This is a genomic window from Pseudomonas sp. B21-019 (genome assembly GCF_024749225.1).
In the GTDB taxonomy this organism is placed as follows: Bacteria; Pseudomonadota; Gammaproteobacteria; order Pseudomonadales; family Pseudomonadaceae; genus Aquipseudomonas.
The window spans coordinates 5,100,874-5,158,393 of the sequence record NZ_CP087193.1 but is presented as its reverse complement, the minus strand read 5'-3'; the positions used below and the strand labels follow the sequence as shown (position 1 = coordinate 5,158,393).

Annotated in this window: 53 protein-coding genes (2 of these 53 running past the window's edge); 34 read left to right on the top strand and 19 right to left on the bottom strand. The window is 59.5% G+C overall.

The window, feature by feature from the left end; genetic code table 11:
• Positions 1-453, bottom strand: partial view of an inositol-phosphate phosphatase gene (gene suhB / locus LOY36_RS23085; protein WP_007941397.1) — the 5' portion only. 366 nt of this gene lie to the left of the window's left edge; 453 of the gene's 819 nt are visible here — the first part of the coding sequence; the start codon lies at positions 451-453; its stop codon lies off the left edge, out of view.
• A 145-nt stretch (positions 454-598) separates the two neighbouring features.
• Here suhB and trmJ point away from each other — a divergent pair, with 145 nt between their 5' ends.
• The 21 genes from trmJ (at position 599) to LOY36_RS22980 (ending at position 19,502) form a co-directional block, all read left to right on the top strand.
• Positions 599-1,369, top strand: a complete 771-nt coding sequence (gene trmJ / locus LOY36_RS23080) for a tRNA (cytosine(32)/uridine(32)-2'-O)-methyltransferase TrmJ (RefSeq protein ID WP_019647767.1) — start codon at positions 599-601, stop codon at positions 1,367-1,369.
• Between the two features lie 2 nt (positions 1,370-1,371).
• On the top strand, positions 1,372-2,148 hold the full coding sequence (gene cysE / locus LOY36_RS23075; RefSeq protein ID WP_019647768.1) for a serine O-acetyltransferase: 777 nt from the start codon (positions 1,372-1,374) through the stop codon (positions 2,146-2,148).
• 184 nt (positions 2,149-2,332) lie between these two features.
• Positions 2,333-2,824, top strand: coding sequence for a Fe-S cluster assembly transcriptional regulator IscR (iscR, locus tag LOY36_RS23070; RefSeq protein WP_003227911.1), 492 nt, complete (start codon positions 2,333-2,335; stop codon positions 2,822-2,824).
• 50 nt (positions 2,825-2,874) lie between these two features.
• A complete protein-coding gene (locus LOY36_RS23065; RefSeq protein ID WP_007941393.1) occupies positions 2,875-4,089 on the top strand; it encodes an IscS subfamily cysteine desulfurase in 1,215 nt (404 codons plus the stop codon).
• An 85-nt stretch (positions 4,090-4,174) separates the two neighbouring features.
• Positions 4,175-4,561, top strand: a complete 387-nt coding sequence (iscU, locus tag LOY36_RS23060) for a Fe-S cluster assembly scaffold IscU (protein ID WP_003443374.1) — start codon at positions 4,175-4,177, stop codon at positions 4,559-4,561.
• 34 nt (positions 4,562-4,595) lie between these two features.
• Entirely contained in the window at positions 4,596-4,919 is a 324-nt protein-coding gene (iscA, locus tag LOY36_RS23055) for an iron-sulfur cluster assembly protein IscA (RefSeq protein WP_007941391.1), read from the top strand.
• 8 nt (positions 4,920-4,927) lie between these two features.
• Positions 4,928-5,449, top strand: coding sequence for a co-chaperone HscB (gene hscB / locus LOY36_RS23050; protein WP_018927068.1), 522 nt, complete (start codon positions 4,928-4,930; stop codon positions 5,447-5,449).
• A gap of 51 nt (positions 5,450-5,500) precedes the next feature.
• Entirely contained in the window at positions 5,501-7,363 is a 1,863-nt protein-coding gene (gene hscA / locus LOY36_RS23045; protein ID WP_019647769.1) for a Fe-S protein assembly chaperone HscA, read from the top strand.
• A 3-nt stretch (positions 7,364-7,366) separates the two neighbouring features.
• The gene (gene fdx / locus LOY36_RS23040) at positions 7,367-7,708 is read left to right on the top strand and encodes an ISC system 2Fe-2S type ferredoxin (RefSeq protein WP_007941387.1); all 342 of its coding nucleotides are present in this window, start codon (positions 7,367-7,369) and stop codon (positions 7,706-7,708) included.
• Between the two features lie 14 nt (positions 7,709-7,722).
• Positions 7,723-7,923, top strand: coding sequence for a Fe-S cluster assembly protein IscX (gene iscX, locus LOY36_RS23035; protein ID WP_007941386.1), 201 nt, complete (start codon positions 7,723-7,725; stop codon positions 7,921-7,923).
• 92 nt (positions 7,924-8,015) lie between these two features.
• The gene (gene ndk, locus LOY36_RS23030) at positions 8,016-8,441 is read left to right on the top strand and encodes a nucleoside-diphosphate kinase (RefSeq protein ID WP_007903599.1); all 426 of its coding nucleotides are present in this window, start codon (positions 8,016-8,018) and stop codon (positions 8,439-8,441) included.
• Between the two features lie 28 nt (positions 8,442-8,469).
• Positions 8,470-9,618 (top strand): 23S rRNA (adenine(2503)-C(2))-methyltransferase RlmN, encoded by a 1,149-nt coding sequence (gene rlmN / locus LOY36_RS23025; RefSeq protein WP_007941385.1) that lies wholly within the window; start codon positions 8,470-8,472, stop codon positions 9,616-9,618.
• A gap of 12 nt (positions 9,619-9,630) precedes the next feature.
• Positions 9,631-10,389, top strand: a complete 759-nt coding sequence (gene pilW, locus LOY36_RS23020) for a type IV pilus biogenesis/stability protein PilW (protein WP_018927064.1) — start codon at positions 9,631-9,633, stop codon at positions 10,387-10,389.
• Entirely contained in the window at positions 10,389-11,408 is a 1,020-nt protein-coding gene (locus tag LOY36_RS23015; protein WP_258671080.1) for a RodZ family helix-turn-helix domain-containing protein, read from the top strand. Before pilW ends, LOY36_RS23015 begins: the two co-directional genes overlap by 1 nt.
• Positions 11,409-11,411: 3 nt before the next feature.
• Complete coding sequence (gene ispG, locus LOY36_RS23010) at positions 11,412-12,521, top strand: flavodoxin-dependent (E)-4-hydroxy-3-methylbut-2-enyl-diphosphate synthase (protein WP_003185136.1); 1,110 nt, start codon at positions 11,412-11,414, stop codon at positions 12,519-12,521.
• Positions 12,522-12,558: 37 nt separating this feature from the next.
• Positions 12,559-13,848, top strand: coding sequence for a histidine--tRNA ligase (gene hisS, locus LOY36_RS23005; protein WP_018927062.1), 1,290 nt, complete (start codon positions 12,559-12,561; stop codon positions 13,846-13,848).
• A 40-nt stretch (positions 13,849-13,888) separates the two neighbouring features.
• On the top strand, positions 13,889-14,530 hold the full coding sequence (locus tag LOY36_RS23000) for a tetratricopeptide repeat protein (RefSeq protein ID WP_019647771.1): 642 nt from the start codon (positions 13,889-13,891) through the stop codon (positions 14,528-14,530).
• Positions 14,523-15,674, top strand: coding sequence for an outer membrane protein assembly factor BamB (bamB, locus tag LOY36_RS22995; RefSeq protein WP_019581056.1), 1,152 nt, complete (start codon positions 14,523-14,525; stop codon positions 15,672-15,674). The genes LOY36_RS23000 and bamB overlap by 8 nt, the downstream gene beginning before the upstream one ends.
• A 135-nt stretch (positions 15,675-15,809) precedes the next feature.
• The gene (gene der, locus LOY36_RS22990; RefSeq protein WP_018927059.1) at positions 15,810-17,282 is read left to right on the top strand and encodes a ribosome biogenesis GTPase Der; all 1,473 of its coding nucleotides are present in this window, start codon (positions 15,810-15,812) and stop codon (positions 17,280-17,282) included.
• A 292-nt stretch (positions 17,283-17,574) separates the two neighbouring features.
• Complete coding sequence (locus LOY36_RS22985) at positions 17,575-18,723, top strand: pyridoxal phosphate-dependent aminotransferase (RefSeq protein WP_019581055.1); 1,149 nt, start codon at positions 17,575-17,577, stop codon at positions 18,721-18,723.
• Positions 18,711-19,502 carry an amidohydrolase gene (locus LOY36_RS22980; RefSeq protein ID WP_258671079.1) on the top strand — a complete coding sequence of 264 codons (792 nt, stop codon included), beginning with the start codon at positions 18,711-18,713 and terminating at the stop codon, positions 19,500-19,502. Before LOY36_RS22985 ends, LOY36_RS22980 begins: the two co-directional genes overlap by 13 nt.
• Before the next feature lie 185 nt (positions 19,503-19,687).
• Here the strand turns inward: LOY36_RS22980 and leuA are convergent, their stop codons facing one another.
• The 4 genes from leuA to LOY36_RS22960 form a co-directional block, all read right to left on the bottom strand.
• Positions 19,688-21,367, bottom strand: coding sequence for a 2-isopropylmalate synthase (gene leuA / locus LOY36_RS22975; RefSeq protein WP_258671078.1), 1,680 nt, complete (start codon positions 21,365-21,367; stop codon positions 19,688-19,690).
• Between the two features lie 429 nt (positions 21,368-21,796).
• Positions 21,797-22,618: a peptidoglycan DD-metalloendopeptidase family protein gene (locus tag LOY36_RS22970; RefSeq protein ID WP_258671077.1), complete on the bottom strand. Its 822-nt coding sequence runs from the start codon at positions 22,616-22,618 to the stop codon at positions 21,797-21,799.
• A gap of 3 nt (positions 22,619-22,621) precedes the next feature.
• On the bottom strand, positions 22,622-24,001 hold the full coding sequence (gene xseA, locus LOY36_RS22965) for an exodeoxyribonuclease VII large subunit (protein ID WP_026345670.1): 1,380 nt from the start codon (positions 23,999-24,001) through the stop codon (positions 22,622-22,624).
• 182 nt (positions 24,002-24,183) lie between these two features.
• A complete protein-coding gene (locus LOY36_RS22960; protein ID WP_258671076.1) occupies positions 24,184-25,080 on the bottom strand; it encodes a LysR family transcriptional regulator in 897 nt (298 codons plus the stop codon).
• A gap of 100 nt (positions 25,081-25,180) precedes the next feature.
• On the opposite strand from LOY36_RS22960, the gene LOY36_RS22955 reads away from it, so the two are divergent.
• The 4 genes from LOY36_RS22955 to guaA all read left to right on the top strand — a co-directional run bounded on the left by LOY36_RS22955 (position 25,181) and on the right by guaA (position 29,871).
• A complete protein-coding gene (locus tag LOY36_RS22955; RefSeq protein WP_258671075.1) occupies positions 25,181-25,948 on the top strand; it encodes a sulfite exporter TauE/SafE family protein in 768 nt (255 codons plus the stop codon).
• Positions 25,949-26,034: 86 nt separating this feature from the next.
• Positions 26,035-26,583 carry a sugar ABC transporter ATPase gene (locus LOY36_RS22950; protein ID WP_258671074.1) on the top strand — a complete coding sequence of 183 codons (549 nt, stop codon included), beginning with the start codon at positions 26,035-26,037 and terminating at the stop codon, positions 26,581-26,583.
• A 141-nt stretch (positions 26,584-26,724) separates the two neighbouring features.
• Positions 26,725-28,194, top strand: coding sequence for an IMP dehydrogenase (gene guaB / locus LOY36_RS22945; RefSeq protein WP_007940455.1), 1,470 nt, complete (start codon positions 26,725-26,727; stop codon positions 28,192-28,194).
• 99 nt (positions 28,195-28,293) lie between these two features.
• A complete protein-coding gene (guaA, locus tag LOY36_RS22940) occupies positions 28,294-29,871 on the top strand; it encodes a glutamine-hydrolyzing GMP synthase (protein ID WP_019647779.1) in 1,578 nt (525 codons plus the stop codon).
• A 92-nt stretch (positions 29,872-29,963) separates the two neighbouring features.
• Here guaA and LOY36_RS22935 read toward each other — a convergent pair whose 3' ends face one another.
• Together LOY36_RS22935 and treR are read right to left on the bottom strand one after the other, a co-directional pair.
• Positions 29,964-33,005, bottom strand: coding sequence for a membrane-targeted effector domain-containing toxin (locus LOY36_RS22935; RefSeq protein ID WP_258671073.1), 3,042 nt, complete (start codon positions 33,003-33,005; stop codon positions 29,964-29,966).
• 99 nt (positions 33,006-33,104) lie between these two features.
• Positions 33,105-33,809, bottom strand: a complete 705-nt coding sequence (gene treR / locus LOY36_RS22930; protein WP_019647781.1) for a trehalose operon repressor — start codon at positions 33,807-33,809, stop codon at positions 33,105-33,107.
• Between the two features lie 237 nt (positions 33,810-34,046).
• On the opposite strand from treR, the gene treP reads away from it, so the two are divergent.
• The 7 genes from treP to tadA all read left to right on the top strand — a co-directional run bounded on the left by treP (position 34,047) and on the right by tadA (position 43,354).
• Complete coding sequence (treP, locus tag LOY36_RS22925) at positions 34,047-35,489, top strand: PTS system trehalose-specific EIIBC component (RefSeq protein ID WP_258671072.1); 1,443 nt, start codon at positions 34,047-34,049, stop codon at positions 35,487-35,489.
• Between the two features lie 41 nt (positions 35,490-35,530).
• Positions 35,531-37,180 carry an alpha,alpha-phosphotrehalase gene (treC, locus tag LOY36_RS22920; protein ID WP_258671071.1) on the top strand — a complete coding sequence of 550 codons (1,650 nt, stop codon included), beginning with the start codon at positions 35,531-35,533 and terminating at the stop codon, positions 37,178-37,180.
• Positions 37,181-37,273: 93 nt separating this feature from the next.
• Positions 37,274-38,497, top strand: coding sequence for a carbohydrate porin (locus LOY36_RS22915; RefSeq protein ID WP_086944751.1), 1,224 nt, complete (start codon positions 37,274-37,276; stop codon positions 38,495-38,497).
• 62 nt (positions 38,498-38,559) lie between these two features.
• On the top strand, positions 38,560-41,088 hold the full coding sequence (gene ptsP, locus LOY36_RS22910; RefSeq protein WP_258671070.1) for a phosphoenolpyruvate--protein phosphotransferase: 2,529 nt from the start codon (positions 38,560-38,562) through the stop codon (positions 41,086-41,088).
• A gap of 2 nt (positions 41,089-41,090) precedes the next feature.
• Complete coding sequence (locus LOY36_RS22905) at positions 41,091-41,378, top strand: PTS transporter subunit EIIB (protein ID WP_064620087.1); 288 nt, start codon at positions 41,091-41,093, stop codon at positions 41,376-41,378.
• 102 nt (positions 41,379-41,480) lie between these two features.
• A complete protein-coding gene (locus LOY36_RS22900; RefSeq protein WP_258671069.1) occupies positions 41,481-42,857 on the top strand; it encodes a multicopper oxidase family protein in 1,377 nt (458 codons plus the stop codon).
• The gene (gene tadA, locus LOY36_RS22895; RefSeq protein ID WP_018927040.1) at positions 42,857-43,354 is read left to right on the top strand and encodes a tRNA adenosine(34) deaminase TadA; all 498 of its coding nucleotides are present in this window, start codon (positions 42,857-42,859) and stop codon (positions 43,352-43,354) included. Before LOY36_RS22900 ends, tadA begins: the two co-directional genes overlap by 1 nt.
• A gap of 35 nt (positions 43,355-43,389) precedes the next feature.
• Here tadA and cmoB read toward each other — a convergent pair whose 3' ends face one another.
• From cmoB to plsB, 8 genes are all read right to left on the bottom strand, one after another.
• Positions 43,390-44,346 (bottom strand): tRNA 5-methoxyuridine(34)/uridine 5-oxyacetic acid(34) synthase CmoB, encoded by a 957-nt coding sequence (cmoB, locus tag LOY36_RS22890; protein ID WP_007940467.1) that lies wholly within the window; start codon positions 44,344-44,346, stop codon positions 43,390-43,392.
• Positions 44,343-45,122, bottom strand: coding sequence for a carboxy-S-adenosyl-L-methionine synthase CmoA (gene cmoA, locus LOY36_RS22885; protein WP_019647788.1), 780 nt, complete (start codon positions 45,120-45,122; stop codon positions 44,343-44,345). The genes cmoB and cmoA overlap by 4 nt, the downstream gene beginning before the upstream one ends.
• Before the next feature lie 216 nt (positions 45,123-45,338).
• The gene (locus LOY36_RS22880) at positions 45,339-45,974 is read right to left on the bottom strand and encodes a lysoplasmalogenase (RefSeq protein WP_258671068.1); all 636 of its coding nucleotides are present in this window, start codon (positions 45,972-45,974) and stop codon (positions 45,339-45,341) included.
• Positions 45,975-45,976: 2 nt separating this feature from the next.
• Positions 45,977-46,369 carry a protease inhibitor I42 family protein gene (locus LOY36_RS22875; protein ID WP_018927036.1) on the bottom strand — a complete coding sequence of 131 codons (393 nt, stop codon included), beginning with the start codon at positions 46,367-46,369 and terminating at the stop codon, positions 45,977-45,979.
• A 189-nt stretch (positions 46,370-46,558) separates the two neighbouring features.
• The gene (locus LOY36_RS22870) at positions 46,559-47,248 is read right to left on the bottom strand and encodes a DUF4197 domain-containing protein (RefSeq protein WP_007940472.1); all 690 of its coding nucleotides are present in this window, start codon (positions 47,246-47,248) and stop codon (positions 46,559-46,561) included.
• Positions 47,249-47,301: 53 nt separating this feature from the next.
• Positions 47,302-47,700 carry a YbaY family lipoprotein gene (locus LOY36_RS22865; protein ID WP_019647791.1) on the bottom strand — a complete coding sequence of 133 codons (399 nt, stop codon included), beginning with the start codon at positions 47,698-47,700 and terminating at the stop codon, positions 47,302-47,304.
• 50 nt (positions 47,701-47,750) lie between these two features.
• A complete protein-coding gene (locus LOY36_RS22860) occupies positions 47,751-48,437 on the bottom strand; it encodes a hypothetical protein (protein WP_258671067.1) in 687 nt (228 codons plus the stop codon).
• A 98-nt stretch (positions 48,438-48,535) separates the two neighbouring features.
• Positions 48,536-51,034, bottom strand: coding sequence for a glycerol-3-phosphate 1-O-acyltransferase PlsB (plsB, locus tag LOY36_RS22855; RefSeq protein WP_258671066.1), 2,499 nt, complete (start codon positions 51,032-51,034; stop codon positions 48,536-48,538).
• A gap of 236 nt (positions 51,035-51,270) precedes the next feature.
• On the opposite strand from plsB, the gene LOY36_RS22850 reads away from it, so the two are divergent.
• A complete protein-coding gene (locus LOY36_RS22850) occupies positions 51,271-51,480 on the top strand; it encodes a cold shock domain-containing protein (protein ID WP_007940478.1) in 210 nt (69 codons plus the stop codon).
• 80 nt (positions 51,481-51,560) lie between these two features.
• On the opposite strand, the gene LOY36_RS22845 is transcribed toward LOY36_RS22850, so the two are convergent.
• From LOY36_RS22845 to LOY36_RS22830, 4 genes are all read right to left on the bottom strand, one after another.
• Positions 51,561-51,938 carry a hypothetical protein gene (locus tag LOY36_RS22845; protein ID WP_018927031.1) on the bottom strand — a complete coding sequence of 126 codons (378 nt, stop codon included), beginning with the start codon at positions 51,936-51,938 and terminating at the stop codon, positions 51,561-51,563.
• Positions 51,939-52,030: 92 nt separating this feature from the next.
• Complete coding sequence (locus LOY36_RS22840) at positions 52,031-52,843, bottom strand: putative RNA methyltransferase (protein ID WP_258671065.1); 813 nt, start codon at positions 52,841-52,843, stop codon at positions 52,031-52,033.
• Entirely contained in the window at positions 52,843-53,994 is a 1,152-nt protein-coding gene (dapE, locus tag LOY36_RS22835) for a succinyl-diaminopimelate desuccinylase (protein ID WP_019647796.1), read from the bottom strand. Before dapE ends, LOY36_RS22840 begins: the two co-directional genes overlap by 1 nt.
• Positions 53,995-54,136: 142 nt before the next feature.
• Positions 54,137-56,725, bottom strand: coding sequence for a glycosyltransferase (locus LOY36_RS22830; protein WP_258671064.1), 2,589 nt, complete (start codon positions 56,723-56,725; stop codon positions 54,137-54,139).
• A gap of 287 nt (positions 56,726-57,012) precedes the next feature.
• Here LOY36_RS22830 and tcdA point away from each other — a divergent pair, with 287 nt between their 5' ends.
• Positions 57,013-57,520 carry the 5' portion of a tRNA cyclic N6-threonylcarbamoyladenosine(37) synthase TcdA gene (tcdA, locus tag LOY36_RS22825; RefSeq protein ID WP_371929203.1) on the top strand. It continues 305 nt past the right edge of the window, so 508 of the gene's 813 nt are visible here — the first part of the coding sequence; it begins with the start codon at positions 57,013-57,015; its stop codon lies off the right edge, out of view.

The window sequence follows — 57,520 nt, the reverse complement described above, 5'->3', positions numbered from 1 at the left end:
CAGGCTGGTACGGCCGCTGACGCGCAGGCGACGACCGTTCAGTTGAGCGCCGCGACCACGGCTGGCGGTGAATTCTTCCTGGCGAACCGGGTCCAGAACAACAGCATGTTCCAGGCGACCGCGGTATTTGCAGGCGATGCTGACAGCGAAGTGAGGAATGCCGCGCAGGAAGTTGGTGGTGCCGTCCAGTGGGTCGATGATCCACAGGTATTCTTCGCCTTCGATGCCGGTGCCGGCGTGCAGGCCGGTCTCTTCACCCATGATCGAGTGATTCGGGTAGGCCTTGCGCAGTGCGTCGATGATTTTCTGTTCGGCGGCGCGATCCACCTCGGATACGTAATCCTTGGCGTCTTTTTCGTCGACCTTGATGGTATCCAGGCGCTCGATGGAGCGGAAGATCAATTCACTGGCGCTGCGGGCGGCGCGCAGCGCGATATTCAGCATGGGCTGCATGGATGTGTCACCTAAGGTTGTTAAAGAAAGCCGGGCATTCTATCAGAAAGTTTCTACAGGAGAAGGTCGGTGTTCGCTTTCATGGCTTAACGGTAGGAGGAGCTGTAAGATTCTGCTCCCGATAATGTGTTCGAGAGCGCCTCCCTTGCTGCAAAACATTCGTGTCGTCCTGGTCAATACCAGTCATCCCGGAAATATCGGCGGTGCTGCGCGTGCCATGAAGAACATGGGCCTGTCGCGACTGGTGCTGGTCGAGCCGCGGTTGTTCCCGCACCACGAGGCCGATGCGCGTGCGTCCGGCGCCGGGGACATCCTTGAAAACGCGCAAGTCGTCGCCACCTTGGAAGATGCCTTGGTCGGCTGCAATCTGGTACTGGGTACCAGCGCCCGTGATCGTCGCATTCCCTGGCCGCTGCTCGATCCCCGTGAGTGCGGTGTGAGGGTGGTCGAGGAAGCGGGGCAGGGCGCGGAGATCGCATTGGTGTTCGGTCGTGAAGATTCCGGCCTGACTAACGAAGAGCTGCAGCGATGTCATTATCACGTGCACATCCCATCAGACCCCGAGTTCAGTTCGCTGAACCTCGGGGCGGCGGTGCAGGTATTGAGCTATGAAGTGCGTATGTCCTGGCTGGCGGCCCAAGGTCAGCCGAGCAAGGTCGAGAAGGAGGAAGTGGCGTCCACCAAGAGTGGTGAGTTGGCGACCATGGATGAGCTGGAGCGATTCTATGAGCACCTGGAGCAAACCCTGGTGGCCATCGAATTCCTCGACCCGGAAAAACCGCGGCACTTGATGGCGCGCCTGCGCCGGTTGTACGGACGCAGCTCGGTCAGCCGGGCGGAAATGAATATATTGCGTGGCATCCTCACGGAAACCCAGAAGGCGGCCCGTGGCGAGCTTCTAAAGCGGAAGGATTAATGATGTTTGAGCGTTTGCGTGAAGATATCCAGAGCGTATTCCATCGAGACCCGGCGGCGCGTAACGCTTTTGAAGTCCTGACGTGCTACCCGGGCATGCATGCCATCTGGATTCACCGTTTGTCGGCGGCCCTGTGGCGCGCGGACCTGAAATGGCTGGCGCGGCTGGTGTCGAACTTCGGTCGCTGGTTGACCGGAATCGAGATTCATCCGGGGGCCAAGGTCGGTCGTCGCTTCTTTATCGATCATGGCATGGGCATCGTTATTGGTGAGACCGCCGAGATCGGCAACGATGTCACCCTTTATCAGGGCGTGACCCTCGGTGGCACCAGCTGGAACAAGGGCAAGCGTCACCCGACCCTGGAAGATGGCGTGGTGGTTGGCGCGGGCGCCAAGGTGCTCGGCCCATTCACTGTCGGTGCCGGGGCCAAGGTGGGTTCCAATGCCGTGGTTACCAAGGCGGTTCCGCCGGGGGCAACGGTGGTGGGGATTCCGGGGCGGATTATCGTCAAGTCCGACGATGAGCAGGATGCCAAGCGCAAGGCCATGGCCGAGAAGATCGGTTTCGATGCCTACGGAGTCGGCGAAGACATGCCGGACCCGGTGGCCCGTGCGATCGGCCAATTGCTCGATCACTTGCAGGCGGTCGATGGTCGTCTGGAGGGTATGTGCGGTGCTCTGAAGGATCTGGGCAGTAATTACTGTGCCAAGGATCTGCCTGAACTGCGCGAAGAAGACTTTGCCTGTGTGAAGGGCAAGGACGAAAGCAAGGCCAGCTGATTCACAGCAGGGTCGCATTCAGGCATTTGCACCGCGCTGGTTGGTGTGCCATTACGCCGTAGACCCTGCTATGATGCGCGCGCTCTTTTGCGGGTAAACCTGAGTAAAGCACTAGGTCTTATAGTTGACTTAAATACTCGGGAATTGCATACTCGCCCCATTCCGAACTCCGTGGTAATTGTCCATGCGACTGACTACAAAAGGCCGATACGCCGTGACCGCCATGCTTGACCTGGCGTTACACGCGCAGCACGGGCCGGTGTCCCTGGCCGATATCTCCGAGCGCCAAGGCATCTCCCTGTCCTACCTCGAGCAGCTTTTCGCCAAATTGCGCCGTAGCAATCTGGTGTCCAGTGTTCGCGGTCCGGGCGGTGGCTACCAATTGTCCCGCGACATGCAGGGCATCCAGGTCGCCCAGGTAATCGATGCGGTCAACGAATCGGTCGATGCAACCAAGTGCCAGGGCCAGGGCGATTGCCATTCCGGCGACACCTGTCTGACTCACCATTTGTGGTGCGATCTTAGCCTGCAGATTCACGAATTTCTGAGCGGTATCAGCTTGGCTGACCTTGTAACTCGCCGTGAGGTGCAAGAAGTAGCCCAGCGTCAGGACCAGCGTCGTTGCAACAGCAAGGCGCCACGCCTGGACAAGATTGAAGCGTCCGCCGTCGAATGACAGCCAAAGAGCTAGCGGCACGCCAGCCAGCCTGATTTAGGAGATAGTCCATGAAATTGCCGATTTACCTTGATTACTCTGCGACCACCCCGGTTGATCCGCGTGTCGCGCAAAAGATGAGTGAATGCCTGCTGGTCGACGGAAACTTCGGTAACCCGGCGTCCCGTTCCCACGTGTTCGGCTGGAAAGCCGAAGAGTCCGTCGAGAACGCTCGTCGTCAGGTCGCTGACCTGGTTAACGCCGACCCGCGTGAAATCGTCTGGACCTCCGGTGCCACCGAGTCCGACAACCTGGCAATCAAGGGTGCGGCGCATTTCTACTCCACCAAAGGCAAACACCTGATCACCACCAAGATTGAGCACAAGGCTGTCCTCGACACCATGCGCCAACTGGAACGTGAAGGTTTCGAAGTGACCTACCTCGATCCTCGTGAAGATGGCCTGGTCACTCCGGAAATGGTCGAAGCTGCCCTGCGTGACGACACCATTCTGGTATCGGTCATGCACGTGAACAACGAAATCGGCACCATCAACGACATCGCTGCCATCGGTGAGCTGACCCGCTCCCGGGGCATCCTGTTCCACGTCGACGCTGCTCAGTCCACCGGCAAGGTCGAGATCGACCTGTCGAAACTGAAAGTTGACCTGATGTCGTTCTCTGCCCACAAAACCTATGGCCCTAAAGGCATCGGCGCGCTGTACGTCAGCCGCAAGCCGCGTGTGCGCATCGAAGCGACCATGCACGGCGGCGGTCACGAGCGTGGCATGCGTTCCGGCACCCTGGCGACTCACCAGATCGTCGGCATGGGCGAAGCGTTCCGTGTGGCCAAGGAAGACATGGCTGCCGAGAATGCACGCATCAAAGCGCTGAGCGACCGTTTCTTCAAACAGGTTGAAGGCCTGGAAGAGTTGTACGTCAACGGCAGCATGACCGCCCGCGTACCGCACAACCTGAACCTGAGCTTCAACTACGTCGAAGGCGAGTCGCTGATCATGGCGCTCAAGGATCTGGCGGTATCGTCGGGTTCGGCCTGCACCTCGGCATCGCTTGAGCCTTCGTATGTGCTGCGCGCCCTGGGCCGCAACGACGAACTGGCACACAGCTCGATTCGCTTCACCTTCGGCCGTTTCACCACCGAAGAAGAAATCGACTACGCCGCGCAGAAAGTCTGCGAGGCCGTCACCAAGCTGCGCACTCTGTCGCCGCTGTGGGACATGTACAAAGACGGCGTCGACATTTCGAAAATCGAGTGGGCGGCACACTGATATTCAAGTCGCCGCAACCGGGCCCTGCGAATCCACGATTGGCAGGGCTTCAAGAGCGACTCCTGATGAGTGAGGATTAAGAATCATGGCTTACAGCGAAAAGGTCATCGACCACTACGAGAACCCGCGCAACGTCGGCAAGATGGATGCAGAAGATCCTGATGTCGGCACCGGCATGGTCGGCGCTCCGGCGTGCGGTGACGTGATGCGTCTGCAGATCAAGGTCAACGAGCAAGGCATCATCGAAGACGCCAAGTTCAAGACCTACGGTTGCGGTTCGGCAATCGCCTCCAGCTCCCTGGCGACCGAGTGGATGAAAGGCAAGACTCTGGATGAAGCAGAGACCATCAAGAACACTCAACTGGCCGAAGAACTGGCCCTGCCGCCAGTGAAAATTCACTGCTCCGTACTCGCTGAAGACGCCATCAAGGCGGCCGTTCGCGACTACAAGCAGAAGAAAGGCTTGATCTGACTTTCAAGATTTGGCGACGAGTAAGGAGTCACCGATGGCTATCAGCATGACAGAAGCGGCTGCTCAACACGTGCGACGCTCCCTCAACGGGCGCGGCAAGGGTGATGGGATTCGTCTGGGTGTTCGCACCACGGGCTGTTCCGGCCTTGCCTATGTGCTGGAGTTTGTCGACGAGGTAGGCGCGGACGATCAAGTGTTCGAAAGTCACGGCGAGAAAGTGATCATCGACCCGAAAAGCCTGGCGTACCTGGACGGCACCGAGCTTGATTTCGTCAAGGAAGGGTTGAACGAAGGCTTCAAGTTCAACAACCCCAACGTACGCGGTGAATGTGGCTGCGGCGAAAGCTTCAACATCTGAGGCTACTTGTGGGTACTCCTTGTCATTTCGCTTTATTTGAGCTGCAACCGAGTTTCAATCTGGACCTCGATCAGCTGGCTACGCGCTACCGTGAGTTGGCGCGCGGCGTTCATCCGGACCGCTTCGCCGACGCTTCCGAGCGCGAGCAGCGGCTGGCGCTCGAGCAATCCGCGAGCCTCAACGAGGCCTACCAGACGCTCAAAAGCCCCCCCAAGCGCGCGCGATACTTGCTCGCATTGAGTGGTGGCGAGTTGCCGCTGGAGGTCACGGTGCATGATCCGGAATTTCTTCTGCAGCAGATGGAGTTGCGTGAAGAGCTTGAGGATCTGCAGGACAGCGCCGACATGGCGGGTATTGCCACGTTCAAGCGCCGCCTCAAAGCCGCTCAGGATGAACTGAACCAAAGCTTCGCAGCTTGCTGGAATGATGCAGCGCAACGTGAACGGGCCGAACGCCTGATGCGGCGCATGCAGTTCCTCGACAAGCTCACCTACGAAGTGCGCCAGTTAGAAGAGCGCCTCGACGATTAACCCAGTGCCGCTCCGGTCGCACGCCTGATATACAGATAAGTCCTGATCACGATGGCCCTACTGCAGATCGCCGAACCCGGCCAAAGTCCTCAACCGCACCAGCGTCGTCTGGCTGTGGGGATCGACTTGGGCACTACCAATTCGCTGGTCGCTGCATTGCGCAGTGGTCTTTCCGAGCCTCTGGCCGACGCGCAAGGGCGGGTTATCCTGCCGTCTGCCGTGCGCTATCACGCCGATCGCGTCGAAGTCGGCGAATCGGCCAAACTGGCTGCCGCTACCGATCCTCTGAACACTGTGCTGTCGGTCAAGCGCTTGATGGGACGTGGTTTGTCCGACGTCAAGCAATTGGGCGATCAACTGCCGTACCGTTTTGTCGATGGCGAGTCGCACATGCCGTTCATCGACACGGTGCAAGGCCCGAAAAGCCCGGTCGAAGTCTCCGCCGATATCCTCAAGGTGCTACGCCAGCGCGCTGAAGCGACCTTGGGCGGCGAACTGGTCGGCGCAGTGATCACCGTTCCGGCCTATTTCGATGATGCTCAGCGTCAAGCCACCAAGGATGCGGCCAAGCTGGCCGGCCTGAACGTGCTGCGCTTGCTCAATGAACCGACCGCTGCTGCGGTGGCTTACGGTCTGGATCAACAGGCTGAAGGCCTGGTTGCCATTTATGACCTGGGCGGCGGCACCTTCGATATTTCGATTCTGCGCCTGACCGGCGGTGTGTTCGAAGTGCTGGCTACCGGCGGCGACAGCGCTTTGGGTGGCGATGACTTCGATCACGCCATTGCTGGTTGGATCATCGAGAGTGCCGGTCTGTCGGCCGACCTCGATCCGGGCGAGCAGCGCAATCTGCTGCAAACCGCGTGTGCGGCCAAAGAAGCCCTGACCAACTCCTCGTCCGTCGAAGTCGCGTATGGCGACTGGAAGGCCGGGCTGACCCGTGAAGCGTTCAATGCGCTGATCGAGCCAATGGTTGCTCGCAGCCTGAAAGCCTGCCGTCGTGCGGTGCGTGATTCCGGCATTGAGCTGGAAGACGTTCACGCGGTGGTCATGGTTGGCGGCTCGACTCGCGTGCCGCGCGTTCGCGAAGCCGTTGCGCAAGCCTTCGGTCGCGAACCGCTGACCGAAATCGACCCGGATCAAGTTGTGGCCATCGGTGCCGCGATCCAGGCCGATACCCTGGCCGGCAACAAGCGTGACGGCGGTGAACTGCTGTTGCTCGACGTGATTCCGTTGTCCCTGGGGCTGGAAACCATGGGCGGCCTGATGGAGAAGGTGATTCCGCGCAACACCACCATCCCTGTTGCCCGGGCCCAAGACTTCACCACGTACAAAGATGGCCAGTCGGCCATGGCGATCCACGTATTGCAGGGCGAGCGTGAGTTGATCAGCGACTGCCGCTCCCTGGCGCGCTTCGAATTGCGCGGTATTCCGGCGATGGTCGCGGGTGCTGCAAAGATTCGCGTGACTTTCCAGGTCGACGCCGACGGTCTGCTCAGTGTCTCGGCCCGCGAATTGGGTTCGGGTGTCGAAGCCAGCATTCAGGTCAAGCCGTCCTACGGCCTGACCGACGGCGAAATCGCCAAAATGCTCAAGGATTCGTTCCAGCACGCCAATGACGACAAGGTCGCCCGCGTATTGCGTGAGCAGCAGGTCGATGCCCAGCGCCTGATCGAGGCAGTGCAGGGTGCTCTGGATGTCGACGGCGAACGCTTGCTCGACGCCGAAGAACGCATGGTCATCGAATTGCAGATGCAGGAACTGACCGAATTGATGAAAGGCACCGATGGTTACGCCATTGAGCAGCAGACCAAGCGTCTGTCGCAAGTGACCGATGCCTTTGCTGCCCGCCGCCTGGACTCGACGGTGAAAGCCGCTCTGGCGGGGCGCAATCTGAATGAAATCGAGGAATAATTGATGCCGCAGGTCATTTTTCTGCCACATGAGAAGTTTTGCCCGGAAGGCATGGTCGTGGAGGCTGAGCCTGGCATCTCCATCCTCGAACTGGCCCATGAACACCATATCGAGATGGAAAGCGCTTGTGGCGGCGTCTGCGCTTGCACCACTTGCCACTGCATCGTTCGTGAGGGTTTTGACTCGCTGGAAGAGGCTGATGAGCTGGAGGAAGACTATCTTGATAAGGCTTGGGGGCTGGAAGCTCAGTCACGCTTGGCCTGTCAGGCAAAAGTCGGGACTGAAGACCTGACCGTCGAAATTCCGAAATACTCGCTCAACCATGCAGCCGAAGCGCCGCACTGATTCAAGGAACTTTCATGAGCCTGAAATGGGTTGATGTGCTGGAAATCGCGATCCAGCTGGCTGAGTCAAAGCCGGATGTGGACCCGCGTTACGTGAACTTCGTCGATCTGCACCAGTGGGTGCTGGCATTGCCGGAGTTCAGTGATGATCCGACCCGCGGTGGCGAGAAGGTGCTTGAAGCCATTCAGGCGGCCTGGATCGAAGAAGCAGACTGAGTCTGCACCGTACGCAGTTAGGCAATACCAAAGAACCCGCGTATAATTCGCGGGTTTAATTTTTCGCAAATTACCGTTTCTGGAGTTACACCATGGCTGTTCAACGTACTTTCTCCATCATCAAGCCTGACGCTGTTGCAAAAAACGTTATCGGCGAGATCACCACTCGTTTCGAAAAAGCTGGCCTGCGCGTTGTAGCTTCGAAACTGAAGCAACTGTCCAAAGCCGAAGCTGAAGGCTTCTACGCTGAGCACAGCGCTCGTGGTTTCTTCAACGACCTGGTTGCTTTCATGATTTCCGGTCCGGTTGTCGTTCAGGTTCTGGAAGGCGAAAACGCTATCGCTCTGAACCGTGAACTGATGGGCGCTACCAACCCTAAAGAAGCTGCTGCCGGCACCATCCGCGCTGACTTCGCTGATTCCATCGACGCCAACGCCGTACACGGTTCGGACTCCGAAGCCGCTGCTGCTCGCGAAATCTCGTACTTCTTCGCAGCTACTGAAGTAACCACTCGCTAAGCATTGGCTTAAGAGTGAAGGTGAATCCATGACTACATCGACTGTAAAAACCAACCTGCTGGGTCTGACTCAACAGGAAATGGAAAAATTCTTCGACTCGATCGGGGAGAAGCGTTTCCGTGCCGGTCAGGTAATGAAATGGATTCACCACTTTGGCGTCGATGATTTCGACGCCATGACGAACGTCAGCAAGGCCTTGCGCGAAAAGCTCAAGGCTGTTGCTGAAATTCGTGGTCCGGAAGTGGTCAGCGAGGACATCTCCAGCGACGGCACCCGTAAGTGGGTGGTGCGCGTGGCGTCCGGCAGCTGCGTCGAGACCGTTTACATTCCCCAGGGCAAACGCGGCACCTTGTGCGTTTCGTCCCAGGCAGGCTGTGCCCTGGATTGCAGTTTCTGCTCCACCGGCAAGCAAGGTTTCAATAGCAACCTCACCGCCGCCGAAGTCATCGGCCAGGTGTGGATTGCCAACAAATCCTTTGGCAGCGTCCCGGCAACCGTCGACCGTGCCATCACCAACGTGGTGATGATGGGCATGGGTGAGCCGCTGCTGAACTTCGACAACGTCGTGGCCGCCATGCATCTGATGATGGATGACCTGGGCTATGGCATCTCCAAGCGCCGTGTAACCCTGTCGACTTCGGGTGTGGTGCCGATGATCGATGAGCTGTCCAAGCACATCGATGTTTCCCTGGCGTTGTCCCTGCACGCACCGAATGACGCATTGCGTAACCAATTGGTGCCGATCAACAAGAAGTATCCGCTTAAGATGCTGCTGGAATCGTGTCAGCGCTACATGTCGTCCCTGGGCGAAAAGCGCGTACTGACCATCGAGTACACCTTGCTCAAGGACATCAACGACAAGGTCGAACACGCGGTCGAAATGATCGAGTTGCTCAAGAATGTTCCGTGCAAGATTAACCTGATTCCGTTCAACCCGTTCCCGCACTCCGGTTACGAGCGTCCGAGCAACAATGCGATTCGCCGTTTCCAGGATCAGCTTCACCATGCAGGCTTCAACGTCACCGTGCGTACCACCCGCGGTGAAGACATCGATGCCGCGTGTGGCCAGTTGGTAGGGCAGGTGCTGGATCGCACCCGTCGCAGCGAACGTTATATCGCCGTGCGTGAGTTGAGCGCCGACAACGATATGCCGCAAAACGCTGCGAACAATAATTAAGAGAGGATCTCTATGTCCCTGCGCTTCGCGCTGCTTGTGCTGTTGGCCAGCCTGTGTGCTGGTTGTGTCCTGTCGGGCGATTTCAATCCGATGAAGACCAGCAAGGGCCGTGATGAAGCGCGTGCCGCCTACGTGCAGCTGGGCCTGGGGTACTTGCAGCAGGGCATGACCGAGCGCGCCAAGGTCCCGCTGAAGAAGGCGTTGGAACTGGATGACTCGGATGCTGACGCCAACGCGGCGTTGGGGCTGGTGTTCCAGGCCGAGATGGAGCCGGAACTGGCCGATCAGCATTTTCGCAAGGCACTGTCTTCCCGTCCCGCCGATGCGCGAATCCTGAACAACTACGGCAGTTTTCTGTTCGAAGAAAAACGTTACAAAGAGGCGTACGAGCGCTTTGAACAGGCCGCCGCCGATACTCTGTATCCTGAGCGTTCGCGGGTTTTCGAGAACCTCGGCATGACCGCTTCAAAGCTGGGCCAGCGTGACCTGGCTCGCCAGCAACTGGAAAAAGCCCTGCGTTTGAACCGCCAACAGCCACGTGCCTTGCTGGAAATGGCTGAGTTGTCATTCGAAGACAGGCATTATGTGCCCGCGCGTGACTATTACGATCGTTTTAGCCTGCTCACCGAGCAAAATGCACGTAGTCTATTGCTCGGCGTTCGACTGGCAAAAGTGTTTGAAGATCGCGACAAGGCCGCCAGTTATGGCCTGCAATTAAAACGACTCTATCCCGGTACGCCGGAATATCAGCAATACCTGTCGGAGCAATGATGAAAGCGGCGCATCCCGAAGTTGTAGCAGCGAATCGCGTTAACCCCGGTGAGACTTTGCGCCAGGCCCGCGAAAGCAATGGCTGGTCGCTGGCCGAAGTGGCCCTCAAGCTCAACCTCACCGTCAATTCCCTGAGTAATCTGGAAGCCGGCGCTTTTGACAAGCTGCCTGGCCACACCTTTGCTCGTGGCTATATTCGCGCGTACGCCAAATTGCTGGGCATGGACCAGGCTGTTCTGGTTCAGCAGTTCGACCAATCCACCGGCACCGACTCCCAGGGCAGCAACGTCCACAGCCTGGGGCGTATCGAAGAGCCGGTTCGGGTTTCCCACACCATTTTGCGAATTGTCAGTCTGCTGTTGCTGATCGCGGTGATTGGTGGTGGTTTTGTCTGGTGGCAGGATCAAACTTCATTGCGCACCAAGGACCTGGTCAGCCTGGCTCCGGAACACGTTGAAGTCGAAGGCGCCGATGGCACCACCCAGATCCATCCGCTGGACGAGCCGGAAGACCAGGCGGTTGCGCAAGGTGAGTCTGAAGGTGAAACGCCTCTGGCGTTGCCGCAGGCTGAGGAGCCTGTCAACGCTGAAGCAAGCGCGCCGGCGCCAACACCCGCTCCAGCAGCCCCGGTAGCAACACCTGCGGCTCCGGCCCACAATACTGCTCCGGTTGTCGCGACACCGGCAGCGCCAGCCCCGGCTGTAGCCGCTGTACCGGCAGCGGTTGCGCCGACAGTTCCTGCTCCAGCTTCTGCGCCGGCAGCAGCTCCGGTTGCGGGTCAGGGCCAGGTTCAACTGCAATTCACCGCCGATTGCTGGACGCAAGTGACCGACGGCACGGGTAAAGTGCTGTTGAGTGGTCTCAAGCGTAAAGGCGATAGTGTTTCCGTCAGCGGCAAGCCGCCCTTTGCCGTGCGTCTGGGCTTCGCCCGTGGCGCGCAGGTCAGCTACAACGGGCAGGTGGTTGATGTCGCTCCGTTCACCAGTGGCGAGACTGCTCGCCTGAAGTTAGGTCAATAAGTCATGCACGGCGAATCTCCAATCAAGCGTCGCGAATCCCGGAAAATCTGGGTCGGTAACGTGCCTGTTGGCGGCGATGCGCCCATCGCTGTGCAGAGCATGACCAACAGCGATACCAATGACGTGGCCGCCACCGTGGCCCAGATCAATCGTCTGGAAGCCGCTGGCGTCGATATCGTTCGGGTTTCGGTGCCGGACATGGACGCCGCCGAAGCCTTCGGCAAGATCAAGCAACTGGTCAAGGTGCCGTTGGTGGCTGACATCCACTTCGACTACAGGATCGCTCTGCGCGTAGCCGAACTGGGTGTCGATTGCCTGCGCATCAACCCGGGCAACATCGGTCGTGAAGACCGCGTACGTGCGGTGGTCGATGCCGCCCGTGATCGCGGGATTCCAATCCGTATCGGCGTGAACGCCGGTTCCCTGGAAAAAGACCTGCAAAAGAAATATGGCGAGCCGACTCCGGCCGCGCTGGTCGAGTCCGCCCTGCGTCACGTCGAACACCTCGAACGCCTGAATTTCCAGGATTTCAAGGTCAGCGTAAAAGCCTCCGACGTGTTCATGGCTGTTGAAGCCTACCGTTTGCTGGCCAAGGAAATCGTCCAGCCGTTGCACCTGGGCATCACCGAAGCCGGTGGTTTGCGTTCAGGCACAGTGAAATCCGCCGTGGGCCTCGGTATGCTGCTCGCCGAAGGGATTGGCGATACTATTCGCATCTCGTTGGCGGCCGACCCGGTCGAGGAAGTGAAAGTCGGCTACGACATTCTCAAATCCCTGCACCTGCGTTCCCGTGGCATCAACTTCATCGCCTGCCCGAGTTGCTCGCGGCAGAACTTCGATGTGGTCAAAACCATGAACGAGCTGGAAGGGCGCCTCGAAGACTTGCTGGTGCCGCTGGATGTCGCGGTAATCGGTTGCGTGGTCAACGGGCCGGGCGAAGCCAAGGAAGCCCATATCGGCTTGACCGGCGGCACGCCAAACCTGATTTACATCGACGGCAAGCCGTCGCAGAAACTGACGAATGACAATCTGGTGGATGAGCTTGAACGCTTGATCCGCCAGAAAGCGGCCGAAAAGGTCGAAGCCGACGCAGCTGTAATCGCTCGCGGCTGAGCCTGACTAAAGAGCCGAACGAATTTAAGGATTTAAAGTGAGCAAGTCTCTGCAAGCCATTCGTGGCATGAACGACATCCTGCCCGAACAGACTCCCCTGTGGCGTCATTTCGAGGGCACCGTTTCGCGTTTGCTGGATAACTACGGTTACAAGCAGATCCGCATGCCGATCGTCGAGTTCACCGAGCTGTTCAAGCGCTCCATCGGTGAAGTGACCGACATCGTCGAAAAAGAGATGTACACCTTCGAAGACCGCAACGGCGATTCCCTGACCCTGCGCCCTGAAGGCACAGCGGCCTGCGTGCGTGCGGTGCTCGAACACGGTATTACCGGCGGCGGCCAGGTGCAGAAGCTCTGGTACATCGGCCCGATGTTCCGCCACGAACGTCCGCAGAAAGGCCGTTATCGCCAGTTCCACCAGATTGGTTGTGAAGTCTTCAACCTCGACGGTCCGGACATCGACGCCGAGTTGATCGTGCTGACCTGGCGCCTGTGGGGCGAGCTGGGTATCCGCGATGCGGTCAAGCTCGAACTCAACAGCCTGGGCACTGCCGAATCCCGTGGTCGTTATCGCGAAGCACTGGTCGAGTACCTGACCGCTCGCCTGGATCAACTGGACGAAGACAGCCAGCGCCGTCTGAAGACCAACCCGCTGCGGGTCCTGGATACCAAGAACGCCGACACTCAAGCGGTGCTGGCCGACGCGCCGAAAATGGCCGACTACCTCGACGAAGAATCCCGCGTGCACTTCGAGGGCCTCAAGGCTCGCCTGGACGCCGCCGGCATTCCTTATGTGATCAACCCGAAGCTGGTTCGCGGGCTGGATTACTACAGCAAGACCGTATTCGAATGGGTCACCGACCAATTGGGCGCCCAGGGCACGGTATGTGCCGGTGGTCGTTACGACGGTCTGGTGGAGCAGATGGGCGGCAAGCCGACCCCGGGCGTCGGTTTCGCCATGGGCATCGAGCGTCTGGTGCTGCTGCTTGAAACCCTGGAGCAGATCCCCGAAGAGATCTCCCGTCAGGTCGACGTCTACCTCTGCGCCTTCGGTGAAGCCGCCGAGCTGGCCGGTCTGACCCTGAGCGAGCGTGTTCGTGATCAACTGCCCAACCTGCGCCTGCAAATCAATGCCGGGGGCGGCAGCTTCAAAAGCCAGTTCAAGAAAGCCGACAAGAGCGGTGCGCTGTACGCATTGATCCTCGGTGACGACGAAATGGCCCAGCAAGTGGTAGGTTTCAAACCCCTGCGTGGCCAGGGCGAACAACAAAGCATTGCCTGGGATGCGCTTGCTGCACACCTGGCCACCTGCGTCGTGCAGGGTTGAAGCTGTCAAACAGCCGATTTAGCGATTAAGGAGTATTGGGGTGTCGAGTACCGAAGACGAACATGTGGCGGAGTTGAAGGAGTGGTGGACACGCAACGGCAAGCCCCTGGTTACCGGCGGTCTGTTGGCGCTGGTCATCGTGTTCGGCTGGCAGGCCTTTCACAAGTATCAGAGCAATCAGTCGCAAGGCGCCTCGATTCTCTACCAGCAATTGCTGGAAACCACGCTGACGCCTGACGGCAAGCCTGATGCTGCACGTGTTTCGGAACTGGCCGGCAAGCTCAACAGCGAGTTCGGCGGCACTGCTTACGCGCAATACGGCAGCCTGTTCGTGGCGAAAGTTGCGGTCGACAGCGGCAAGCTGGACGACGCAGCCAGCGAGCTGAAAGCCATTGTCGACAAACCGGCCAACCCGGCACTGGGTGAAATCGCCCGTCAGCGCCTGGCGCAGGTGCTGGCCGCGCAGAACAAGGTCGATGAAGCCCTGAAACTGCTCGAAGGCGATGCCGACAAGGCCTTCCTGGCCACTCGCGAAGAACTCAAGGGCGACTTGCTGGTGCAACTGGGTCGTACCGACGAAGCGAACGCTGCGTATCAAAAAGCCAAGGCGGCACTGTCGGATGAAGCGGCGGTAGGTGGCCTACAAATCAAGCTGGACGACCTGGCCAAAGGGGATGCGTGACGTGATCCGTTGGAAACATGCAGCATTGCTGGCTCTGGCCATTCTGGCCGCGGGTTGCAGCAGCAACAGCAAAAAAGAGTTGCCACCGGCCGAGCTGACCGACTTCAAAGAAGAAGTGGTTCTGCACAAGCAGTGGAGTCGTTCGATCGGTAACGGTCAGGGCGAAACCTACAACATGCTGGTTCCGGCGATCGATGGCGATACCATCTATGCCGCCGACGTCACCGGTGTGGTGATGGCGATGGATCGCAGCAATGGCGACGTCAAGTGGAAGAAAGATCTCGAACTGCCTGTCTCCGGCGCCGTTGGCGTGGGTTACGGTCTGGTCATGATCGGCACGCTCAAGGGTGAAATCGTTGCCCTGGATGCCAGCAGCGGTGAAGAGAAATGGCGCGCTCGCGTGACCAGCGAAGTTCTCGCACCACCGGCCACCAACGGTGACGTTGTTGTGGTTCAGACCCAGGATGACCGTCTGATCGGTCTGGATGCCTCTACCGGCAACCAGCGCTGGTTGTATGACAGCACGCCAGCGGTCCTGACCCTGCGCGGCACCAGCGCACCGATCGTCACCAACCGCCTCGCGGTGGCTGGCCTGTCGACCGGTAAAGTGGTTGCTCTTGATGTGTCCAACGGCGTGCCGGTTTGGGAACAGCGTGTAGCGATTCCACAGGGTCGTTCGGAGCTGGAGCGTGTGGTCGATATCGACGGTGGCTTGCTGCTGTCCGGCGGTACACTGTATGTCGCCAGCTACCAGGGTCGCGTCGCGGCGCTGGACCTGGAAAGCGGTCGTCAGCTCTGGCAGCGTGATGCTTCCAGCTATGCCGGCGTCGCCCAGGGTTTTGGCAGCGTCTACGTGAGCCTGTCTTCGGGCACTGTTGAAGGTGTCGACGAACGTTCCACCACTGCGTTGTGGAGCAACGATTCGCTGGCCCGCCGTCAACTGTCGGCTCCGGAAGTGTTCTCCAGCTACGTTGCAGTCGGTGACCTGGAAGGTTACCTGCACCTGCTGAGTCAGGTGGACGGTCGTTTCGTCGGCCGCGAGCGCATCGACAGCGACGGCCTGCGTGCCCGTCCGCTGGTGGTGGGTGACACGATTTATGTGTATGGCAACAGCGGCAAACTGGAAGCCCTGACCATCAAGTAAAGACTATGCTTGGGGTTTAACCCCCAAGCGGCCTTGTTCTGCAAGGCTCGCAGCGCTTTCAAGCGCTGCCCCGAGCACCAGCCGCTGCCTCGCAGCGGCTTTTGTATTTTCTGAAATAACGAAGTGGAGAGCCGCATGGTTCCCGTAATCGCCCTGGTGGGCCGACCGAACGTCGGCAAGTCCACCTTGTTCAACCGCCTGACCAGGACTCGCGACGCCATCGTCGGCGACTTGTCCGGTCTGACCCGTGATCGCCAATACGGTGAGGCCAAGTGGCAAGGGCGTTCCTACATTCTGGTCGACACTGGCGGTATCTCCGGTGACGAGCACGGTATGGACGAAAAAATGGCCGAGCAGTCGCTGCTGGCCATTGAAGAAGCGGATGTCGTTCTGTTCCTGGTAGATGCCAAGGCCGGTTTTACCGCCGCCGACCAGATGATCGCCGAGCACTTGCGCAAGCGTAACAAGCGTTCCTACGTGGTCGCCAACAAGGTCGACAACATCGACCCTGAAATGGCCCGCGCCGAATTCGCCCCGTTGGGCATGGGCCACGCGATCCCGATCGCCGGTGCCCATGGTCGTGGCATCACCCAGATGCTGGAAATCGCCCTGAGCGACTTCCCGAAAGACGAGGAAGAACCGCAAGAAGGCGAAGAGGAAGAGATCGTTGCCGAAGGTGAGGAAGCCAAGCGCATTCCTGGCCCAAGCGAAAAAGACGGTATCAAGATCGCCATCATCGGCCGTCCGAACGTCGGCAAGTCGACCCTGGTCAACCGCATGCTCGGTGAAGACCGGGTGATCGTGTATGACCAACCTGGTACCACCCGCGACAGTATCTACATCCCGTTCGAGCGTAACGACGAGAAGTACACGCTGATCGACACCGCTGGTGTGCGCAAGCGCGGCAAGATCCACGAAGAAGTCGAAAAGTTCTCCGTGGTCAAAACCCTGCAGGCGATCAAAGACGCCAACGTGGTGATCTTCGTGATGGACGCCCGCGAAGGCGTGGTGGACCACGACCTCAACCTGCTGGGCTTTGCCCTTGAAGCCGGTCGTGCGCTGGTTATCGCGATCAACAAGTGGGACGGCATGACGCCGAGCGAGCGCGACTTCGTGAAGGTTGAGCTGCAACGTCGGCTGTTCTTCGTCGACTTCGCCGACATTCACTTCATCTCGGCCCTGCACGGCACTGGCGTAGGCAATCTCTACGCGTCGGTACAGAACTCGTTCAAGTCCGCGGTCACCCGCTGGCCGACCAACCGCCTGACCCAGATTCTGGAAGATGCTGTCGGCGAGCACGCGCCACCGATGGTCAACAACCGCCGGATCAAGCTGCGTTATGCCCACTTGGGTGGTGCGAACCCGCCGATCATCGTGATCCACGGTAACCAGATCGAGAAGGTGCCGAAGTCTTACGTCCGTTACCTGGAAAACACTTACCGTCGTGTGCTCAAGCTGGTCGGTACGCCGATCCGCATCGAGTTCAAGGGCGGCGAGAACCCGTACGAAGGCAACAAGAACTCGCTCACCGACCGTCAGGTCAACAAGAAGCGTCGTTTGATGTCGCACCATAAGAAGGCTGACAAGAAGCGCCGCGACAAGCGCTGATTCAAGGCTCGCCCACGCCGCTGGTGTGGGCGCATTTGTGGCGAGGGGGCTTGCCCCCGTTCGGCTGCGAAGCAGTCGCAAATCGATCAATGTGTTTTATCAGGAACACCTCGATTACAGGTTTTGGGGCCGCTTCGCGACCCAACGCGGGCAAGCCCGCTCGCCACAGGTATTGCGGTGAACATTAGAAGAAGGGTGCCGGTTGGCGCCCTTTTTTTGTGGGCGTCGTTTGGGCTATCCTCGGGCTCTCCCGTGCCGCCGTTAGAGCCGGGTGTAGCCCAGGGAATCACCGATGATCACCAGTAAGCTGCCGAATGTCGGCATCACTATCTTCACGCAGATGTCTCAGCTCGCGGCGCAAACCGGGGCGATCAACCTGTCCCAGGGTTTTCCCGATTTCGACGGCCCGCAGGCCCTGCGCGATGCGGTCGGTCGGCATATCGCCAGTGGCCACAATCAATATTCGCCGATGACCGGTTTGCCGGCGTTGCGTCAACAGATCGCGGCGAAGATCGCTCGCAGCTACGGCGCGCATGTTGATGCCGACAGCGAAGTGACGGTCACCCCTGGCGCCACCCAGGCGATCTTCTGCGCGATTCAGGCGGTAATCCACAGCGGCGATGAAGTGATCGTGTTCGATCCGTGCTACGACAGCTACGAGCCCTCGGTCGAGCTGGCCGGTGGTCGCTGTGTGCATGTGCAACTCGGCCTGAAGGACTTCGCCATCGACTTCCAGAAGCTCGCCGAAGCCCTGAGCCCGCGCACGCGGATGATCATCCTCAATACCCCGCACAACCCAAGCGGTGCGCTGATCAGCCGCGCCGAGCTGGATCAGTTGGCGGCGTTGATTCGCGACCGCGACATCTATGTGATCAGCGACGAAGTCTACGAACACCTGGTGTTCGACGGTGTGTCTCACGCCAGCGTATTGGCCCATGAAGAGCTGTATCAGCGCGCTTTCGTGGTCAGTTCGTTCGGCAAGACGTACCACGTCACCGGTTGGAAAACCGGCTATGTCGTGGCGCCGCCGGCCCTTAGCGCGGAGCTGCGCAAGGTGCACCAGTACGTCAGTTTCTGCGGCGTGACGCCGTTGCAGTACGCGTTGGCCGATTACATGGCCGAGCACCCGGAACACGTCGAAGAACTGCCGGGCTTCTATCAGGCCAAGCGCGATCTGTTCTGCGATCTGCTGACGCCGTCGCGCTTCAGTTTTACCCGCGTGGCCGGTACTTATTTCCAGTTGGTCGATTACTCGCAGATTCGCCCGGACCTCAATGACGTCGAGATGGCGCTGTGGATGACCCGCGAGCATGGCGTCGCGAGCATTCCGATTTCGGTCTTCTATCAGACTCCACCCGAAGGCCAGCGCCTGGTGCGTCTGTGCTTTGCCAAGCGCGAGGAGACCCTGCGTGAAGCAGCGGCAAAACTATGCGTGATCTGAGTACTCTGCCCAATCTGAATCTTGCGCTGATCCAGACCACCCTGGCCTGGCACGATCGTCAGGCCAATCTGGAGCATTTCGAGCCGTTGCTGGAACAGGCTCGTGGCGCGGACCTGATCATCCTGCCGGAGATGTTCACCACCGGTTTCTCCATGGAATCGGAAACCCTCGCCGAGCCGGAAAATGGCCCCACCAGTAAATGGATGCGGGCTCAGGCGGCGAAGCTGGGCGCGGTGGTGACCGGCAGCATCATCGTCCAGGCGGCTGACGGCAGCCATCGCAACCGTCTGCTGTGGGCACGGCCGGACGGGGAGGTGTGGCACTACGACAAACGCCATCTGTTCCGCATGGCGGGCGAGAACAACCACTACACCCCGGGCGAGCGTCAGGTGCAGTTCGAATTGAAGGGCTGGCGAGTGCGGCCGCTGATTTGCTACGACCTGCGCTTCCCGGTCTGGAGTCGCGATTCGCAAGACACGGACTTGCTGCTGTACACCGCCAACTGGCCGGGAGCACGGCGTCAGCACTGGAACCGATTGCTGCCGGCACGGGCGATCGAAAACCTCTGCTATGTGGCGGCGGTGAACCGTATCGGTACCGATGGCAAAGGCTTTGCGTATACCGGTGACAGTCAGGTCCTGGATTTCCAGGGAGAAACGTTGCTCGGTGCAGGCGATGCCGATGGCGTATTCAAGGTCGTGCTCGACGCGGCAGAACTGGCGGCATATCGCACACGGTTCCCGGCGAATCTGGATGCGGATACCTTCGAGTTCACCTGAAATTCGGGTGCTCCCGAAAAGATCGCAGCCTGCGGCAGCTCCTACAGGGATCGATGTTCGCCGAAATATCGCGGATAAACACCGATCCTGTAGGAGCTGCCGCAGGCTGCGATCTTTTGATCTTCCAATAGCACAAAAAAGGCCCCGAGGTTCTCACCCCGGGGCCTTTTGCATTGCAGCGAAGCTTACGCCGCTTTCGCTTCCGGCTGGCTCAGGGAGCGGTTCAGTGCGCTGAACAGAGCCTTGAAGCTGGCAGTGGTGATGTTTTCATCGATGCCGACGCCATGCACCGCACGCTCACCATTCACCCGCAGTTCAATGTAGGCCGCGGCCTTGGCATTGGTGCCCGCGCCGATGGCGTGTTCGTTGTAGTCCATGATTTCCACCGGGATCGGCAGACCGGCCACCAGCGCTTCCAGGGCACCGTTGCCCTTGCCGCGCCAGTGCAGGTTGGTTTCGCCCTGGCCTTTGCTGGAAACTTCGACCTCCACGGCGCTGTGACCGTTTTCTTCCTGCAAGCGATGGCTGACCAGCGCGTACGGGGTGTTGGCCTGCAAGTACTCGCTGTGCAGCAGCGCGTGGATCTGCTGGGCTGTCATCTCCAGGCCCAGGCGATCGGTTTCACGCTGCACGACCTGGCTGAACTCGATCTGCATGCGACGCGGCAAGCTGATGCCGTATTCCTGTTCCAGCAGGTAAGCGATACCGCCCTTGCCCGACTGGCTGTTGACGCGAATCACCGCCTCGTAGCTGCGGCCGATGTCGGCCGGGTCGATCGGCAGGTACGGCACTTCCCACAGGGCGTCCGGCTGCTGCTGGGCGAAGCCCTTGCGGATCGCATCCTGGTGCGAGCCGGAGAACGCGGTGTGAACCAGGTCGCCGACGTACGGGTGACGTGGGTGCACCGCAATCTGGTTGCACTCTTCGACGACTTTGCGCACGCCGTCGATGTCGGAGAAGTCCAGCTCAGGATCGACGCCCTGGGTGTAGAGGTTCAATGCCACGGTGACGAGATCGACGTTACCGGTACGCTCGCCGTTACCGAACAGGCAGCCTTCGACACGGTCGGCGCCGGCCATCAGGCCCAACTCGGTGGCGGCCACGCCGGTGCCACGGTCGTTGTGGGTGTGCAGGCTGATGATCACGCTGTCACGACGGTTGATGTGACGACCGAACCATTCGATCTGGTCGGCATAGATGTTCGGGGTCGCGCATTCGACGGTGGCGGGCAGGTTGAGGATCACCTTGTGCTCAGGCGTCGGGTTCCACACCTCGATCACCGCGTCGCAGACTTCCTTGGCGAATTCCAGTTCGGTGGCGCTGAAGGTTTCTGGCGAGTATTCGAAGGTCCACTCGGTGTCCGGCTGCTGGGCTGCATATTTGACGAACAGCTTGGCGGCGTTCACGGCGATGGCCTTGATCCCGTCCTTGTCCTGGTTGAAGACAATGCGGCGGAAGGAAGGGGAGGTCGCGTTATACAGGTGAACGATGGCCTTCTTGGCACCGCGCAGGGATTCAAAGGTACGCGCGATCAAGTCTTCACGGCCCTGGGTCAGCACCTGAATGGTGGTGTCGTCCGGGATGTGGCCGCCTTCGATCAGGGTACGCACGAAGTCGAAGTCGGTTTGCGAAGCAGCCGGGAACGAGGCTTCGATTTCTTTCACACCGACTTGCACCAGGGTCTTCCAGAAACGCAGCTTCTTGACCGCGTCCATAGGCTCGATCAGCGACTGGTTGCCGTCACGAAGGTCCGAGCTGCACCAGATCGGCGCTGCGGTAATGGTCTTCGATGGCCAGGTGCGATCCGGGATGTCGATGGTCGGGAACGCACGGTATTTCGAAGACGGGTCTTTGAGCATGCTCATTGGAAAATCCTTATTGTGTGGGCCGAAAAAAGGCGGCCTGCCGGTGGATCAAATGTTCTGGTAAAGCATCAGACGAGGCACCGCGATTCAGCCTGGCAGTCGTGCACTGACGAGGCACAGGCTGCGGTGCTGGCGGAGCTGAATGAGGGTGTGAGAGGTTTTCATGCCTTCAACCCTAACCGCGGGGGGAAAGGATGGCAAGCAGTCGAAAAACTTTGAGAGGAATCCTCGAAAAGCAGGATTTTGCGAGATTTTATTGCTCGTAGGAAGCTGGATCGTTTTGTTGTTTGCGCAGTGTCTCAGCCATGCGCAATCGATAGAAGAGGGGTTGAGTGGGTTGGGAGTGTTCGGTTTATCTGCGGGTTTCGGTGATGCTCAGGCCGCCTTCGCGGGCTTGCCCGCGAAGAGACCATCAGCCTCAACCACTGCTTATGGCTGAAACGCACCAATGAAAATCGCCGGGTCCACCCGCGCATCGTTCAAGCTGACGTTCCAGTGCATGTGCGGACCGGTCGCGCGGCCAGTTGAGCCGACTTTCCCGACCACGTCACCACGCGCCAGTTGCTGGCCGACTTTCACGTCGATCTTCGACATGTGGCAGAACATGCTGATAAAGCCCTGGCCGTGGTCGACGAACACCGTGTTGCCGTTGAAGAAGTAGTTACCGATCAGGATCACCTTACCGGCGGCCGGGGTTTTGATCGGCGTGCCGGCGGGCACTGCAAAGTCGAGGCCCGCGTGGGGATTGCGCTCTTCGCCATTGAAAAAACGGCGCACGCCGAACTTGCTCGACAGCGGCCCATCGACTGGTTTGTCCAGCAGCAGGTTGCTCGGGGTATTCGGGCTGAAGCTGCGGTAGGCACGGATCTGCTCGGCCAACTCGCCTTCGATGCGCTTGAGATTTTCCGGGTTCGGATTGACCTGTTGCGTATTCTTCAGGGTGATGTGCTGTTCCGGGTATTTCTTGTTGCCGACGGTGAAGCTCAGGTTGCGGCCACCGCTGCTAAGCGACTGGCTGCCCGGTTTGACCGTCAGCGGCACGCCGACGATGGCCAGCCAGTTGTTCTGCTCCTTGACCACCAATACGGGTTTGCCTTGATAACTGGCTTTCGGTGCTTGGGCGGAGCTGCCCAGATCCACCACTGCCACGCCACCCGGCACCGGTTTGTTCAACAGGCGGGTGATGTAACTGTCGGCGTGGGCGTTGAAGGTCAGGCACAGCAACAGCAGCGGAGCGAAAAAACGCGGCATGGATCAATCCAGTAAAGAAAGGGTGACAGGCGTCAGGTGATTGTCTTCGACCCGCACTTGCAGTTCGCCGTCGCCGAGTTTGGCTTTCAGGCGCTGGCCGGTTTGGGTTTGCGCGGCGCTGCGGATCGCGTTGCCGCGCTCGTCCAGCAGAATGCTGTAGCCACGAGCGAGGGTCGCCAACGGGCTGACCACATGCAGCGTCTGCATCTGACTTTGCAGTTGCAGGCGACGGGATTTAAGCCCTTCGCGCATGGCCCGGGGCAGGCGCTCGGCGAGGCTGTCGAGGCGCTGGCGAAGCATCGCCAGTTGCCGCCCCGGATGCTGCCCGGCGAGGCGGGTTTCCAAGCGGATCAAGCGTTCGCGACGGGTGTTGAGGCTGCGTTCGAAGGCGCGGCGCAGGCGCATGTCCAGATCATCCAGGCGTTGCGCTTGCTGACGCAGGCGTTCACCGGGATGGCGCAAGCGGCGAGAGATGCCTTCCAGACGCAGCCGATCGCGCATCAAGCGGTCACGCATGCGCATCACCAGTCGTCGATGCAGGCTTTCGACTCGACGCACCAGATCGCTGGAGTCAGGCGCCAGCAGTTCGGCGGCGGCGGACGGCGTCGGCGCGCGAACGTCGGCGACGAAGTCACTGATCGATACGTCGGTTTCATGGCCGACGGCGCTGACAATCGGCGTCACGCAGGCGTCCACGGCGCGGGCCACGGCTTCTTCGTTGAAACACCAAAGGTCTTCCAGCGAGCCGCCGCCACGGGCCAGGATCAACGCATCGAAACCACGGGCATCCGCCAGTTTCAGCGCACGGACAATTTGCGCAGTGGCTTCGCGACCTTGTACGGCGGTAGGGATCAGCGTCAGTTGCACCTGCGGCGCACGGCGGCGGAACACACTGATGATGTCGCGGATCACCGCACCGGTGGGTGAACTGATGATGCCGATGCGTTGCGGGTGCGCCGGCAATGGCACTTTGCGCTCGGCACTGAACAGGCCTTCGGCGCTGAGTTTTTCCTTCAAAGCATCGAAGGCCAGGCGCAGGGCGCCATCACCAGCCGGCTCCACGGTGTCGAGAATCAGTTGGTAGTCACCACGGCCTTCAAACAGCGAAACCTTGCCACGAACCTTGACCGCCAGGCCGTCCTTCAGCGCCTGGCGAACCCGCGCGGCGTTCTGCCGGAACAGTGCGCAACGCACCTGGGCGCCGCTGTCCTTAAGGGTGAAATACACATGGCCGGACGCCGGGCGGGCGAGGTTGGAGATTTCGCCTTCGACCCAGATGTTGCTGAACACGTCTTCGAGCAACACCCGCGCGCGGCCGTTGAGCTGGCTGACGGTCAGGACTTCCCGGTCCAGGCCGAGTCTTGCAAAGGGATCTTTAATCATGGGGCGCATGATAAAGGCAATCTCCTGCGCAATGCACGATCCCCCTGTTGACCGAGTACATCGGTGATCGAGCGGATGCACGCAAGTCCCGTAGGAGCTGGCGCAGCCTGCGATCTTTTGATCTTCAGCAATTCCAGTTCCGCCGCAAATCAAGATCAAAAGATCGCAGCCTTCGGCAGCTCCTACGCCGATCGGGTGAAGTGTTCGATGAATTGCTGAACCAGCGTCGTGGGACTCTGCCGGCAGGCGAGGGCGACGGTGCTGTGGCAATCCGGATCGGCCAAGGGGAGAAAATGGATGTCCGGTGGCGCGATGTCCTGCATCGATTCCGGTAACAGCGCGATGCCGAACCCGGCCTGGATCAATTGCAGTTGCGTGGTTTTGCGCGACACCACCCGCGCCGCCTTGGGAAAGAACCCTTGGCGCATGCACAACTCGGCAGATAGATAGCTCAGGCCGCCACGCTGTGGATGAGGGATGGAAATAAACGCTTCATCCTTCAACTGTGCCAGATCGATGCCGTGCGTGGACTTATCCACCGCCAGCCGATGATTCGGCGGCACCGCCAGCAACAGACGCTCGCTGTACAGCGGAACAATCTGCACCCCTTCACGCTGACGCAGCACCGGCAGGCGCAACAGACCCACATCAAGGCGACCTTCGGCCAATTCTTCCAGTTGCGCTTCGGAGGACAGCTTGACGATGTCCATCGACACACCGGCATGCTGATCCAGATAAACACTGATACCGCGCAGCAGTCGACCGCTCATCGGCACGGTGCTGGAATGGCTCAGGCGCAAAACGCCCAGTTGACCGCTGCCCACTTGAGTAGCCATCTCGCTGGCCTTGGTCAGTTCGTTCAGCAGGTTTCTGGCCCGAGGCAAAAAGGCTTCACCCGCTGCCGTCAGGCGGGGCTGGCGGGCGGTTCGTTCGAACAGCGGCGTTTGCAGGCGGGTTTCCATGTCCTTGATCTGCCGGCTCAAGGCTGACTGAGCAATAAACAGCCGTTCGGCCGCTGCGCTGAAGCTGCCGCTCTCGGCGATTTCCACGAAGTAACGCAATTGGCGGATTGAAAGCACCAGGTATGCCTTTTTGAGATGGGTGATCAATTTTGAAGATATTAGTCGCAACGCCCGGCGCTGGCTAAAGTCATCACAGGAATAAAAGGAAGCCGTGTCGATGAATGTGCTGGAGTTGTTGAGCCAATGGCCGTGGGGTGCGGTGGATTGGTTGGTGATCGGATTGGGTGTTGCCCTGGCCTATATCGTGTTCGGCATTGCTGGTTTTGGCACTGCGCTGGTGGCGGGGCCGATTCTGATTCTGTTCATGCCACTGTCGAAAATCGTGCCGCTGCTGGTGCTGCTGGATTTCGTCGCCGCGTTCGGCAATCTGCTGCCCTCGCGCCGAGATGTAGAGCGCTCCGAATTGCTGCGACTGCTGCCGTGTATGGCGGTGGGTTGCACGTTGGGGGTGATTTTTCTGCTGAACCTGAAATCCGATGTATTGCTGCTGTTGATGGGGCTGTTTATCAGCGCCTATGCGATTTACAGCCTGTGGATTAAAACCCGTCCGAGGCAATTGTCCGTGGGTTGGGCGGTGCCGATGGGCACGGTGGGCGGGATGTTCGGGGCGCTGTTTGGCAGCGGCGGCTTTCTATATGCGATCTATTTGAACAGTCGCTTACCCAAGGACGAGGCCCGAGCCACCCAGAGTGCGCTGATCAGTTGCAGCACCGTGGTGCGTTTGAGCCTGTTTGCCGTCGCCGGTGTGTATGCCGAGCTACCCTTGTTGGTATTGGCGCTGTGTTTGTTGCCGGCGATGGCGCTGGGGCTGTGGATCGGTCGGCGGTTGATCATGAAGTTGTCCCGTGAGGCCTTCGTGCGGCTGGTGACCTGGCTGGTGCTGGCCAGCGGGATTGCCTTGATCGGGCGTTATTTGAGTACTTGACCGGATTTCGTCAGGGATTAAGCTGCCGGCCGCCCTGACAATCGGCGCACCGCAGCAACATCCATTTGACGCAGTAGGCTTGCACCATGAATTCGCAAAGCATCATTGTCCCGAAAATCTCCACACTGCCGGTACACGAACCCCGGGCCCGGGCGGTCGTGCGGTGGCTGGTGCGCAAGAACATCATTAAAGAAGAGCTGACCACCTGTGGCCGCACCGGCAATCACATGGCCCACGCCATCGCCGACGGCGCCCGCTCCGTGGTCCTGCACCCTGAAGCGCTGCCGTTTGGCGAGTCGATCAATGGCCTGGAGATCATCACCAAGCGTTGCATCTACACGCCGGCCAAGGGCTTCCTCGAAGAAGCCGGCTGCGCCGAGTGCCGCAAGGAAATCGGCGAAGCGCTGTTCGAAAGCCTGGAAGACTGGATGCCGGGGCGCACCGATAACTTCACCTGCCCTGAATGCGGGCATGAAGACGACATCAACGGCTTTCTGTTTTTGCAGGAATGCGGCTTTTCCAACCTGGGGTTCATCTTCAACAATTGGCTCGAGGCCGGGTTCAAGCAGGACTTTATCGATGAGTTTGCCGATTGGCTGGATCAGCCCGTGAGTTGGGTCAAAGTCGAGCTCTAAATGCCGGCGTCGGTCCCCTACGGGGGACAATGTTTCTCCGTATGTCAGTAATGCCAATAATAGACAGAGTTTTACATTGAACCCGAGGGGGTGTCTGACTATAATGGCGCGCTTCCATTTTCCCGCTCGGGAGCCCCCGCGATGCTGCGTATCAGCCAAGAAGCTCTGACATTCGACGACATTCTCCTAGTGCCCGGTTATTCCGAGGTGCTTCCTAACGAAGTCAGTCTCAAGACCCGCCTTACCCGTGGCATCGAGCTGAATATTCCACTGGTTTCCGCCGCTATGGACACCGTTACTGAAGCCCGTCTGGCAATCGCCATGGCTCAGGAAGGTGGCATCGGCATCATCCACAAGAACATGACCATCGAGCAGCAAGCTGCTGAAGTGCGCAAGGTCAAGAAGTTCGAAGCCGGCGTCGTCAAGGACCCGATCACCATCGAGGCTGATGCCACGGTTCGTGATCTGTTCGAACTGACCCGCCTGCACAACATCTCCGGCGTTCCGGTACTGCACGATGGCGATCTGGTCGGCATCGTCACTTCCCGTGACGTGCGCTTCGAAAACCGTCTGGACATCAGTGTCCGTGAAGTGATGACGCCCAAAGAGCGTCTGGTCACGGTCAAGGAAGGCGCCAACAAGAACGATGTGCGTGAATTGCTGCACAAGCACCGCATTGAGCGCGTGCTGATCGTCGACGACAAATTCGCCCTCAAAGGCATGATGACCGTCAACGACATCGAAAAAGCCAAGGCTTACCCGCTGGCCAGCAAGGACGATCAAGGTCGTCTGCGCGTTGGCGCTGCAGTCGGTACCGGTAAAGACACCGGTGACCGCGTAGCCGCCCTGGTCAACGCCGGCGTGGACGTGGTGGTGGTCGACACTGCCCACGGCCACTCCAAAGGCGTGATCGACCGCGTTCGCTGGGTCAAGCAGAACTTCCCTGAAGTGCAGGTCATCGGCGGCAATATCGCCACCGGCGCTGCCGCCAAGGCCCTGGCCGAAGCTGGCGCTGACGCAGTCAAGGTCGGTATCGGCCCAGGCTCGATCTGCACCACCCGTATCGTCGCCGGTGTCGGCGTCCCGCAAATCAGTGCCATCGCCAACGTCGCCGCCGCCCTTGAAGGCACAGGCGTTCCGTTGATCGCCGACGGCGGCATCCGTTTCTCCGGTGACCTGTCCAAGGCCATCGTAGCCGGTGCCTCCTGCGTGATGATGGGCTCGATGTTCGCCGGTACCGAAGAAGCGCCGGGCGAGATTGAACTGTTCCAGGGCCGTTCGTACAAGGCTTATCGCGGCATGGGTTCGCTGGGCGCCATGTCCCAGGCTCAAGGTTCCTCCGACCGTTACTTCCAGGACTCCTCCGCGGGTGCCGAGAAGCTGGTTCCGGAAGGCATCGAAGGGCGTGTTCCTTACAAGGGCACCCTGAGCGCCATCATCCATCAACTGATGGGCGGCCTGCGTTCCTCGATGGGTTACACCGGCAGCGCCGACATCGAAGAAATGCGCACCAAGCCTGAGTTCGTGCGGATCACCGGCGCTGGCATGGCCGAGTCCCACGTTCACGACGTACAGATCACCAAAGAAGCGCCAAACTACCGCGTAGGTTGAGGCTTCAAGCAAATCGTTAAGCAACCGGGGCTGTTCTATTCAGCCCCGAGTTGTTTCTGAATCACGACTGTTTCTGAATTACTTAGACGAGACTGAATCATGGCCCTCGACATTCACGCTCACCGCATCCTGATCCTCGATTTCGGTTCCCAGTACACCCAACTGATCGCCCGCCGCGTGCGTGAAATCGGTGTTTACTGCGAACTGCATCCGTTCGACATGGACGAGGAAGCCATTCGCGAATTCGCTCCAAAAGGCGTGATTCTCGCCGGCGGCCCCGAGTCCGTGCACGAAGCCGACAGCCCTCGCTGCCCGCAAGCAGTGTTTGACCTGGGCGTGCCAGTCTTCGGTATCTGCTACGGCATGCAGACCATGGCCGAGCAACTGGGCGGCAAGGTTGAAGGTTCCGACCTGCGTGAGTTCGGTTACGCCCGTGTCGATGTGGTCGGCAAGAGCCGCCTGCTCGACGGCATCGAAGACCACATCGACGCCGATGGCCTGTTCGGCCTCGACGTATGGATGAGCCACGGTGACAAGGTCACCAAGATGCCGGAAGACTTCCACATCCTGGCCAGCACCCCGAGCTGCCCGATCGCCGGTATGTTCAGCGATGAGCGTCGTTATTACGGCGTGCAGTTCCACCCGGAAGTGACCCACACCAAGCAAGGCGGTCGCATCCTGTCGCGCTTCATCCTCGATATCTGCGAGTGCGAAGCGCTGTGGACACCGTCGAAGATTGCTGAAGACGCCATCGCCCAGGTCCGCGCTCAGGTCGGCACCGACAACGTACTGCTCGGCCTGTCCGGCGGCGTGGACTCCTCGGTAGTTGCCGCGCTGTTGCACAAAGCCATCGGCGATCAGCTGACCTGCGTCTTCGTCGACAACGGCCTGCTGCGTCTGCACGAAGGCGAGCAAGTGATGGCCATGTTCGCCGAGAACATGGGCGTCAAAGTGATCCGCGCCAACGCCGAAGAGCAGTTCCTCGGTAACCTGGCGGGTGAGTCGGACCCGGAGAAGAAGCGCAAGATCATCGGCCGTACCTTCATCGACGTGTTCGATGCCGAATCCTGCAAGCTGGACAACATCAAGTACCTGGCCCAGGGCACCATCTACCCGGACGTGATCGAGTCGGCTGGCGCGAAAAGCGGCAAGGCGCACGTGATCAAGTCGCACCACAACGTGGGTGGCCTGCCGGAAGAAATGAACCTCAAGCTGGTTGAACCGCTGCGCGAGCTGTTCAAGGACGAAGTCCGTCGTCTGGGCCTGGAACTGGGCCTGCCGTACGACATGGTCTACCGTCACCCGTTCCCGGGCCCGGGCCTGGGCGTGCGGATCCTCGGTGAAGTGAAGAAGGAATACGCCGACCTGCTGCGTCGCGCCGACCACATCTTCATCGAAGAACTGCGCAAGGCCGACTGGTACCACAAGGTCAGCCAGGCGTTCGTGGTGTTCCAGCCGGTGAAATCGGTTGGCGTTGTCGGCGATGGCCGTCGTTACGCCTGGGTCGTTGCCCTGCGTGCCGTGGAAACCATCGACTTCATGACCGCGCGTTGGGCGCACCTGCCTTACGAGCTGCTGGAAACCGTCAGCGGCCGTATCATCAATGAAATCGAAGGCATCTCTCGCGTTACCTACGACGTGTCGAGCAAGCCGCCGGCGACGATCGAGTGGGAGTGATCCCGGTCTGACTGATCGTCGGTAGTCCCTGAAAGGCCCTGTGAACGCGAGTTTACAGGGCCTTTTGCGTATCTGGCTCCGTGGTTGTCTGATTACACAGGTAGTCGCCCCTCGAGCACCATGCCCATGCGGCTGAGCGCTCGCGCAAGGCTGATCAGATTCGGGTAGTTGACCTGATGCACATCGGCCCAGGCGGGACGGTTGATCAGAAAGCCGCCGTCCCCGGTTCGCTCAATCATTGTCCGCGCAATCTGGTTGGTCCTGCTGCGATGAATCAACGTCCAGATTTCGTTTGATTTTTCGATGGTGAACATGCCTTGGCGAAACAGGAACCGATCGATTTCGTCGGGTGTTCGTTGAAGGATCGGTGTTGGCATTTGCAGGTTTATGTCGGCATACAAGGTGTCAAAGTCGCCACGCATTTGCGGTTGGGTTGGAGGAACATCACGTCCTACCTCTATGCCATTGTCTATTTCGATGTGCTGACTTTGGTCAGGGCTGACTTCCTCAATTCGCACTCCGATACCTCCTTCCATTTCGCTGATGCCGGCAATGCCCCTGAAGGTGTTGGTGTTTTCCTGGCCGGTCAGCACCACCCATTTTCCGGGGCCGTTGTAGGCTTCATTGGTCTGGATAACGGTGTGGGTAAGGTAGTTCTTGATAGCTTGCTCCCTGACACCGCTCAAGGGGGCGCCTTCGTATCTGTAACTGGCAAGGCAATCGGTCGCCTGGATTCGAATGCCGTACTGACGAGCAGTTTTTACGACTTCAATTGGGGTGAACTGCCCGGAAGAATTGCTTGCCAGCTGGTTCAGGTACTTTTCCAGCATGCCGTGCATCTTCCCGGTTTTAGCGAAGGCATCCAGGTCGACCTGATTAAAGTCGTTGAGCAGACGATGCATATAGATCGTCTTGACGTCTTGCTGGGCCAGCGTCTGCATGTTTTCGATGAGAAACCGCATGCTGGCAACGCGATCCTGACTTTCACCAATGACCAGGCCAGGTGAGTTATCGAATACCTTTTGAATGAGTTCCGGGACGGTCACAGATGGCGTGATGACGGGTTGCACTGGGCGTGCAGGCAATGAGGCAAAGAAGTCTCTTGGGGAGTGGAATGAGCGTGCATCCGCTATGAGTGCCGCGCGATGTTCGGCGACAAAACGTTCGTAAGTGGACACACCTTTGATACTTCCGTCGGGAAGATAAACGATTTTGATATGCGTCTCTTGCTTGCCCAACGCCAGGAAGTTCATTGACTGCCCATTGGAGGTATCGTATTTCGTCAAGGGGCTGCGAAGTTCGGGCGCAGAGTGAGTGGTCGCCTGGGAGGTTCCTGGAACGGGTTTGACGAGATCCTTCCCGCCTCCTTTCAAGCCGGCGTTTGGTGCCAACTCCCATTCACCTTCGGCATTCAGGCGTACCGGAATTGACCCCGTCGAGGCGAATGGATTTTCCGGATCGATGATAGCCCACGTGCCGCCGCCGTTAACGTCGGCTTCGTACCGCACGTAGTAAGCCTGGTCATTCATCAGGATGGCGGTAGAAGGGTTGGATTCCAGCGAGTGGATGCCCTGGAACTTGCCGCTTGTGGCGAGAGGGGCCTGACTTTCCAGAATCTCATTGCTTTGCCAGTGTTCCGGTACTTCAACAGATTGCCCGGACTCCTTCGGCAGGGGAGTGAACTCTTCAAGTTGACGAATTATCCCCTGCGAATCATCGGACGCTTGTGGGGCTTGCGCGCCGACAGGTTTATCAGGATTAGCGGAGGCCCTCAGATCCGCCATCTCAGCCGCTTCGGCCGCGTCGACCGAAGCGCCCGCTTCCTCCAATACGCTGACTTCCTTGAGCAGCGGGATGTTGAACAGGGTATTAATGCCATCGAGCACCGCGCCGATGATACCGGCCTTGCGTTCCGCCGCCGTATTGCCATTGACCGCTTTGTCGATGTTCAAGCCCATTGCCGCGATGCTGGCCCCGATCACCGGCAACGCGATGGGCCAGCCGAGTATGGCCAATGGACCGAAAACGTGCAGGCCGACAGTCAGATAACCCAGCCAAAGCTGTTTGCGCATTTGGCCATTGGACACGAGTGTCAGATCGGCCTCTTCCAGCATCGCACTTTGTACGGCCCGGCTCTGCCAGATGAACGCATCGCCGCTGATAGTGATGTTTTTCTGATTGATCAAGTGGTGATCGTATTTACCCCAGGTGCCGACCAACTGATTCATCAGCGGGGTGATGTTGTCGTGGACTTCCTTGCGTACCGACAGCGGGAAATGGGTCATGAATTCGCTGCGGGCTTGCTCTTCGTTCATTTGAAGCAGCATCCACCAGTGCATATCCGTCGGTGTCGGGTGCACGTGAAAGGCTTGCGGCGCGCCGGGAACGTAGGTGATCTGCCTACCGTTGCCGGTAACAATGCGCAAAATATCGGTGGCGACATGTCCAGCTACATCCAGGGCGCACATGGTGATACCTGTAGGGGCGGCGGATTCGGCCTGCAGCGTTGCCAAGGTGATCGGCCAGACAGGTTCACTGACGACGGCCCTGACGACAGTCTGAAAATCTTCTTCTTCCAGTTGGCCGTTTTGCCGAGCCTCGACGGCTTTGGTGAGGTAATTGCATTTGGCCAAGGTCCGGAAGTCATCGAAATGAGTGGTCCAGAAGGCATTCAGTTTGTTCAGATAGCGGTCACTGAGGCTCATCTCCCACAGGTCCGTGAGGACCTTGCTGGGGTACATCCGCACTTCATTGGTTTTGTTGAAAATGCTGGCGTTTGCATCTTCGGAGTAAAAGCCGCCATTACCATTCAGCTCGAGGGCGTCGTCTTGATCGGTAACGCGGTATCGGTGAATGACCAGCTGCGTCAAGGTCAATGACTCAATGGGTTTTGGGTAGTGTTCCCACCCCAGGAATGTCTGGTCGTTACTGACCGAGGTATTGCCAAAACGATGCCACCAGACCTGATCCGGGTCTCTGTCGGTGATGCCATGTTTTTTCAGTATTTCGCTGGCCACCGCATGGGCTTCTTCTTGCAGGCCCGGGCAGGCAGCGATGATGACGGGGGCAATCGTTTTAAGCTGTTCCTTGTCGGCAGCATTGGGTAACGCTTCAGTACTCTGATCAACAGGCATGCTCTCGCTCCTTGAGAAATGGGCTGTGAGGATTACCCATTTAGTCAAAGCAAGTGCACTACATAGTTATGCCCAAACGTGATTGATAAGAAGGTAGGGTCAGCGCCGGGCCACGTCCGAAAAGTAGAACTTGTCGAGGGTATGCCGCGATTCGGTGTATTCGAATTGACGACCGTCCTGCAGGAAGGTCTGGTTGCTGACCACAATCACATGGCTCTGGCCGTCGAGGTCCAGGTGTTGCTGGTCGTCCTTGCTGCGGGGCACCGCTTCGATGGTGCGCTGGGCGTAGGCGATTTGCAGTTGCAGGGTTTGCTCGATGAAGGCGTAGATCGAGTGCTCGGCGATGTCGCGGGACAAGCCGGGAATCACGTCGCTGACGAAATGGTTGATGTCCAGGATCACGCGTTTGCCGTCGATCCGCCGCACGCGTTTGATCCGGGTGATCAGGCTACCCTCTTCGGCCTTGATGTGTTCGAGCAGCGGGCCTTCGAGGGGAATCTGGGTGAACTCGACCACTTCGGTGCTGACGTCGTTGCCCAGTCGCGGGTAGGTTTCCTGGAAGCTGACGATGCCACCGAGTTGAAACTCGATCGGGTTGGTGGACAGCACGAAGGTGCCTTTGCCGTGGACTTTCTGGGCGAAGCCACGCTCCTGCAATTGCTCGATGGCCTTGCGCACGGTGCCGCGACTGGCCTGATAGCTGTCCATCAGTTCGGTTTCGGAAGGCAATCGGGCGCCGCGTTCCAGACGTTCGGTGGTGATGCTGGCAAGCAGATCGCTGTAGATCTGGTTGTATTTACTCATGGGGATGGCTCTGTGCCGCGTTGTGCTCAAGGTTTTGAACCTTAAGGGCAGGGTAGGGGTTTGTCCATGCGGCTTTGGGTTTCTTTGACTTCGGAGGTAGGAAATATCGCCGCCTGTCGGGTTCAGGATAAACAAAATCAAACTCGTCTGTACGAGTTGTTGCTTTAACTCGTACAGACGAGTATTTTTCGCTTCGGCGTGCTGCCAATAACAAAAAACTACAGCGGAAGAACAAGCATGAGCCATGACTATCCGAACATCGTCACCGAGCTGCTGCACAGCCTCGGTGGCAGCGACAACCTCGAGCAGGCCGCGCACTGTGTCACACGGCTGCGCCTGGCCCTCAAGGACCCGAGCCTGGTCAACAGCGCCACGCTGAACCAGATCGATCTGGTCAAGGGTTCGTTCTATACCGGCGGCCTGTTCCAGGTGGTGATCGGCCCTGGCGAAGTGGAAAAGGTCTACGCAGAGCTGCGCCGACAGACCGGTCTCGCCGTCTCGACCATCGCCGACGTCAAACAGAAAAGCGCCGACAAGATCAACGCCATGCAGCGACTGGTGCGGGTGTTTTCCGACGTGTTCATGCCGATTCTCCCGGCGCTGATCATTGCCGGCCTGCTGATGGGCATCAACAACCTGCTCGGCGCCAAGGGCATGTTCATCGAGGGCAAGACCCTGCTGGACGCCTATCCGAAGCTTGACGGGCTCTGGAGCCTGATCAACCTGATGGCCAACACGTCCTTCGTGTTCCTTCCGGCGCTGGTGGGCTGGTCGGCGGCAAAGCGCTTTGGCGGCAGCGAAATCCTCGGCATTGTGCTCGGCCTGATGCTGGTGCACCCGGATCTGCTCAACGCCTGGAACTACGGCAAAGCGGTGGCCGGGCTTGAGGGGCAGAGCTTGCCGTACTTCGACATCCTCGGTGTGTTCCAGATCGAGAAAGTCGGTTATCAGGGGCAAATCCTGCCGATCCTGCTGGCGGCCTATGTGATGAGCGTCATCGAAAAATGGTTGCGGGCGCGGGTGCCTAACGCGGTGCAATTGCTGGTGGTGCCGATCACCACCATCGTCGTCACCGGTGTGCTGGCACTGGCGGTGATTGGTCCGGTGACCCGCCATCTGGGGATTCTCATCACTGAAGGTGTGGTCACCCTGTTCGATCTGGCGCCGATGGTTGGCGGGGCGATTTTCGGCCTGCTCTACGCACCACTGGTGATCACCGGCATGCACCACATGTTTCTCGCAGTCGACCTGCAACTGATCTCCACCCAGGGCGGCACGTTCATCTGGCCGATGATCGTCATGTCCAACCTCGCCCAGGGCAGCGCGGCACTGGGAGTGTTCTACATGACCCGCAATGTGCGGGACAAAAGCATGGCCTCGACCTCGGCAATTTCCGCCTACTTCGGCATCACCGAACCGGCCATGTTCGGGGTCAACCTGCGCTACAAGTTTCCGTTCTATGCGGCCCTGACCGGCTCGGCCCTGGGCTGCATCTTCCTGTCGCTGAACAAGGTCCAGGCCTCGGCGATCGGCGTTGGCGGCTTGCCCGGTTTCATCTCGATCATCCCGCAGTTCATTCCGATGTTCGTGATCGGAATGGTGATTGCAATGGTCGTGCCGTTTGTTCTGACCTGCGGGTTGAGCATGAAGATTGTCCGGCCTGGGTATCGGGTCGCCTGATAGATCGCATTCGCCCGTACATATTCAAAAAGGAACCCGCCATGCAAGACTGGCAACGTTCGGTGATCTACCAGATCTACCCGAAGAGTTTTCACAGCCACGCCGGCAACCCCACGGGGGATTTGCTCGGCGTCGTGGCCAAGCTCGATTACCTGCACTGGCTGGGTGTCGATTGCCTGTGGATCACGCCGTTCCTGCGTTCACCCCAGCGTGACAACGGTTACGACATCAGCGATTACTACGCCATCGACCCGAGCTACGGGACCATGGCCGACTGCGAATTGCTGATCGCCGAAGCCGCCAAGCGCGGGATCAAGCTGATGCTCGACATCGTGGTCAACCACACCTCGATCGAACACACCTGGTTCCAGCAGGCCCGCAGCAGCCTCGATAGCCCTTACCGCGACTTCTATATCTGGCGCGACCAGCCGAATAACTGGGAATCCAAGTTCGGCGGCTCGGCCTGGGAGTACGAAGCCCAGACCGGCCAGTATTACCTGCACTTGTTCGATCACACGCAGGCCGACCTGAACTGGGACAACCCCAGGGTGCGCGCTGAAGTCTTCAAGATGATGCGGTTCTGGCGCGACAAAGGCGTGGGCGGTTTCCGTCTGGATGTGATCAACCTGATTTCCAAACCGGCGGATTTCCCTGAGGACAACACTGACGGTCGACGCTTTTATACCGATGGCCCGAACGTCCATGAGTACTTGCAGCAGATGCACCGCGAAGTGTTCGAAGGTCATGACCTGATCAACGTCGGCGAGATGTCGTCCACCAGTCTGGAACACTGCATTCGCTACTCGCGGCCGGAGTCGAAAGAGCTGTCGATGACCTTCAACTTTCATCACTTGAAGGTTGATTACCCGAACCTGCAAAAGTGGATTCGCGCCGATTTCGATTTCCTCGAACTCAAGCGCATCCTCTCCGACTGGCAGACCGGCATGCAGGCCGGCGGTGGCTGGAACGCGCTGTTCTGGTGTAACCACGACCAGCCGCGGGTGGTTTCGCGGTTTGGTGATGACGGCGAGCATCGGGTGGTGTCGGCGAAGATGCTCGGCACCGCGTTGCATTTCCTCCAGGGAACGCCGTTTGTGTATCAAGGTGAAGAGCTGGGCATGACCAATCCGGGGTTCGATCACATCGATCAGTACCGCGATGTCGAGACTCTGAACATCTTCCGGCTCAAGCGCGAGGCCGGTGCCAGCGACGCCGACAACATGGCGGCGATCATGCAGAAGTCCCGGGACAACAGTCGCACGCCGATGCACTGGAGCGCCGAGCCGAACGCCGGTTTCAGCGCTGTCGAACCGTGGATCGGGGTGCCGGCCAATGCCACGCAAATCAACGTCGCCCACCAACTCGACGACCCGGATTCGGTGCTGCATCACTACCGTCAGCTGATTGCCCTGCGCCGCAGTGAAGCGCTGATGTCCGATGGCGTGTACCGGCAGTTGTTGCCTGAACACACGCAAATCTGGGCGTACGTGCGTGAAGGCAATGGTGAGCGTTTGCTGGTGCTGAATAACTTTTATGGCACACCGTGCGAAGTTGAACTGCCGCCGGAGGTGATCAGCGAAGCGATGGCACAACGCCTGGTGATCAGCAATTACCCGGACTCTCCGCCACGACATCGGCAGGTCTTTTTACGGCCCTATGAGTCGTTCGTTCTGCACCTGACCAACATTTAAAAACACTGTTTCGAACAACACGCAGAACACTGCGCGGGGGAGTTTTGCGCGCCGGTTTTGCTGCATCACACAATAAAAATAATGAGGTGGTTCTTGAAAACAACAATAAATCGCAGTCTTGTAGCGGCGGGCGTGTGCCTGGCACTACCACTGTCAGCCCAGGCGCTGGAATTCGCCGGTTACTTGCGCAGCGGCGTCGGGACCTCGGTTAACAGCGGTAAACAGCAGTGTTTCCAGCTACCGGGAGCGCAGACCAAATATCGCTTGGGTAACGAATGTGAGCAGTACGCTGAACTTGAATTGCGCCAGGATCTGTACACCCTGGACGATGGTTCGGTGCTCAGCGTCGACGGCATGGCATCGCTGTATAACCAGTACGACAAGGACCTGACGTTCAACGGCGACAACGGCTCGGTGCGCATGCCGCAGCTGTATGCGCAATGGTCGAACATGCCCAGCCTCAATGGTGGTTCGCTGTGGGCCGGTCGGCGTTACTACAAACGTAACGACATCCATATTTCCGACTTCTACTACTGGAACCAGAGCGCCACCGGCGGCGGTATCGAAGACGTGCTGATCGGTGATCTGAAGTACAGCTACGCCTTCTCGCGCAAGGACAACCTGTACCAGAAGGACTACATCAACCGTCACGATTTCAACGTCGCCGGCTTCAACACCAACCCCGGCGGTGAGTTGGAGTTCGGCTTGAGCTACATCGACAAGCCCGACAGCCGCGACGCTCACCGTGGCTGGGCGATCACCACCCAGCATGTGCAGAAAGGTTTCCTGGGCGGCAAGAACAAACTGGCCTTTCAGTACGGCGAAGGCCCCGGCACGGGGTTGGGCTATACCGGTAACGTGAAGCTGGACGACAGCAGTAAAAGCTATCGCGTGGTGGAATTCTTCGACTGGCAAGTGACGCCGCGCTTCGGCGGGCAGGTCGAGGCGGTTTATCAGAAGGACATTCGCCCCGACGGCGCTGACCAGAACTGGATTTCCCTCGGAATTCGCCCGGCCTATGCGATCACCGAGCAAATCAAACTCGTGACCGAGCTGGGCCACGATCAGGTCGAGGCCACAGGCGGCACGCGCAAACTGAGCAAGTTCACCATCGCTCCGACCTGGTCACCCAAGGGCCCGGAATTCTGGGCGCGCCCCGAGGTGCGTCTGTATTACACCTATGCCAGCTGGAACGAGGCGGCCAAACGGGCGGCCAATGAACTGGCGGCAGGTTCGGCGTTATCCGACACCGGTGCCTTCGGCACGGCGCGGCATGGTTCGAACGTCGGATTGCAGGTCGAGTACTGGTGGAAATAAGCGATGCTGTCGGGGCCTCGCGCTCCATCGGCACTTCAAAGAACAAAACAGCAGGTGACGTCATGGCCACACCCCAACAATTGCAACTGCTGGCACCCTTGTCCGGCGTGCTGATGCCGCTGGACCAGGTGCCCGATCAGGTGTTTTCCAGTCGCGTGATCGGTGACGGTCTGTGCATCGACCCGACCTCGTCCACCTTGTGCGCACCGCTGGCTGGAGTGATCAGCAATGTGCAGGCCAGCGGGCATGCCGTCAGCATCACCGACGACAACGGCGTGCAGGTGTTGATGCACATTGGCCTCGACACCGTGAACCTGGCCGGCAAGGGCTTCACCCGATTGGTGGAGGAAGGTCAGCGGGTTGAGGTGGGGCAGGCGCTGATCGAGTTCGATGCCGATTACATTGCCTTGAACGCCCGCAGTTTGTTGACCTTGATGTTGGTGGTCAGCGGTGAGCCGTTCACTTGGCTGACGCCTGAAACGGGCGTAGTGGAAAGTGGTCAGTTGCTGCTGAGTTTGAGTCCGTCTGAAGTAGCGGCCGATGAGCTGGAGGAAGGCGAGGCACTGTTCTCAAAACCGCTGACGCTGCCCAATCTCAATGGCTTGCACGCCCGCCCTGCGGCGGTGTTTGCCCAGGCGGCGAAAGGTTTTTCGGCGAGTATTTGTTTGCATAAACAGCAGGACAGCGCGAACGCCAAATCCCTGGTGGCGATCATGGCGTTGCAGACCGCTCACGGCGACATCGTGCAAGTCAGCGCGGCGGGCGCGGATGCCGAAGTGGCGATCAAGACCCTGGTCGAGTTGCTGGCCGCCGGGTGCGGAGAAGCCGTGACGGTGATGGCAGAGGTTGAAACGGTTGCGGCTGATGCTTCATCGCTGAAGGTGCTGCACGGCGTCTGTGCATCGGCGGGGTCGGCGTTTGGTCAGGTGGTGCAGATCGCGCAGCAGACCCTTGAAGTCATTGAATCCGGTCGGGGCGCGCAAGTTGAGCGCGAGCACCTGTCCCAGGCGTTGGCGACGGCGGTCCTGGACCTGCAGCAGTTGCGTGACCAGGCCACGGGTGACGCCCAGGCAGATATCTTCAAGGCGCATCAGGAACTGCTAGAAGACCCTAGCCTGCTGGATCAGGCCCTGGCGCTGATCGACGCTGGCAAAAGCGCCGGTTTCGCCTGGCGGGCTGCCACAGAGTCGACGGCTACCTTGTTCAAAAAACTGGGCAATGCCTTGCTGGCCGAACGGGCAGCGGATTTGGCCGACGTTGGTCAACGGGTGCTCAAGTTGATTCTCGGCGTAGAGGATCAAGCGATGGAGTTGCCGGAAGGGGCGATTCTGATTGCCGAGCAACTGACGCCCTCCCAGACCGCTGGCCTGGACACGCGCAAGGTGCTGGGGTTCGCGACGGTCGGCGGTGGTGCCACCAGCCACGTGGCGATTCTCGCCCGGGCCTTCGGCTTGCCGGCGATCTGCGGTTTGCCGGTTCAGGTGCTGGCACTGGCCAATGGCACCCGGGTTTTGCTCGATGCCGACCAGGGCGAGTTGCAGCTGGATCCCGAGCTGGCCGCCATCGAGCAGTTGCAAGCCAATCGTCAGCGACAAAAGAAACGCCGGCAATATGAATTGGAAAATGCCGCGCTGGCTGCCTGTACCCGCGATGGTCATCACGTTGAAATCACCGCCAACATCGCTTCGCTGGCCGAAGCTGAGCAGGCCATGACACTGGGCGGCGAGGGCGTCGGTCTGTTGCGTTCGGAGTTTCTTTATCTGGATCGCAACCATGCACCGAGCCATGACGAGCAAGCGTCCACCTACAGGGCCATCGCCCGAGCATTGGGGCCTGCGCGCAATCTGGTGGTGCGGACCCTGGATGTCGGCGGCGATAAACCATTGGCCTACGTGCCGATGGACCGTGAAACCAACCCGTTCCTGGGCATGCGCGGCATTCGTTTGTGTCTGGAGCGTCCGCAGCTGTTGCGCGATCAGTTCAAGGCGATCCTGAGCAGCGCCGGGTTGGCTCGGCTGCACATCATGTTGCCGATGGTCACGCAATTGTCGGAGTTGCGGCTGGCCCGTCAGCTGCTTGAAGAGGAAGCGCTGGCAGCAGGGCTCACGGAACTGCCGAAACTGGGGATCATGATCGAAGTGCCGGCAGCGGCGCTGATGGCGGATCTGTTTGCGCCCGAGGTGGATTTCTTCTCCATTGGCACCAACGACCTGACCCAATACACCCTGGCCATGGACCGCGATCACCCGCGGCTGGCCAGTCAGGCCGACAGTTTTCATCCATCGGTGCTGCGCTTGATCGCCGGTACTGTGAAAGCCGCCCATGCCCATGGCAAATGGGTCGGTGTGTGCGGCGCCCTGGCTTCGGAACATCTGGCGGTGCCGTTGTTGCTGGGGCTTGGCGTGGATGAGTTGTCGGTGAGCGTGCCGCTGATTCCGGCGATCAAGGCGGCGGTTCGCGAAGTCGACCTGCTGGACTGTCAGGCCATCGCCCAGCAAGTGCTGGGGCTGGAAAGTGCCGGGCAGGTGCGCGAGGCATTGCGGCTGCACCACGAGGCGACGGTCGATACTTCACTGGTTCTGGAGAACTGAGCATGTTCGAGAAAATGCAGCGGGCGTTCTGGAAAGCGTTGACCCCGGATCTGGTGGTGGATGAGTCGAAAGCGGTAGCTCAAGCCGTTTCCGGGCTGGCACCGAATGTCGTGGCCGCACTGGGCGGTGCGGATAACCTCAAGTCACATCAGCCCGTGGCGCTGACCCGGATGCGGGTGGAGTTACGGGATGTGGCGCGGATGGATCGGCAGGCGTTGACGGCGGCTGGAGTGCCAGGCGTGATGATGCTGGACGGTGGAGTGGTGCATCTGCTCACCGGTTTGCAGTGATCGTTCCCACGCGTTGCCCTTACTGTTTCTCATCCGCAGGTGTATCGTATTCGCCTTTTGCAGGCACCGCGCCTGTGGCTGATACGTGAGGTAGTTGAGTTCATGTCCTTTACCCGTCGACAAATACTCGGTGGTCTGGCCGGTCTTGTGGTGGTTGGCGTGGGGGCCGGTGGCGCGTCGCGTTACTGGCTGGGCAAGATGGCCGACGCTGAGGCCGGCCACGACTATGAGCTGATCGCCGCCCCGCTGGACGTCGAACTGGTGGCCGGGCACAAGACCGAGGCCTGGGCGTTCGGCCCCTCGGCGCCGGGCACTGAGTTGCGCGTGCGTCAGGGCGAATGGCTGCGGGTGCGCTTCATCAACCACTTGCCAGTGGCGACCACCATTCACTGGCACGGCATCCGTCTGCCGCTGGAAATGGACGGCGTGCCCTACGTGTCGCAATTGCCGGTACTGCCGGGCGAATACTTCGACTACAAGTTCCGTGTGCCCGACGCCGGCAGCTATTGGTATCACCCGCACGTGAACAGCAGCGAAGAACTCGGTCGCGGGCTGGTCGGTCCGCTGATCATCGAAGAGCGCGAGCCCACCGGTTTCAAGTACGAAAAGACCTTGAGCCTCAAGAGCTGGCATGTCGATGAAGAAGGCGCTTTCGTGCCGTTCAGCATTCCTCGTGAAGCGGCCCGTGGCGGTACGGCTGGGCGCCTGTCGACCATCAATGGCATCTCGCAAGCAGTGATCGACTTGCCTGCCGGGCAGATCACCCGCGTACGCCTGCTCAACCTCGACAACACCCTGACTTATCGCCTCAACATCCCCGGCGTCGAAGCGCAGATCTACGCGCTGGACGGCAATCCCATCGAGCCACGTCCATTGGGCAAGGAATACTGGCTGGGCCCGGGCATGCGCATTTGCCTGGCAATCAAGGCTCCGCCGGCCGGCGAAGAACTGTCGCTGCGCAATGGCCCGATACGCCTGGGCACCTTCCGCTCAGTGGCCAATACCGACGCGCCGACCGAATGGCCGCCAGCGCTGCCCGCCAACCCGGTGGCCGAGCCGGACCTGGCCAATGCCGAGAAACTCAACTTCAATTTTGAATGGGTGGGCTCGGTGTCGGTCAACGTCGACAACGGCAAGCCGCCCAGCCTGTGGCAGATCAACGGCAAGGCTTGGGACATCACCGACAAGACCTGCGCCGACCGACCGATTGCCAGGCTCGAAAAGGGCAAAAGCTATATTTTCGAATTTAAAAACATGACTCAGTATCAGCACCCGGTCCATTTGCATGGCATGAGCTTCAAGGTTATTTCCTCGAACCGGCACAAGGTCATCCCGTACTTCACCGACACTTACCTGTTGGGCAAGAACGAGCGCGCGCAAGTGGCGCTGGTGGCGGATAACCCGGGCGTCTGGATGTTCCACTGCCATGTGATCGACCACATGGAAACCGGCCTGATGGCCGCCATCGAGGTGGCTTGATGCGTCAGATACGCCCCGCGGCGATTATCGACCGCAGCCGTGATCGTGATTTCATGCGCGAAGCCCTGGCCCTCGCCGCCGAAGGCGCGGCGCTGGGTGAAGTGCCGGTGGGCGCGGTGCTGGTGCAGGACGGTGAAATCATCGGGCGCGGTTTCAATTGCCCGATCAGCGGCAATGACCCCAGCGCCCACGCCGAGATGGTCGCGATCCGCGCCGCCGCCCAGGCCGCCAGCAACTATCGCCTGCCGGGCAGTACGCTATACGTGACGCTGGAGCCGTGCAGCATGTGCGCCGGGCTGATCGTGCATTCGCGGATTGCGCGGGTGGTGTATGGCGCGCTGGAGCCCAAGGCCGGAATTGTGCAGAGCCAGGGGCAGTTTTTTACCCAGGGCTTTTTGAATCACCGGGTGCTGTACGAAGGCGGGGTGTTGGCCGAGGAGTGCGGGGCAGTGTTGAGCGAATTCTTCAAGGCCCGTAGGGCCAAGCCAGCGGATTAGGCGGCGACAGGTAGGCCGCCTTGCCCGCGAAGCTTTTACTTGCGGGCAACAATCACCGCACGCATCGGCGCCGGCAGCCCTTCGATCGTTTTGCTGTGATCATCCGGATCAAGGAAGTCGCTCAACGATTGATACTTCATCCACTCCGTCCCGCGTTGTTCCTCGACCGTGGTCATGCTCACATCCACGCAACGCACATCGCTGAACCCGGCGCGACGCAACCACAGTTCCAGCGCCGGCACCGACGGTAGGAACCAGACATTGCGCATCTGCGCGTAACGGTCTTCCGGCACCAATACCTGCTGTTGATCGCCTTCGATTACCAGCGTCTCCAGCACCAATTCACCACCCTTGACCAGGCAATCCTTCAGCGCCAGCAAATGCTCGATCGGCGAACGGCGATGGTAAAACACGCCCATGGAAAACACCGTGTCGAAGCCTTCCAGATTCGGCGGCAGGTCTTCGAAAGGGAAGGGCAGGTGCCAGGCATTGGGTTCGGACAGGTAACGCTGCACCGCCTGGAACTGGCAGAAGAACAGCCAGTTGGGGTCGACGCCGATTACGCTGTCGGCCCCGGCGCCGAGCATGCGCCACATGTAATAGCCATTGCCGCAGCCGACATCGAGGATGCGTTTGCCCTTCAGGTCCAGATGTGGAGCCACCCGGGACCACTTCCAGTCCGAGCGCCATTCGGTGTCGACATGCACGCCAAACAGGTCAAACGGCCCTTTACGCCAAGGTGACAAGCCCATCAGCGCGGTGCGCATTTGCGCGCGGGTTTCATCGTCGCAATCGGTGTCCAGCTTAAGGCCGTTCAACAAGTCGACTTCGCTCGGCTGGATCTTCGGCAACGCATCCAGTGCGCTCTGCCAGCGCTCCAGGTCACCGTGACCTTTTTCCATTTTCTTGTCGAGTTGCACTTGCAGGGTGTTGGCCCATTCGGCCAGCGGCGTACCGGCCAGACGGCGGGCGAGGGGGGACAAATCAATCATGGCAAGGCAATCAACGAGGCAAAGTTAAGACACTGGAACCACGGCACGACTTTCGAGAACCCGGCGGCCAGCAGGCGTTCGCGGTGTTCTTCGAGGCTGTCGGGCTTCATGACATTTTCGATGGCGCTGCGCTTCTGGGCGATTTCCAGTTCGCTGTAGCCGTTGGCGCGTTTGAAGGCCACGTGCAGGTCAGTGAGCAACGCGTGTTCTTCGGGGTCGTTGAAGCGCAGCTTCTCCGACAAAATCAGCGCGCCACCGGGCAGCAACGATTGGCGGATGCGCGCGAGCAACGCGGTGCGCTGGTCCGGAGCGATGAATTGCAGGGTGAAGTTCAGCGCCACCACCGAGGCCGGCTGGAATTCCAGGGCGAGGATGTCGCCTTCGATCACTTCCACCGGCAGCAACTCCTGGAACATCGAGTCCTGGCCGTTGAGGTATTCGCGGCAACGCTCGACCATGGCCGCGGAATTATCCACAGCAATGACGCGGCAGCCGTCGGTACGCACGTGGCGGCGCAAGGCCTGGGTCACGGCACCCAGCGACGAGCCCAAATCGTAGAGCACGCTGTTTGGCTGAGCGAATTGCGCGGCGAGCACGCCGAGGTTTTCAACGATGGTCGGATAACCCGGCACCGAGCGCTTGATCATGTCCGGGAACACCCGCACCACGTCCTCGTTAAAGGCGAAGTCAGGCACCTGGGCCAAAGGCTGGGCGAAAAGGCGATCGGATTCTTTGCTCACGGCGGTTCCAGCGGCGTAGGTGGAAAAGGCCGGCATTTTAGCCAACTTGGCGCGGGGATGCGCGGGTTTGCTGATAAACCGCCGGACTAACCTCGGTTAACGCAGAGACATGCTGTTGTGGCGAGGGAGCTTGCTCCCGTTCGGCTGCGCAGCAGTCGTCATCCGGTAAGTGGGTTTTGTCTGGGAAGTTGGTGTCGCCTGGGTTGGGGCTGCTTCGCAGCCCAGCGGGAGCAAGCTCCCTCGCCACAGGATTCAGCGCGGTTTCTGGGTGAACGCCGACGCCGCAATCCCCCATTGCCCCAGCCAGTAACTCAGAATGATTACGTAAGGCGCGGCATGAAATGGCATCACAAACCGGTTAATGCCAATCACGCTGTCAGAACACACAAACGCCACCGCGCCCGCCGCTGCCAGCAGCGCCGAGCGTTTGGGCACATCGGTGCCGAGTCGGGCCAGGGCGCGCCAGAGCATGGCGCTGATGGCCAGACCGTAGACGATCACCGGGACCAGCAGCGGCCCCAAGCCATTGGAAATCAGAATCCCCAGCAGCACGGCACCCACGCCGAAGGCGAGGATCAGCGGCAACACAGCCAGACGCCGGCAATCGCTCAAATAAGCCTTCAGATACGCCAGATGCGCGAGCAAAAATGCTCCAAGTCCAAACACGAACAAGTCTTGCGGCCATGCCAGCAACACATCGCCGACCAAGGAGAAAATCAAACCCAGGCTGATCCAGCGCCGATACGCGCTGGGCGGTGCATCGTGCAACCAGCCGAGCAGGGCCAGCACAGGCATCGGTTTGACCAGCAGGCAGAGCAGCGCGGCATGCACGCTCAGGCCATACACAAAGGTCACCGCGCCCATCAGCGCCAGAATCAGCCAGCCCACGATCAGTTAACCGCGATGGCGCAGTCGAAGGTTTGCACCGCCGGTACTTCCGGTGCCCACGGTTGTGAGTAAGTCAGCCGCAGGCGACCAGTGCCGGTGGCGAAGGCCTGGAAACGCCAGGTCGAGACGCCGGCACTGCCGACGATCCCGGCGTCTTCCGGGTTGCTGTAAACCTCGGGGCTGAGCGCGCGCAACACACCACCGGCTGAATCCTGGATCGCCCAGCGGTAGCCCGTGGTCGGGTTGCTTGGCAGCGTCAGGATCAGGGTTTGCCCGTTGTGCAGTTTCGCCGGGCATTCGCTTTGTTTTTCCACGGTCAGGTTCTGTTTCGGTTGCGAGGCGCAAGCACTCAGCAGAGCAAGGGCGAGGGGGACAAACAGGCGAGTGGGGGACATAAGATCAGCGGCTCCGGCGTTCACGACGAACGGCGAGCATAACTGAAGATGAGACAAATTGTGACGGTCGCCCATTAGGGGTGATCGGGGCGGGAGGCGGGTAATGCCCGTCAGTCAGTGCAGTCCATGTGGGAGCGGGTTTGTGGCGAGGGGGCTTGCCCCCTCGCCACAGGCCCGCTGCCGGCGGGTTTAGAGTGTGCCGAAAACTTTCTTCGCCAAACTGGTCGCCGCTGCCGCAGGGTTCTTGCGAATGGTTTCTTCCTGTTTGCCAATCATCTCGAACAATCCGTTCAACGCCTGTTCGGTAACGTAGCTTTCGATGTTGGCATTTTTCGCATCCAGCACACCCAGCGTCGCGGCTTGCCCGGCGAACGCGTTGTATTGCTGAGCCAAACCAACCTGGTCGGTGGCTTGCTTGACGATCGGCAAGAACTTGGTGCGGATCTGTTCGCGGCTGGTTTTGCTCAGGTACTGAGTGGCCGAATCCTGGCCGCCGCTGAGAATCCCCTTGGCATCTTCCACGGTCATCTTCTTCACCGCATCCACCAGAATCGGCTGAGCCTGCGTTACCGCCGCTTCAGCCGCCTTGTTCATGCTGGTTTCCAGTTGATCGACCTGGTCGCCCATGCCGAACTGTTTCATTTTCTTGGCGACCTTACCCAGTTTTCCCGGCAGTTCGATTTTCACGTCCGGGTTGTTGCTAAAGCCGCCGGGTGTGCCCAGCTGTTTAACGGCCAGCTGCGCGCCTTGGGTCAGGGCGTCCTTGAGGCCGCCGGTGGCGTCTTGTTGCGACAGGTCACTGAGTGACAGTGCCAGGGCGTTGGCGCAAATCATCAAGCCTGCGCACAGGCCGGCGAAGCGAAGGGTAGGGCGCAACATGGCGGCTTCCTTATTCAGAAAAAAGGCTCAGAAAAAAAGTTCAGAAAAGACAGTTAACGGACGGCATCGACGCGGATTTTCAGTGGCTGCGGATCTTTGCCGTCCAGTTGCACGGCGTGATGTTCAGTGGTGATGAACATTAATTTGCCGTCCACTTCAATCCGCGCGCTGACTGAGTAACGATGACCGGGTTTGACCTGGGCCGGATCGTAGCTCAAATGAAACGGCAACGGCACCTGGCCTTTGACCGGACCTTTCTGTTCATCGAGCACCACCGCTGGCGCGTCGGCCAGGGACACGTCCTGCAGAGTGATGCTCAGGGTCGCGCTCGGTGGCAGGGCGATGCGTTGCAGGTAGAAAATTTCGCCGTCAAGGCTGACTTTGGTGGCCGGTGTCGTTGACTGGCAGGCGCTTAACAAAGTGGCAGCAGCAAGAAGAGCAATTTTTTTCATCGGAACCTCCAGGACTTGAGCATAGGAAGAAAGCCGGCGCTCAAGGAAATCTAGCGGATTTTGCCGATAGTGTCAGTGAACAAACGTAAGGGCGTATCTAACCACTGATTGAACGTCAGCAATAGACGTGAACTTGCTGGTTGTGGTGTCGGTAAAAGCTCGATAGGGCCCGGAGAGACCGAGATGCGTTGGTGATATCTGTTTTCAATCCCGCTCAGTGCGTAGCGCTTGCCGGGGACGACATCGTCTGGGTCATATTTCAAATAAAACGAAGTTGCAGTTTGTTCATCGTGAGTGACGCGTACCAGCTCAACTTCAGGGTTCCCGGTTTCATGCAGGCTGACGGTCACCGCTTGCTCTGCGGCTACGGCCTTCGGTTCTTGTGCTTCAACATACAAATACCCGATCGGACTCAAGTGCAGGGTCTGGTGATAGGGCGCGTGATTGACGATCACGAAGTAATCCTGTTCCAGCAGCAACGGTTGTTGGTTATGGAACATCTGTATGTTGATCCGGTACTTGACGCTGATATCCAGGTAGTGGTGCGCAAATGAAAAACTGAACTGGCCATCGGTAATCGAAGGGTATCGCCAGTTTTTGACTTTTATCGGTTGATTGGCATTGGCGACCTGGATGTCGATAATTGTTTCACTGTCGCCGTCGAGGGGGGCAATAAAGTCAGGTGGCAAACTGAAAGTCAGAGTGATGTTTGGGGTTTCTTCGTTCAATAGACTCATCTCGATATCCTTATCGCGATTATTTAAAGGGAGTCTATTAATTCACGAATCAACTAACCGGAAAACATCTGCGCGTTCCGGTTAGTTGTCAGCAAGTTTCAAGCGTCAGGCACGACCGCCGTTTCTGCCGCATCCTCACTGCGATGTAGCGCCACCTGACGGATCGACAAACGAATCTCCGCCGGCAATACCCGTTTGGCCGCGCCTTCGGCCAGTTCACCCAGCAGTTCGTGGTAGCTCAGCTTGCCGGCTTCGTCGCGGCGCAGCACGTCGAGATCGAGCATCGTCTGGATAAAGTGACGGAACAGGCTCTTGTCGAAAAACTCCGGGGCGTTCAGGCCGTGGAGGATCGACAGGCGCTGGGCCATGACCGTGCAGAGGTCTTCGAGTTCTTCGGCGCTGATGCTGTTCTGGCCGCTGTTGAGCAGCAGGGAAACGGTCATGTAGAAGCGCTGCAAGGTCTGGGCGATGCTTTTCGACAGCAGCGTCAGCAACACGAAATGTCGCGAACTTGGCGCCGGACGCAGGTACACGTCCTTCTCGAAACGCAGCAGGCCTTGCTCGACGAAGGCTTCGAGCCACTGATCAATCACGCCATCGAGTTCGTCCAGCGTCCAGCGAATGAACAGCTCCGATTGCAAGTACGGATACAGTGCGCGTGTGTAGCGCAGGATTTGCTCGCGGCTCATGCGCGACGCGCTCTGGAAGAAACTCGCCAGCAGCGACGGCAACGCGAATATGTGCAACACGTTGTTGCGGTAGTAGGTCATCAGGACGGCGTTTTGTTCGTCCAGGTACAGAATCTTGCCCAGCGCATCGTTCTGCTCGGACAGCAGGTCCATGTCTTTCACATGCTCGATCAGCGCGCGACCGTCACCGTCCGGCAGGGTGGTGTGCGGCGAATAAGGGACCTTGCGCAACAGCGCCAGATACAAATCGAGCACCCGCGCCATGGCGCGATCGTCCAGCGCCAGGCGGCTGGTGGACAGCAGCGCCAGGGCTACCAGATTCACCGGGTTGATCGCCGCCGCTTCGTTCAGATGCTGCGCGACTTTCTCGCCGAGGCGGTTGGTGGTTTCGTTGAGCCAGGCCGGTTTGAATTGCGGGCCGTGTGCCTGTTGGCGCCAGTCTGGCTGTTCGCTGTCGAGGAACTCCGCCAGTTTGATCGGCTCACCGAAGTTCACCGCGACCTGACCGAAGCGCTGTTTGAGCGCGCCGATGACTTTGAAGATGTCGAAGATCGATTCTTTCTTCTTGCTCGCGCCACGTAATTCGCCGAGGTAGGTGCGGCCTTCCAGCACGCGCTCGTAACCGATGTACACCGGCACGAACACGATCGGCATGCGCGACGAGCGCAGGAAGCTGCGCAGCGTGATCGCGAGCATCCCGGTTTTCGGTTGCAGCATGCGCCCGGTGCGCGAACGGCCGCCTTCGACGAAGTACTCGACCGGGAAGCCTTTGGTGAACAGGGTGTGCAGGTATTCGTTGAACACCGAGGTATAGAGCGGGTTGCCCTTGAAGGTGCGGCGCATGAAGAACGCACCGCCACGGCGTAGCAGGCCGCCGATCCCCGGCATGTTGAGGTTGATCCCGGCGGCGATGTGCGGCGGGGTCAGGCCGTTGCGGAACAGCAGATAGGACAGCAACAGGTAGTCGATGTGGCTGCGGTGGCAGGGTACGTAGATCACTTCGTAACCCGGGGCGACCTTTTGCACGCCTTCGATGTTGTTGACCTTGATCCCGTCGTAGATCTTGTTCCAGAACCAGCTCAGCACCACTTCCATGAAGCGGATCGCGGTGTAGGTGTAGTCGGAGGCGATTTCGTTTCCGTAGCGCAAGGCCTGGGCCTTGGCTTTTTCCGGGGAGATGTTTTCGCGCTCGGCTTCGTCGAGGATCGCTTGCTTGACCAGCGGCTGGTTGAGCAGGCCTTTGACCAGGTTGCGCCGGTGGGAAATGTCCGGGCCGATCACCGCCGCTTTGAGGTTGCGAAAGTGCACCCGCAGAATCCGCTGGGCCATGCGCACAGTGCGTTCGTGGCCCTTGTTGTGTTCGATCAGTTCGCGCAGGTGGATCGGCGCGGAGAACTGCACGCGGGTCTTGCGCCCCAGTACGATGATGCTCAGCAACCGGCGCAACCGCCCGGTGACCGCCCAGCTGTCGGCGAACAGCAGCTTCCATGGGCTGTTTTCGCTGTCTGGCGACTGGCCCCAGAACACGCTGACCGGAATGATCTGCGCGTCTTCGGCGGCGTTCTGGCTCAGGGCGCTGACCAGACGGGTCAGGGTTGGCGGCGCACCGCGTTTGTCCTGACGACCAAGCCAGTCGGGATCCGGTGTCAGGTAAAAGAACGCGGCGGGCTCCACCAGCGCACCCACTGATACAGGCAATACCGGACGGGGCAGGCCGGCCTTGCTGCATTCGGTATCGACCACGGCAAGGTCGGTCAGCGAAGGATTTTGCAGGACGTAGAACACCGGCCGGCTGCGGTCGAGGTTAAGGGTGAACGACGACTGGTTGATCGTCTCCGAGCGAACCCAGAGGTACAGCAGTCGGCGCAGGGTGCCAAACACAAGACGGCGGAACGGGGAACGGGTCATACGGCTTCTGCGTGAGTGAATAAAACCGAGCGTTTGCTCGGGCGGTCGATAGTGTGCCGGATTCATCGAAAATCGGCAAAAAAGCGGCGAAGTAAACTCCAGTTGAGAGTTTTTGCGTCTGTCATATACTCGGCGAGCCCGCACTGGCCAGACAGTGGCACCTACTCAGTGCAAGCGATGTTCCCGAGGCTTTCCTGCGAAAAGCCCGATCAATAATAAAAAAGGAGTATGAACAGATGGCAACACGCGAAACCGGCAACGTGAAGTGGTTCAACGACGCCAAGGGTTATGGCTTCATTCAGCGCCAGGACGGGGTGGACGTGTTCGTGCACTACCGCGCGATCCGTGGCGAAGGGCATCGCTCGCTGACTGAAGGTCAGCAGGTTGAATATGCGGTGGTGGAAGGGCAGAAGGGCTTGCAGGCTGAGGATGTTGTAGGTCTGTAAAGCTTAAGGTCAAAAGATCGCAGCCTTCGGCAGCTCCTACGCGCCTGTGGGCGCCGCCGAAGGCTGCGATCTTTTTCGTTTTACGCGGTTTTCCAGGTGATCTCTTCTTCACCATCGACGCTGATGCGAATCCAGCGATCTGCCGTTTCCTCACCTTCTTCCTCGACCCAGCTACCCGGCGCGCAACGCACTTCGACGTTCAGTGCGGCAAATGCGGCGCGGGCGCAAGCGATGTCGTCTTCCCATGGGGTCTGGTCGCTTTCCAGGTACAGGCTGTTCCATTTTCCTACGGCTTTGGGCAGCCAGGTCACTGGCACGCTACCAGCCTTGCACTTGTAGGTCTGGCCTTTCTGAACCCAGTCGGTGCACGGGCCTAAAGCCGCGCCGAGCCAGGCCGCGATGGCTTTGTGATCGACGTCGGCGTCTTTCAGGTAAATCTCGATGTCCGGTTGGCGCATGGATGTCCTCGCTGCGGGTCTGAAAAATCCATTCGCGGATTTAGCCGGTCTTGGGCCGTTGCTCAAGACCAAAAATTAAAGTTGTTCTCTAACTACTGCTGCAGAACGAAATAATCGTAGCGCATCGAAACGGTGACCTCGAACGGTTCCACTTGTTCGATGACCGCTGCCCGGCGTTCGGCACTGGCGCGCCAGCCGTGAGGTGTCATCGCCAAGAGATTCGCGCGATCCTGACCATTGACCAGCATCAGTTTGAACTCCAGGGTTTCGCTGTGTTGCAACGCCATGCCTTCCGGCACCAACGCCAGGTGCTTGTCGTCGGTGTACTCGCGCACTTCATCGTACAGCCGCTCACGCAGTTCCATCAGATGGCCGCTGGTCGGCCCGACTTTCATCAAGCCGCCACCGGGGCTGAGCAGACGTTTGGCTTCTTCCCAGTCCAGCGGGCTGAACACGCTGGCCAGAAACTGGCAGCTGCCCGAGGCCAATGGCACCCGCGCCATGCTGGCGATCAACCAGGTCAGCGCAGGGTTGCGTTTGCAGGCGCGTTTGACGGCCTCCCGGGAAATGTCCAGGGCATAGCCATCGGCGTTGGGCAAGGCTTCGGCGATTTGCGCGGTGTAATAACCCTCGCCACAGCCGATGTCCAGCCAGCGCTGGGGTGCATAACCGGCCGCCAGTTCCGCCAGACGCTTGGCCACCGGCGCGTAATGGCCGGCGTTCAGAAAGTCGCGACGGGCTTCGACCATCGCCTGGTTATCCCCAGGGTCACGGCTGTTCTTGTGTTGCACCGGCAGCAGGTTCAGGTAGCCCTGGCGCGCACGGTCGAAACGGTGCCCGGCGGGGCAGGCCACGCCGTTGTCCACCGCGTTCAGCGGTTCGCTGCAGATCGGGCAGGCGAGCATCAGGCGAGCAACTTGATCAGGGTTTGGTAGTAGATTTCGGTCAGCACGTCGAGGTCGGCCGCCAGTACACGCTCGTTGACCTGGTGGATCGTCGCGTTGACCGGGCCCAGTTCGACCACTTGGGTGCCCATGGTCGCGATGAAGCGCCCATCTGAAGTGCCGCCGCTGGTGGAGGCTTTGGTGTCACGACCGGTGATGTCCTTGATGCTCGCCGACACCGCGTCGAGCAGCGCGCCTGGCTCGGTCAGGAACGGCAGGCCGGACAGCGCCCAGTCGATGTGCCAGTCCAGGCCATGCTTGTCGAGAATGTCGGCGACGCGCTTTTGCAGGCCTTCGACGGTGGACTCGGTGGAGAAGCGGAAGTTGAACACCGCCACCAGATCACCCGGAATCACGTTGGTCGCGCCCGTGCCGGAATTGACGTTGGATATCTGGAAACTGGTAGGCGGGAAGAAATCGTTGCCGTGGTCCCAGTGCTCGGCGGCAAGTTCGGCCAGGGCCGGGGCGGCGAGGTGGATCGGGTTCTTCGCCAAGTGCGGATACGCCACGTGGCCCTGCACACCGCGCACGGTCAATTTGGCGCCGAGGGAACCGCGACGGCCGTTCTTGACCACGTCACCCACCAGGGTGGTGCTCGACGGCTCGCCGACGATGCACCAGTCCAGACGCTCCTTGCGGGCGGCAAGGCGCTCGACTACGGCCTTGGTGCCGTGATGGGCCGGGCCTTCTTCGTCACTGGTGATCAGGAACGCGACCTTGCCCTTGTGATCCGGATAGTCGGCGACGAAACGCTCGGCCGCCACGGTCATGGACGCAAGGCTGCCTTTCATGTCCGCCGCGCCACGGCCGCAGAGCATGCCGTGTTCGTCGATCACCGCGTTGAACGGATCGATCTGCCAGGCGGCCACCGGACCTGTCGGCACCACGTCGGTGTGACCGGCGAAGCACAGCACCGGGCCGTCGTGTTTGCCGTGGGTCGCCCAGAAGTTATCCACATCTTCGATGCGCATCGGTTCCAGCATAAAACCGGCATCGCCCAGGCGCTGCATCATCTGCTTCTGGCAATCGGCGTCGATCGGCGTCACGGATGGACGGCGGATCAGGTCGATGGCGAGTTGAAGGGTCGGCGAAAGGTCGGCGTGGGCCGTCATGTAAGAACTCCGAGGTGCGCACGGTAAACATGTAGGGGCTGCCGAAGCAGCTCCTACCGAGTTTGTTGGCATTGAAAAAGGCGATCATTCTAAAGCAAAACGGCGGCCCGAAGGCCGCCGTTTGACGTTATCTAATAACGGATTACGCCGGTACCGGCGCAGCTTCTACCGAAGGTTTGGGCAGCGACGACAGGAACGCCATGATCAGCGCCGCCAGGTACGGCAGCGACTGCACCAGCAACATGGTCACCCAGAAGCGCATGTCGTTGCTTGGTATACCCTGCACCAGGAAGATCCCCAGCGCCGCGCCCCACAACAGCAGCATGATGAACAGCTCTTCGCGAGCCTCCGAAATCGCCACCCAGAAGCCGTGGTTATCGGCATTCTTCGGTGTGCGGAAGAACGGAATGCTGCTGGTGAAGAAACCGTACAGCACCGCTTTGGCGATGGTGTGCGACAACGCCAGCCCGGCCAACGCGGCGCAGAAGGCGTCTTTCAGGTTGACCCCGACCGCGCGGCGGTACAGGAAGATGATCTTGCCTACCTTGAACACGAACAGCGCCAATGGCGGGATCGCGAAAATCAGCAGCGGCGGATCGACCCGTTGCGGCACGATGATCATCGCCGCCGACCACAACAATGCGCCGATGGTGAAGAAGATGTTCATGCCGTCCGCCACCCACGGCAGCCAGCCCGCGAGGAAGTGGTAACGCTGGCCACGGGTCAGCTCGGTGTCCTTGCCGCGCAGCAGGCTGGCGGTGTGACGCTTGATGATCTGAATCGCGCCATAGGCCCAGCGGAAACGCTGTTTCTTGAAGTCGATAAAGGTATCGGGCATCAGGCCTTTGCCGTAGCTGTCGTGGTAATACGCTGCCGACAGACCTTTTTCGAATACACGCAGACCCAGCTCGGCGTCTTCACAGATACACCAGTCGGCCCAGCCCAGTTCCTCGAGCACCGAGCGACGGGTCATGGTCATGGTGCCGTGCTGGATGATCGCGTCACGGTCGTTGCGGGTGACCATGCCGATATGGAAGAAACCTTTGTATTCGGCGTAGCAGAGCTTCTTGAAGGTGCTTTCGTTCTGGTCGCGGTAATCCTGTGGCGACTGCACCACGGCGATTTTCGGGTCGGCGAAGTGCGGCACCATGTGCTTGAGCCAGTTCGGGTGCACGCAGTAGTCCGAGTCGATCACCGCGATCACTTCGGCATCCTTGGCGGTGTGCGGAATCAGGTAATTCAGCGCACCGCCCTTGAAACCGGCCAGTGGCGACACGTGGAAGAACTTGAAGCGCGGGCCGAGGGTTTCGCAATAATCGCGCACCGGTTCCCAGACCGCCGGGTCCTTGGTGTTGTTGTCGATGATCAGGACTTCGAAGTCCGGATAGTCGAGGTTGGCCAGGGCGTTGAGGGTCTGTTTGACCATCTCCGGCGGCTCGTTGTAGCACGGTACGTGAATCGACACCTTCGGTCGGTAGTCTGATTCGCCCACCACGGGCAGGAATTCACGCCGGCGTTTGTGGGTCCAGACTGCTTCGGCCAGTTCGTGGGCTTCGGTCAGCAGCACGATAAACACCCCGAGAGCACCGAGGGCGAGCAGGAAGCCCACCGTCAGACTGAACCAGGTGCTGTATTGCTGGCTGTAGTCGTAACCGATCCACACCAGCACCGAACCGCACAAGAACGCGATAAAGGTCAGGAAGGTACGGCCGCGTTGACGCAGAGCCGAGCCGTCGATCATCAGCAGGGTCAGGGACAGCAATGCCAGCACTACCGAGCCGATAGCCAGTACGCGCCATTGCGGGATCGCCACCACCGGGCCTTCGAAGTTGAATTTCTGCTGGCGCGCGGCGTTGAACACACCCCAATACGCACCCACCGAACCTTCGTCGCTGGCCTTCCACGGTTGGTCAAACGCTTCGATCACGAAGTAGTTGAAACCCTGACGGTTGAGTTTGTTGACCAAGGTACGCAAGTAAATCGCCTGGTCTGCCGGCGACGCATCGGCGCCACCACGCATGCGGCCGTTGCTCGGCCAGCCGACTTCGGAGAGCAGCAACGGCTTTTTCGGGAACATCTTTTTCAGGTCGCGGGCGCGGTCAAGAACGAACTGACCGGCCTTGTCCACAGGGATGAACTCCCAGTAGGGCAGAACGTGAGCGGCGATCAGGTCGACGTGCTTGGCCAGGCTCGGGTTTTCTTCCCAGACGTGCCACTGTTCGGAGGTGGTGACCGGAACCTTAACGGCCGCGCGCACACGATCGAGGATCACGCTCAGCTCGGCAGCAGTGATTTCCTTGCGGAAGATCGCCTCGTTACCGACCACGACGCGAACCACGCTGCGGGAGGTGTTGGCCAGTTGGATGGCGCGCTGAATCTCGCGCTCGTTGCGCTCCTGGTCCGGGCTGATCCAGATCCCCAGGGTCACCCGCAGGCCGAACTCTTCCGCCAGTTTGGGAATGTCCTCCAGCGTGCCGTCGACCGAGTAGGTCCGGATGTTGTCCGTCAGCTTGCTCATGATCTCCAGGTCACGACGCATTTCATCGTCGGTCGGATACTGGTCTTTCTGCGGGTACTGGCCTTGTTGAAATGGCGAGTACGAGAAGCCGGAGATCTGTTCAGGCCAGTTGGGGGCGGTGACCGGGCGATTGACCAACGCCCAGAAACCGGTGAACAAGGCGGCGATTGCTAGAACCACTACCAGGTTGAGTCCAAATTTACGCGATGACATAGCTTTTTCGGGTTCCAAAGGCTGTGGAACGAAGGAACGGTTGGCGGCCGGCTGCCAGGTGGCAGGGGCGCGCATCCTACACTGGAGGTTCTCTGACCGTACAGCGAACAGGGAAACGCCCGACATTGGGCAATCCAGGTCGACTTAAGTTCTTTGACCAGAGCGTTGTAGTCCAATTCCGATCAATTTTTTGTCAATTAAAGCAGTCGACACCGCCGTTCATAGTGCAAAGATGCTCTTGGCCGCCGACAGCCCTATAATGCGCGCCGGTTTTTGGGGTAATGGTCATGAGTACAGAAGATCCGCGGTTTGCTGGTATCGCCCGCTTGTATGGCATTGAAGGCATGGAGCGCTTGCGCGCGGCCCATGTGGCGATCGTCGGCGTCGGTGGTGTCGGTTCCTGGGCGGCGGAAGCGGTTGCCCGGTGTGGCGTTGGCGAGATATCGCTGTTCGACCTCGACGACGTCTGCGTCAGCAACGTCAACCGTCAGCTGCATGCGCTGGACAGCACCGTCGGCAAGCCCAAGGTCGAGGTGATGGCCGAGCGCCTGCGCGGAATCAACCCGGACTGCACGGTGCATGCGGTGGCGGATTTCGTCACCCGCGAAACCATGGCCGAGTACATTACGCCGAACATCGACTGCGTGATCGACTGCATCGACAGTGTCAACGCCAAGGCGGCGCTGATCGCCTGGTGCAAGCGGCGCAAGATCCAGATCATCACCACCGGCGGCGCGGGAGGGCAGATCGACCCGACGCTGATCCAGGTCTGCGACCTGAACCGCACGTTCAACG

Excerpts from the sequence above, each read along its gene's own strand:
- cysE (WP_019647768.1), top strand. The coding sequence starts at position 1,372 with ATGTTTGAGCGTTTGCGTGAAGATATCCAGAGCGTATTCCATCGAGAC.
- iscR (WP_003227911.1), top strand. The coding sequence starts at position 2,333 with ATGCGACTGACTACAAAAGGCCGATACGCCGTGACCGCCATGCTTGAC.
- LOY36_RS23065 (WP_007941393.1), top strand. The coding sequence starts at position 2,875 with ATGAAATTGCCGATTTACCTTGATTACTCTGCGACCACCCCGGTTGAT.
- iscU (WP_003443374.1), top strand. The coding sequence starts at position 4,175 with ATGGCTTACAGCGAAAAGGTCATCGACCACTACGAGAACCCGCGCAAC.
- iscA (WP_007941391.1), top strand. The coding sequence starts at position 4,596 with ATGGCTATCAGCATGACAGAAGCGGCTGCTCAACACGTGCGACGCTCC.
- hscA (WP_019647769.1), top strand. The coding sequence starts at position 5,501 with ATGGCCCTACTGCAGATCGCCGAACCCGGCCAAAGTCCTCAACCGCAC.
- fdx (WP_007941387.1), top strand. The coding sequence starts at position 7,367 with ATGCCGCAGGTCATTTTTCTGCCACATGAGAAGTTTTGCCCGGAAGGC.
- iscX (WP_007941386.1), top strand. The coding sequence starts at position 7,723 with ATGAGCCTGAAATGGGTTGATGTGCTGGAAATCGCGATCCAGCTGGCT.
- ndk (WP_007903599.1), top strand. The coding sequence starts at position 8,016 with ATGGCTGTTCAACGTACTTTCTCCATCATCAAGCCTGACGCTGTTGCA.
- rlmN (WP_007941385.1), top strand. The coding sequence starts at position 8,470 with ATGACTACATCGACTGTAAAAACCAACCTGCTGGGTCTGACTCAACAG.
- pilW (WP_018927064.1), top strand. The coding sequence starts at position 9,631 with ATGTCCCTGCGCTTCGCGCTGCTTGTGCTGTTGGCCAGCCTGTGTGCT.
- LOY36_RS23015 (WP_258671080.1), top strand. The coding sequence starts at position 10,389 with ATGAAAGCGGCGCATCCCGAAGTTGTAGCAGCGAATCGCGTTAACCCC.
- ispG (WP_003185136.1), top strand. The coding sequence starts at position 11,412 with ATGCACGGCGAATCTCCAATCAAGCGTCGCGAATCCCGGAAAATCTGG.
- bamB (WP_019581056.1), top strand. The coding sequence starts at position 14,523 with ATGCGTGACGTGATCCGTTGGAAACATGCAGCATTGCTGGCTCTGGCC.
- der (WP_018927059.1), top strand. The coding sequence starts at position 15,810 with ATGGTTCCCGTAATCGCCCTGGTGGGCCGACCGAACGTCGGCAAGTCC.
- LOY36_RS22985 (WP_019581055.1), top strand. The coding sequence starts at position 17,575 with ATGATCACCAGTAAGCTGCCGAATGTCGGCATCACTATCTTCACGCAG.
- LOY36_RS22980 (WP_258671079.1), top strand. The coding sequence starts at position 18,711 with ATGCGTGATCTGAGTACTCTGCCCAATCTGAATCTTGCGCTGATCCAG.
- leuA (WP_258671078.1), bottom strand. The coding sequence starts at position 21,367 with ATGAGCATGCTCAAAGACCCGTCTTCGAAATACCGTGCGTTCCCGACC.
- LOY36_RS22970 (WP_258671077.1), bottom strand. The coding sequence starts at position 22,618 with ATGCCGCGTTTTTTCGCTCCGCTGCTGTTGCTGTGCCTGACCTTCAAC.
- xseA (WP_026345670.1), bottom strand. The coding sequence starts at position 24,001 with ATGATTAAAGATCCCTTTGCAAGACTCGGCCTGGACCGGGAAGTCCTG.
- LOY36_RS22955 (WP_258671075.1), top strand. The coding sequence starts at position 25,181 with ATGAATGTGCTGGAGTTGTTGAGCCAATGGCCGTGGGGTGCGGTGGAT.
- LOY36_RS22950 (WP_258671074.1), top strand. The coding sequence starts at position 26,035 with ATGAATTCGCAAAGCATCATTGTCCCGAAAATCTCCACACTGCCGGTA.
- guaB (WP_007940455.1), top strand. The coding sequence starts at position 26,725 with ATGCTGCGTATCAGCCAAGAAGCTCTGACATTCGACGACATTCTCCTA.
- guaA (WP_019647779.1), top strand. The coding sequence starts at position 28,294 with ATGGCCCTCGACATTCACGCTCACCGCATCCTGATCCTCGATTTCGGT.
- LOY36_RS22935 (WP_258671073.1), bottom strand. The coding sequence starts at position 33,005 with ATGCCTGTTGATCAGAGTACTGAAGCGTTACCCAATGCTGCCGACAAG.
- treR (WP_019647781.1), bottom strand. The coding sequence starts at position 33,809 with ATGAGTAAATACAACCAGATCTACAGCGATCTGCTTGCCAGCATCACC.
- treP (WP_258671072.1), top strand. The coding sequence starts at position 34,047 with ATGAGCCATGACTATCCGAACATCGTCACCGAGCTGCTGCACAGCCTC.
- treC (WP_258671071.1), top strand. The coding sequence starts at position 35,531 with ATGCAAGACTGGCAACGTTCGGTGATCTACCAGATCTACCCGAAGAGT.
- ptsP (WP_258671070.1), top strand. The coding sequence starts at position 38,560 with ATGGCCACACCCCAACAATTGCAACTGCTGGCACCCTTGTCCGGCGTG.
- LOY36_RS22905 (WP_064620087.1), top strand. The coding sequence starts at position 41,091 with ATGTTCGAGAAAATGCAGCGGGCGTTCTGGAAAGCGTTGACCCCGGAT.
- LOY36_RS22900 (WP_258671069.1), top strand. The coding sequence starts at position 41,481 with ATGTCCTTTACCCGTCGACAAATACTCGGTGGTCTGGCCGGTCTTGTG.
- tadA (WP_018927040.1), top strand. The coding sequence starts at position 42,857 with ATGCGTCAGATACGCCCCGCGGCGATTATCGACCGCAGCCGTGATCGT.
- cmoB (WP_007940467.1), bottom strand. The coding sequence starts at position 44,346 with ATGATTGATTTGTCCCCCCTCGCCCGCCGTCTGGCCGGTACGCCGCTG.
- cmoA (WP_019647788.1), bottom strand. The coding sequence starts at position 45,122 with ATGCCGGCCTTTTCCACCTACGCCGCTGGAACCGCCGTGAGCAAAGAA.
- LOY36_RS22875 (WP_018927036.1), bottom strand. The coding sequence starts at position 46,369 with ATGTCCCCCACTCGCCTGTTTGTCCCCCTCGCCCTTGCTCTGCTGAGT.
- LOY36_RS22870 (WP_007940472.1), bottom strand. The coding sequence starts at position 47,248 with ATGTTGCGCCCTACCCTTCGCTTCGCCGGCCTGTGCGCAGGCTTGATG.
- LOY36_RS22865 (WP_019647791.1), bottom strand. The coding sequence starts at position 47,700 with ATGAAAAAAATTGCTCTTCTTGCTGCTGCCACTTTGTTAAGCGCCTGC.
- LOY36_RS22860 (WP_258671067.1), bottom strand. The coding sequence starts at position 48,437 with ATGAGTCTATTGAACGAAGAAACCCCAAACATCACTCTGACTTTCAGT.
- plsB (WP_258671066.1), bottom strand. The coding sequence starts at position 51,034 with ATGACCCGTTCCCCGTTCCGCCGTCTTGTGTTTGGCACCCTGCGCCGA.
- LOY36_RS22850 (WP_007940478.1), top strand. The coding sequence starts at position 51,271 with ATGGCAACACGCGAAACCGGCAACGTGAAGTGGTTCAACGACGCCAAG.
- LOY36_RS22845 (WP_018927031.1), bottom strand. The coding sequence starts at position 51,938 with ATGCGCCAACCGGACATCGAGATTTACCTGAAAGACGCCGACGTCGAT.
- LOY36_RS22840 (WP_258671065.1), bottom strand. The coding sequence starts at position 52,843 with ATGCTCGCCTGCCCGATCTGCAGCGAACCGCTGAACGCGGTGGACAAC.
- dapE (WP_019647796.1), bottom strand. The coding sequence starts at position 53,994 with ATGACGGCCCACGCCGACCTTTCGCCGACCCTTCAACTCGCCATCGAC.
- LOY36_RS22830 (WP_258671064.1), bottom strand. The coding sequence starts at position 56,725 with ATGTCATCGCGTAAATTTGGACTCAACCTGGTAGTGGTTCTAGCAATC.